At 41.7% G+C, this 46437-nt stretch carries 42 protein-coding genes; 19 read left to right on the forward strand and 23 right to left on the reverse strand.

What is annotated here, in order from left to right; all coding sequences use genetic code 11:
* The 6 genes from C7B70_RS16015 to C7B70_RS16040 all read right to left on the reverse strand — a co-directional run.
* A partial coding sequence (locus C7B70_RS16015) for an NAD(P)H-dependent oxidoreductase (RefSeq protein WP_199192302.1) occupies positions 1-318 on the reverse strand: 318 nt, incomplete at its 3' end.
* A gap of 57 nt (positions 319-375) precedes the next feature.
* Complete coding sequence (locus C7B70_RS16020) at positions 376-1101, reverse strand: MIP/aquaporin family protein (protein ID WP_158260510.1); 726 nt, start codon at positions 1099-1101, stop codon at positions 376-378.
* The gene (arsC, locus tag C7B70_RS16025) at positions 1098-1508 is read right to left on the reverse strand and encodes an arsenate reductase, glutathione/glutaredoxin type (protein WP_106370018.1); all 411 of its coding nucleotides are present in this window, start codon (positions 1506-1508) and stop codon (positions 1098-1100) included. Before arsC ends, C7B70_RS16020 begins: the two co-directional genes overlap by 4 nt.
* A gap of 55 nt (positions 1509-1563) precedes the next feature.
* A complete protein-coding gene (locus C7B70_RS16030) occupies positions 1564-2070 on the reverse strand; it encodes a dual specificity protein phosphatase family protein (protein WP_106370019.1) in 507 nt (168 codons plus the stop codon).
* A 107-nt stretch (positions 2071-2177) separates the two neighbouring features.
* Positions 2178-3209, reverse strand: coding sequence for a PstS family phosphate ABC transporter substrate-binding protein (locus C7B70_RS16035; RefSeq protein ID WP_106370020.1), 1032 nt, complete (start codon positions 3207-3209; stop codon positions 2178-2180).
* Positions 3210-3334: 125 nt separating this feature from the next.
* Positions 3335-3658: a helix-turn-helix transcriptional regulator gene (locus C7B70_RS16040; protein WP_106370021.1), complete on the reverse strand. Its 324-nt coding sequence runs from the start codon at positions 3656-3658 to the stop codon at positions 3335-3337.
* 130 nt (positions 3659-3788) lie between these two features.
* Here C7B70_RS16040 and C7B70_RS16045 point away from each other — a divergent pair, with 130 nt between their 5' ends.
* Together C7B70_RS16045 and C7B70_RS16055 are read left to right on the forward strand one after the other, a co-directional pair.
* A complete protein-coding gene (locus C7B70_RS16045; RefSeq protein ID WP_106370022.1) occupies positions 3789-4238 on the forward strand; it encodes a pentapeptide repeat-containing protein in 450 nt (149 codons plus the stop codon).
* 998 nt (positions 4239-5236) lie between these two features.
* Positions 5237-6025: an alpha/beta hydrolase gene (locus tag C7B70_RS16055; protein ID WP_199192303.1), complete on the forward strand. Its 789-nt coding sequence runs from the start codon at positions 5237-5239 to the stop codon at positions 6023-6025.
* A gap of 236 nt (positions 6026-6261) precedes the next feature.
* Here C7B70_RS16055 and C7B70_RS16060 read toward each other — a convergent pair whose 3' ends face one another.
* The gene (locus C7B70_RS16060) at positions 6262-6921 is read right to left on the reverse strand and encodes a TetR family transcriptional regulator (protein WP_106370023.1); all 660 of its coding nucleotides are present in this window, start codon (positions 6919-6921) and stop codon (positions 6262-6264) included.
* A 122-nt stretch (positions 6922-7043) separates the two neighbouring features.
* On the opposite strand from C7B70_RS16060, the gene C7B70_RS16065 reads away from it, so the two are divergent.
* Positions 7044-8039 (forward strand): Rieske 2Fe-2S domain-containing protein, encoded by a 996-nt coding sequence (locus C7B70_RS16065; protein ID WP_106370024.1) that lies wholly within the window; start codon positions 7044-7046, stop codon positions 8037-8039.
* 64 nt (positions 8040-8103) lie between these two features.
* A complete protein-coding gene (locus C7B70_RS16070) occupies positions 8104-9285 on the forward strand; it encodes a transposase (RefSeq protein WP_199192304.1) in 1182 nt (393 codons plus the stop codon).
* A gap of 72 nt (positions 9286-9357) precedes the next feature.
* Here the strand turns inward: C7B70_RS16070 and C7B70_RS16075 are convergent, their stop codons facing one another.
* The 3 genes from C7B70_RS16075 to C7B70_RS16085 form a co-directional block, all read right to left on the reverse strand.
* On the reverse strand, positions 9358-9852 hold the full coding sequence (locus C7B70_RS16075; protein WP_106370025.1) for a hypothetical protein: 495 nt from the start codon (positions 9850-9852) through the stop codon (positions 9358-9360).
* A gap of 88 nt (positions 9853-9940) precedes the next feature.
* The gene (locus tag C7B70_RS16080; RefSeq protein WP_106370026.1) at positions 9941-10987 is read right to left on the reverse strand and encodes a F510_1955 family glycosylhydrolase; all 1047 of its coding nucleotides are present in this window, start codon (positions 10985-10987) and stop codon (positions 9941-9943) included.
* Positions 10988-11055: 68 nt separating this feature from the next.
* Positions 11056-11391, reverse strand: coding sequence for a hypothetical protein (locus C7B70_RS16085; protein ID WP_106370027.1), 336 nt, complete (start codon positions 11389-11391; stop codon positions 11056-11058).
* Positions 11392-11579: 188 nt separating this feature from the next.
* Here C7B70_RS16085 and C7B70_RS16090 point away from each other — a divergent pair, with 188 nt between their 5' ends.
* From C7B70_RS16090 to C7B70_RS16110, 5 genes are all read left to right on the forward strand, one after another.
* Positions 11580-12041 (forward strand): heavy metal-responsive transcriptional regulator, encoded by a 462-nt coding sequence (locus C7B70_RS16090; protein WP_106370028.1) that lies wholly within the window; start codon positions 11580-11582, stop codon positions 12039-12041.
* A gap of 340 nt (positions 12042-12381) precedes the next feature.
* Positions 12382-13089, forward strand: a complete 708-nt coding sequence (locus C7B70_RS16095) for a DUF305 domain-containing protein (RefSeq protein ID WP_106370029.1) — start codon at positions 12382-12384, stop codon at positions 13087-13089.
* Positions 13090-13389: 300 nt separating this feature from the next.
* Complete coding sequence (locus C7B70_RS16100) at positions 13390-15108, forward strand: efflux RND transporter periplasmic adaptor subunit (protein ID WP_106370030.1); 1719 nt, start codon at positions 13390-13392, stop codon at positions 15106-15108.
* 32 nt (positions 15109-15140) lie between these two features.
* Positions 15141-18299, forward strand: coding sequence for an efflux RND transporter permease subunit (locus C7B70_RS16105; RefSeq protein ID WP_106370031.1), 3159 nt, complete (start codon positions 15141-15143; stop codon positions 18297-18299).
* A gap of 4 nt (positions 18300-18303) precedes the next feature.
* The gene (locus C7B70_RS16110) at positions 18304-18801 is read left to right on the forward strand and encodes a hypothetical protein (protein ID WP_106370054.1); all 498 of its coding nucleotides are present in this window, start codon (positions 18304-18306) and stop codon (positions 18799-18801) included.
* 145 nt (positions 18802-18946) lie between these two features.
* Here the strand turns inward: C7B70_RS16110 and rppB are convergent, their stop codons facing one another.
* The 4 genes from rppB to C7B70_RS16130 all read right to left on the reverse strand — a co-directional run bounded on the left by rppB (position 18947) and on the right by C7B70_RS16130 (position 22130).
* A complete protein-coding gene (gene rppB, locus C7B70_RS16115) occupies positions 18947-20278 on the reverse strand; it encodes a two-component system sensor histidine kinase RppB (protein WP_106370032.1) in 1332 nt (443 codons plus the stop codon).
* Positions 20265-20969, reverse strand: a complete 705-nt coding sequence (gene rppA / locus C7B70_RS16120) for a two-component system response regulator RppA (protein WP_106370033.1) — start codon at positions 20967-20969, stop codon at positions 20265-20267. The genes rppB and rppA overlap by 14 nt, the downstream gene beginning before the upstream one ends.
* A 79-nt stretch (positions 20970-21048) precedes the next feature.
* On the reverse strand, positions 21049-21546 hold the full coding sequence (locus C7B70_RS16125; RefSeq protein WP_106370034.1) for a hypothetical protein: 498 nt from the start codon (positions 21544-21546) through the stop codon (positions 21049-21051).
* 107 nt (positions 21547-21653) lie between these two features.
* On the reverse strand, positions 21654-22130 hold the full coding sequence (locus C7B70_RS16130; RefSeq protein ID WP_199192305.1) for a DUF2808 domain-containing protein: 477 nt from the start codon (positions 22128-22130) through the stop codon (positions 21654-21656).
* Positions 22131-22732: 602 nt separating this feature from the next.
* Between C7B70_RS16130 and C7B70_RS16135 the strand changes: the two genes are divergently transcribed.
* The 7 genes from C7B70_RS16135 (at position 22733) to C7B70_RS28405 (ending at position 28429) form a co-directional block, all read left to right on the forward strand.
* Positions 22733-23089 carry a four-helix bundle copper-binding protein gene (locus C7B70_RS16135; RefSeq protein ID WP_106370036.1) on the forward strand — a complete coding sequence of 119 codons (357 nt, stop codon included), beginning with the start codon at positions 22733-22735 and terminating at the stop codon, positions 23087-23089.
* Positions 23090-23360: 271 nt separating this feature from the next.
* Positions 23361-24029 carry a DUF305 domain-containing protein gene (locus C7B70_RS16140; RefSeq protein ID WP_106370037.1) on the forward strand — a complete coding sequence of 223 codons (669 nt, stop codon included), beginning with the start codon at positions 23361-23363 and terminating at the stop codon, positions 24027-24029.
* Positions 24030-24292: 263 nt separating this feature from the next.
* Positions 24293-24490, forward strand: a complete 198-nt coding sequence (locus C7B70_RS16145; RefSeq protein ID WP_106370038.1) for a heavy-metal-associated domain-containing protein — start codon at positions 24293-24295, stop codon at positions 24488-24490.
* A gap of 35 nt (positions 24491-24525) precedes the next feature.
* The gene (locus C7B70_RS16150) at positions 24526-26793 is read left to right on the forward strand and encodes a heavy metal translocating P-type ATPase (RefSeq protein ID WP_106370039.1); all 2268 of its coding nucleotides are present in this window, start codon (positions 24526-24528) and stop codon (positions 26791-26793) included.
* 31 nt (positions 26794-26824) lie between these two features.
* Positions 26825-27382, forward strand: coding sequence for a cupredoxin domain-containing protein (locus C7B70_RS16155; RefSeq protein ID WP_106370040.1), 558 nt, complete (start codon positions 26825-26827; stop codon positions 27380-27382).
* 253 nt (positions 27383-27635) lie between these two features.
* On the forward strand, positions 27636-28064 hold the full coding sequence (locus C7B70_RS16160) for a heavy metal-responsive transcriptional regulator (protein WP_106370041.1): 429 nt from the start codon (positions 27636-27638) through the stop codon (positions 28062-28064).
* 236 nt (positions 28065-28300) lie between these two features.
* Positions 28301-28429, forward strand: a complete 129-nt coding sequence (locus C7B70_RS28405; RefSeq protein ID WP_255409345.1) for a hypothetical protein — start codon at positions 28301-28303, stop codon at positions 28427-28429.
* Between the two features lie 7 nt (positions 28430-28436).
* On the opposite strand, the gene C7B70_RS26415 is transcribed toward C7B70_RS28405, so the two are convergent.
* Both C7B70_RS26415 and C7B70_RS16170 read right to left on the reverse strand, forming a co-directional pair.
* The gene (locus C7B70_RS26415) at positions 28437-28604 is read right to left on the reverse strand and encodes a hypothetical protein (RefSeq protein WP_158260511.1); all 168 of its coding nucleotides are present in this window, start codon (positions 28602-28604) and stop codon (positions 28437-28439) included.
* A gap of 157 nt (positions 28605-28761) precedes the next feature.
* Positions 28762-30195 carry a phospholipase D-like domain-containing protein gene (locus tag C7B70_RS16170; protein ID WP_106370042.1) on the reverse strand — a complete coding sequence of 478 codons (1434 nt, stop codon included), beginning with the start codon at positions 30193-30195 and terminating at the stop codon, positions 28762-28764.
* Between the two features lie 703 nt (positions 30196-30898).
* Here C7B70_RS16170 and C7B70_RS16175 point away from each other — a divergent pair.
* The gene (locus C7B70_RS16175) at positions 30899-31840 is read left to right on the forward strand and encodes a ribonuclease HI family protein (protein WP_106370043.1); all 942 of its coding nucleotides are present in this window, start codon (positions 30899-30901) and stop codon (positions 31838-31840) included.
* A 301-nt stretch (positions 31841-32141) separates the two neighbouring features.
* Here the strand turns inward: C7B70_RS16175 and C7B70_RS28410 are convergent, their stop codons facing one another.
* Positions 32142-32276 (reverse strand): hypothetical protein, encoded by a 135-nt coding sequence (locus C7B70_RS28410; protein ID WP_255409346.1) that lies wholly within the window; start codon positions 32274-32276, stop codon positions 32142-32144.
* 643 nt (positions 32277-32919) lie between these two features.
* Between C7B70_RS28410 and C7B70_RS16185 the strand changes: the two genes are divergently transcribed.
* On the forward strand, positions 32920-33168 hold the full coding sequence (locus tag C7B70_RS16185) for a hypothetical protein (RefSeq protein ID WP_106370044.1): 249 nt from the start codon (positions 32920-32922) through the stop codon (positions 33166-33168).
* Positions 33169-33326: 158 nt separating this feature from the next.
* Positions 33327-34100, forward strand: a complete 774-nt coding sequence (locus tag C7B70_RS16190) for a DUF1883 domain-containing protein (RefSeq protein ID WP_106370045.1) — start codon at positions 33327-33329, stop codon at positions 34098-34100.
* A gap of 238 nt (positions 34101-34338) precedes the next feature.
* Here the strand turns inward: C7B70_RS16190 and C7B70_RS16195 are convergent, their stop codons facing one another.
* From C7B70_RS16195 to C7B70_RS16225, 6 genes are all read right to left on the reverse strand, one after another.
* Complete coding sequence (locus tag C7B70_RS16195) at positions 34339-37098, reverse strand: helicase-related protein (RefSeq protein WP_106370046.1); 2760 nt, start codon at positions 37096-37098, stop codon at positions 34339-34341.
* Positions 37099-37650: 552 nt separating this feature from the next.
* Entirely contained in the window at positions 37651-39492 is a 1842-nt protein-coding gene (locus C7B70_RS16205) for a DUF4209 domain-containing protein (RefSeq protein WP_106370047.1), read from the reverse strand.
* Between the two features lie 111 nt (positions 39493-39603).
* Positions 39604-42618, reverse strand: coding sequence for an ATP-binding protein (locus tag C7B70_RS16210; protein WP_106370048.1), 3015 nt, complete (start codon positions 42616-42618; stop codon positions 39604-39606).
* 60 nt (positions 42619-42678) lie between these two features.
* Positions 42679-45768, reverse strand: a complete 3090-nt coding sequence (locus C7B70_RS16215; RefSeq protein ID WP_106370049.1) for a DUF1156 domain-containing protein — start codon at positions 45766-45768, stop codon at positions 42679-42681.
* Positions 45765-46175 carry a PIN domain-containing protein gene (locus C7B70_RS16220; protein WP_106370050.1) on the reverse strand — a complete coding sequence of 137 codons (411 nt, stop codon included), beginning with the start codon at positions 46173-46175 and terminating at the stop codon, positions 45765-45767. The genes C7B70_RS16215 and C7B70_RS16220 overlap by 4 nt, the downstream gene beginning before the upstream one ends.
* Positions 46176-46179: 4 nt before the next feature.
* On the reverse strand, positions 46180-46437 hold a 258-nt coding region (locus C7B70_RS16225), incomplete at its 5' end, for a hypothetical protein (protein WP_106370051.1).

The raw sequence follows: 46437 nt of genomic DNA on the forward strand, positions 1-46437 counted from the left end.
AGATGTGTATAAGAGACAGGTTAGGGGAATCCAATCAATCTGGTTTTTCATCATGCCTGTGATATTGCCGTGCATCTCTGGACTCGTCCACACCTGTCCTTCAGACCAAAGGCTCAACTCTCTTAACTCCTGCACTTTGGGGTGTGTATCCGGTACGCTACCGTATATAGGGAGTTCGCGCGGGTCAAAGAATCTTGTTTCTGCACCAAACCCAGAGATAATTCTAGCTGCCTCCTCTGCTGCTAAACGGCTGTAGGAGCGATCGCGTAACGAGCCGTACAAAAATAAAATTCTGGGTGGATGAGTGAAAGTAGTCATGACAGATCAATTCCTTTTAACTTAAGCGATAGATTTTTCATTATCTAAAAGGAGCCTTTAACCCTTAACTTCAATATCATGGAGTGCTTGATACAAATCGTTGGGCGCTCCTTGAGCGTGTTTCTCACTACCCCGAATTGCCTCATAAAGCCGCGCTGCAACTAATGCACCTAGAATGGGGCCAACAACGTATATCCAGTAGTTCGCTATAGCTGCACCACCTGCAAACAACGCAGGACCAAGTGATCGCGCAGGGTTCATTGAGCCGCCCGATACAGGTCCACCAATTAATACGTCAAAAACTACAGTTAAGCCAATTGCAAGTCCGGGTACTGCACCAGCTACGCGCTTATCGGTTGCAACAGATATAATCACCAGCATCAAAAAAAACGTAAGTACCGCTTCAGTGCCGACGGCAGCAGCTACTAATCCTGAAGCCGGGATATGCGCCCCATATCCCCCACCAAGCAAAAGTGCTACAACTGCTGCTGCTGTAATCCCGCCTAAAAACTCTGCTGCTAAATATGGTAAAACATAACGCCAAGGGAAGCGACAGGCGATCGCAAAGCCAAGGGTGACAGCAGGGTTGAAGTGAGCAGCAGAAATATGACCAAGGGCATAGATCATTGCTAGTACCGATAGCCCAGACACCCACGCCGATGCCATCAAACCGCTATCGCTACTTGGGAGTGTACCCGTTGCCGATAGAGCAACAGGGGCAAACACGATGCCAAATGTCCCGATAAATTCAGCAACATAGCGCTGCCTCATGGTATTTTTCACGGCTTGGGGGTATTTCCTAATTTAGTTAACAGTGATGCTACCCGCTCTTTTATTTCGTCACGAACTCGGTAAAATGTTTCTATCGGTTCTCCTTCCGGGTCGTCAAGTTGCCAATCAGCGAATATTTCTCTTAGCATCCATGCTTCTGGCAAATTCACCCCACAACCGCAAAGTGAAATTACTGCATCATAATTATCAGCTTTAAAATCACTTAAAGGTTTGGAAGTCTGGTTACCGATATCAATTCCAATCTCTGCCATAACCTCTACAGCTTTGGGATCTACCTTACTTGCTTCTAGCCCAGAGCTTGCAACGGAGATAACTCCCGACCCCAACGTTCGCGCAAAACCTTCCGCCATCTGGGAGCGACGAGAATTTTTCTTGCACACAAACATAACTCGTTTCATTTTTTCTCCTTAAGTTTCATTGCTTGGATAAATCTTTTCACATACTTTGAGCAACTCACCCTCCTGCTAACTCACGCAAAAAGGTAGTTTGGGCTACTCGCAGTTCAGCATCAGGCTTTGCATTTTGAATTGTCTGCATCGCTTGGTCGTAAGATGAACCAGCCGCAATCAAGTAGGCAGCCAGCATCGTCCCCGTTCTACGTCTGCCGCTAGTGCAATGAACGGCAACAGCATGACCAAGCTGATTTTGAGTTGAGACAAAATTCTGTAATTCCTGAATTTGTTCGGGGCTTGGTGCAGTCCCGCCTTTAGTTGGTAGCCAGAGGTAGGGAATGTCTAAGCGCTGATACAAGTCCAAGTTAGAAGGGTCATCCATAACTGATACAACTGCCCCAATACCTGCTTTTTGTAACTGAGCTATTTCCTTTGCTACTGGCTTACGAACCCCTGCTAATTTAGCCGGAATTACCCACCACAAGTTCTCTGTAATTGGCTCAAGCTGTTGCTGTTCCTCACTTAAGTCAGCGTTATTTAATGAACTTTTATCAATGTAATTGGTCATAAACCTCCAGTATTATCCAAGCGCCAATGTGCTAAGAAAACTTGCACGACATTTAAAAAGCTTTAATCAACCCAAACTGAAAACTTGGGGTAGTGTTTCTTGCATTGCTAAAACTTTGCTTCTTTGCGTAATAATTGACCAAGTGTTAGGTTTATCTGATTTTCTCCACCGTATACCGTTCCTACTTTGCCTCTGTTGAAATGAACATTGTCAAGGCGATAGGCATCAGCAGGCAAAGGTACATAACCCACAGAACTAACTGATGTTGGTGCTTTTTTGATATAGAAATCTACAAACTCTTTGACTGCTGGGTTGGTTTGTGCTGCTCTTGCATTGACATAGATAAATAAAGGTCTAGAAAGAGGCTGATATCTAGCTCCTTCTACAGTTTTACGCGAAGGTAACACTGATTCTTTGCCGTTATTAATGGCAACGGCTTTTAACTTGTTTTGGTTGGCTTCATAATAAGCAAATCCAAAGTAACCTAAAGCATTTGGATCTTTACTTACTCCTTGGACTAAAACATCATCATCTTCGCTAGCTACATAATCGCTACGGCTAGCTTTAGCTTTACCAATTATTGCCTCTGTGAAGTAGTCAAAGGTTCCGGATTCCTTACCTGGGCCATACAGTGTCAGTGGTTGATCTGGCCAGTCAGGGCGTACTTGCTTCCAGCGAGTAATTTTCCCTTGGGCAAGGGGTTCCCATATTTTTTTTAATTCAGTTGTGGTAATGCTTTTAGCCCAGGTATTTTCGGGATGAACTACGAGTGTGAGGGCATCGTAAGCAATGGGAAGTTCTATATACCTCACCTTAGAGGAGTTGCAAGCTTTTATTTCTACGGTCAAGATGGGTCTTGAAGCATTGCTGATATCTGTTTCTCCAGCGCAGAATTTTTTGAAACCGCCCCCAGTCCCAGAAACAGCAACTGTAACTTTGACATTATTTGCCTGCATCTTTTGAAAATCTTTAGCGATCGCATCTGTGATTGGAAACACTGTACTAGAGCCATCAATTTTAACTACCTGCGCCTCAAGCTTCTGCTGAGATTGACTAGCAGTATTAGACACCGCCGTACAGTTAGTAATCAAAAGTAGAAGACTAAACGCGATCGCTGACCTATTTGCTGTGATGTTCATTGACCCCATCCTTCACCTTAACTAAGGGGTACTCCTTCATCATTTCAAATTAAATTGATTTGTCAAGTTATTAATAAGGTTTGTAAAGCAATAACAGGTTAAGAAATAATGTGTTGAGACATATTTTAGCAAGGACGAGCAGGTAACATTGGTGATGTGCGGCGGAAATCTGCTAAGTACTGCTCCATAACAACAAATTGCGGCAAGTTTAGACTGTAGTAAATCCAGCGTCCTTCCTGCCGAGAGCGAACTAAGCCTGCTTCTCTTAATATTTTTAAGTGAAATGATAGTTTGGAAGATTGCGCGATCCCCAAACGTTCGCAAAGATCGCATACGCATAACTCCTGTGTCCGCAATAGCTCTAAAACTTGAACTCGTAAAGGTTCGGACAGGGCATGAAAGCTAGAAGCTATTTCAATTGGTGTTTGAGTAGATAGTACAGTTTGCATCAAATTTTATTGATTTATTACTTTCATATTAAATCCGATTCAAAGTTAATTTTATGTTTAAAGTAAAATTTCTAACTAAAGTCAGGTAAGCAAGGCAGTTTAAGATAAAAGTTAGCCAGAGACAGTAGATATGGATACTAATGAGATTTTAGAGAAGTACGCAGCAGGGGAACGGAATTTTACGAGGATAACTTTGGCTGAAATGAACTTGAGTAGTGCCAATTTAAGTGGTATTGACTTGAGCGGAGCTATCCTAACCGGGGCTAAACTTAGCGAAACCAACTTAAGTGGAGCAGACCTTTTATGTACAGACCTATGTTGGGGATTTATGCCTGGGGTAAATCTAACTAGAGCCAATTTAAAGTACGCCGATCTAATTCGAGCCGATTTAAGAATGGCAAATTTACGTAGAGCCGACTTGTATAGGGCTAACCTGTATGAAGCCGACCTATCAGGGGCAAACTTGAGTGGAGCTAACCTAAAGTATGCCAACCTAAGCGGCGCAATTTTAAATGAAGTAGACTTGGCTGGAGCAAACTTGAGTGGAGTGACAATGCCCGATGGCACAACTCACAACTGAATTTAGCTCTAAACTCTTTTTCTATATAAAGAGTATTGAGCCTACTCAATTAAATCTTTGGAGTGGTTACATAATCTGAGCTTCCTAAACAGCAGTTTTCTGTCCTCGCAAAGTTTTTGCAACACAACCAGTGGGAGCGATCGCACGAACGCACATTGATTGATTTTCGTGGGGAGTAGGGACTTTTCACGAACAACCGCAAGAAGTTTTTGCGGACGACATGGAAAGCTGCTAGGATATGTTACCCATAAATACCGAACCTGCGTAAGTCGATTCGGCTGCACTTAATAAGAATACAGAAGGGTTAGCTTAACTCAGCTATAACTCACATCCACCAGCAAAACTTTTAGGCGTAATTATGAAAAGAGCGTTACTTCTAATCTCGACTGTAGGATTGCTTAGTATTTTTACTACAGGCATCCTTCCTGCTACTGCTGCCTCTCTAGACTTCAGTTTTGCTGAGGTACCTGACTCTACGCATTCCAGTAAACTGGATAAGAGCGATCTGTTGTTATCACAAGAGGGAAGAATAGGACATAAGGGCAGATGTCATAGGAGGCGGACTTGTTAAATAACTTAGTAGCCCTGTCTTTTCAAGGCATGGTGGAAAAGCGCCTCGTGCGGCTTCAGCCGCCGTCAAGATCAATGGCTTTTGTGATGAGGAGCGTTAATATAAGCAATCACTTTGCTAGTACTGACCTTTCCTGATATATCATGAAAATAGCTCCGAGTCCAAAAAGAGGAGAGTTTCTTTAGCTAAGGGAATTTATCTCTTAGAAGTTTAGAACTGCGTCCCTTAAATGTCAAGTATCGCCTAGAGTTTCTCACTTTGTTTGCTATCCTGGTTACGCTCTCCAGATACCATCTGCCCTGAACTAATCTTCCCAACGATCCACAATACCTCGGCAGTACGCTAGACTATCTGGCACATCTCAGACTTGCGCGTAGGGGCAGAGTATTGAAGTGGGAGCGATCACCTCTCAATTTGGTAAGACAACGTGATATCTGAGCAAAATAGCGAACCTTATTTTCTGACACCTCATACCTCAAATCCAGAATATCCGTTGCTGATTTTTCTGCCCGGAATGAATGAAACGGGTAAAGCTTTACTTAAGCTTGAAACTAGAGGCTTAGAGGCGGGCTTTGATGTCCGTTGTCTTGTGATACCGCTTAACAATTTTATGGACTGGGAACAATTAACACAAAGCGTGATCGCGCTCATTCAGGCAGAGCTAGAAAGGATACCACAAGAAGCAGTTTGGCTCTGCGGTGAATCTTGGGGAGGATGTCTGGCTTTGAAATTGATCGAACACTCTCCGCATTTATTCAAGCGGCTGATTTTGGTTAACTCTGCTTCTTCATTCCACCGAATAGCTTGGCTTAATCAAAGTCCACGACTGCTGACTTGGACACCGCCACTACTTTATAGGTTCTCTCCAATCGTCACCCTGTGTATAACCTCTGCACTGACCCGGATCTCGCTTACAAGGCTTCACGTTCTTTGGAAAGCCGCCCAAGCCGCACCGAAAAAAACGGCTGAGTATCGGTTATCGCAATTAAGTAAGTTTCGGATCGATGAAACTCAACTTCATCAGTTTCCCCATCCTGTTTTGCTGATCGCAAGTCAGGCTGACCGGGTGTTGCCATCAGTTGCAGAAGCTCAATACCTCAGCAAGATTTTTCCTGCCGCTCAGGTTGTTATCTTGCCTCAGAGTGGTCATACCTGCTTGCTTGAAAAAGACGTTAATTTGTACCAAATTTTACAAGCTGAAGACTTTATCATTTAATCTCAGTGTCGAGATAGAACTAGGTGAGAAACTAGCTGAGGCAATCCGGGGCAGTGAGAAACACGCCCAAGGAGCGCCCAACGATCTGTATCAAGCGCTCCAGGTGGTGGTAGGAGTAACAATAATTGTTAATAAAAAGGGCTGTATTAAGTGCGACTTGGGACTCTACGTAGCAATAGTAAAAATTTTATAAGTTGACTCAGATCTTGCACCATTCTCAATAAGGCATAGTTGAGTTAAACTATCGGCTGAAGCATAACTCCAGTCAGAATCAAGTCGATTGCTGAATGGGTTTGTTGCTCAATCATCTCCGGGCTGAGTAACTGGCGATTGGGGTCAACATACTTCAAGTTCTCATAAGCATTGAAGTAGAACGTACAGACACCCAGGATGTTAACAGTCGTCAAAAACGGATCAATCGGTCGAAAAATTCCCTCAGCGATTCCTTGCTCCAAGATTGTAGTCATATTCCAGAAACTCTTTTGCCAACCGCTGAGTTGTCCATATTTCCCCTGATTTTGAATCGCTTCATAAAACCAGAGCATTCCTCGTTGAGGATAAGCAGCTCCGTAGGCAATTCCAGAGCGGATAGCTTCTTTAAGTGCTTTATCGACAGGTAAAGGCTCCTTTTCAAGTTGTTCAAAGGCAACCTCTAGTTGAGTTCCAATCCGTTGCATCACTGCCTGATATAGTCCCTCCTTATTCTCAAAATAGTAGTAAATCATTGCCTTAGTGACACCAGTGCGAGCAGTAATAGCATCGATTCGTGCCCCCGCCAGACCATAGCGCGCAAATTCATCCTCTGCTGCATCCAGAATTTGCACCTGGGTTGCCTCCGCATCACGCGTCTGATGAGGCTTATCTGATTTGCGATTTGCCCTGCTTGAAAGAACCACAGCGTCTGCGTATGTTGAAAGAACCAGTATAATCTTAACTAAAAATAAGGTTAGTAGTTGACAGAAGCAAATGGTTAGTCGGATACTAACTAAACATAAGGTTAGTTAACACTCTTTGCACTATGACTTCTATTCTGCCAGGTGCTCCTTGGTTGATTGCTCATCGGTCTATGTTGGGGATTAATCAGCCCAATAAAATCACTCTCAATGGACAAGACTATGTTCTGTGGCAAAACCAGAATAGAGAAGTCTTTGCGCTCTCAAATATTTGCCCTCATATGCAAGCACCCTTATCAGACGGCTGGATTTGCAAAGAGCGCAATACTATAATTTGTCCATTCCATTCTTTGGAGTTCAGTACTGAAGGCAAACTTTATCGAGAAGGGAAACAAGATACACAGCAAATCACCCTTCCGCTTAAGCTCACAGTCATTGGAGATATGATTTGGACGTATGGTGAGTGTGAACCCCACTTACCCATTCCTGATCTGATTGAAAAGATTGCCGCTGAATATGACTTTGTTGGGATTGCTGGAGAACAGAGCATTCAGTCAGACTTCTTAAACACTTGGCTGATCAATTCTGATTTCAATCATCAAAATGGCACTCATCGGGAGTTATTTCAAATCGTTCAGAACCGAGTCACAGCGTTTGAAAAGAAGGATTATTGGTACAAGGTAAAGCAAGAGAGTACCAGAGCCAGTAACACACTGGGAGAAATTCTAACTAATCCAGTCTTGTTGACCATTCCAAAGATTCTCAAAAGTACCGTCGAGTATTGGTTTCCTTCCGTACTGGTTTTGTATGGGGAAGCCGGATTTGGGGAATTTGTCCAAGTCATCTTGCAATATCCACAGCAGCAGAATCAAACCAAAATTTATGAGTTGATCTTCGGTAGATTTAAGGCTAGCTGGATGAAGCCTTTGTTGGGAAAATCGATCTTGAAGTCGATTGACGTGGTTGTAGAGCAAGATATCGCGGCTTTAGAAACCCGTTATCCTCACCATCAGCCCAAAGTTAAGCTGCCAAATGAAGATGTGATGGTTTACGCCCAACAGCTTTATCGGGATTGGCATAGTAGTGACCTTACAGCAGTTGTAACATCGCAGTTGCAATGAGCAGTTTGCCCAAGAGAAGCAGACCTGAAAGAAAGAGGGTAGAAATATTCTGCGTTGACAATCAATGAAAACCAAAACCATCGTTGCATACGCCCAAGAATTAGTCGATACCTTGCTAAAGCTAATGCCTAGCATTTATCAACGTGATAGCTTGCAAGCTTTACTTGGACTGTTTTTAGAAGCACAAGGTCATCCGTTGCCAGAACATTGTCAAGTAAAATCTGCTGCTGCTTTGAGTCGATTTCTCAATCACTACGATTGGTCAACCCGTTCAATGATCCGTGCAGTACGGCAGGCAATGGTGCAGCAAGTCTTGAATCATCTGCCCTCTGGACAGTCAACGCTGAAGGTAATCATCGATTTGACCACACTGGAAAAACGCGGTAAGTTTCGATCGCTTCATACCCCAACGCTCGACCCTGATCTGAGTCAACCCTGGGTGTGCGTCTTGAATGGCAAACGCGGTATTCATCTAGTAAGCTGCTATTTAGTCGTTGGACAGTGGCGGATGCCGTGGAGTTTTCGCCTGTGGCGCGGCAAAGGTCAGCCCAGTCCTACTCAATTAGCGCTCAAGTTGCTGGGAACTTTGCCAGCAGTTTTGACTAAACGTTTTAAAGTCATTGTTTTAGCCGATGCCGGATTTGCCAGCAAGGAGTTTCTGAACACCCTGCAAAAGCGACGTTGGCGTGCTGTGGTCGGCATCCGACTTGACCGTCGTATCAAAGGTGGGGGGAAGCTCAAACAGCTTTACCGCAATGGACGACGCGGACAACAAGTGAGCCTAATCGGAATTACTCAACCCTTAACGGTTTCTTGGTTTTGGTTCAAGCGCGATGATGGGAAGCGCGAACTACGCTTTGTGGTTTCTACCTATCCCTACTCTGGCATCTACTTGGTTCGCTTGGGACGGAAACGATGGGCGATTGAAGGTTTTTTTAAAACGATCAAACACCGCTTTGGATTGCACCAGGTTGGGCAAAAAACCAAGTTAGGCATCTATCGTTGGTTAGTGCTATCGCTAATTGCTTTTGTATTGGCGCATTGGATATCTCGCTGCCAGCCCGCTTGCTGTTCACTCAATTGGGGTAAGGTTAGTGCGATAGCGTTAACGACTCTTTTGCCCCAAGTTGTTTGGATAAAGCTTTTACGTCACATCAGAAGTTGTTGGAACGTGATCAATCAGCAAGGGTTTGAGGTTATTGTCAAACCTTTACCTTGGGTTTATCGAGAATGCTGCAAGATCTGAGTTGATGAACCTCTTACTTCTCTAGAGCAATAAAAGAAGGTAAGTAAATATTCAAATTGTCACTCGTACAAGCTATATTGATTTTGAGCTTGTACGAGTGACATTGGAAAGCTGACGTTTGACGAACCAAATTGTTAAAGGCGGCACCAGTAACCACATAGCTAACGGTACTAATCCCGTACCTAAGAAAGGGATCGTTGGCATGAATTCAGCATATGCCCACAAACCAAGCTGTCCGGTTGCTAGAGCCTCAAAAACAATTGTGATTGCAACTCCTATAAGAGTAAAGATACTAATTTGCTTGCAACTCGGTTGATGCACCCATTGACGTGACTTTGATAGGGCTGCAACCGTCCAAAATGAGGCAAGTGAGATTGCGACATCCCCTACTGTAGCAAGAGTGCAGTTTTTATTGATGTCGAAGCAGGAAATTTCAGACGGAACTTGATAAAACTGCATTTGCTGAATTTCCCAAAAGAAAGATAGCAGGAATGAGAATACTATTACATTCCATTCGGGTGAATTGAGCCAACGGAAGGAGCGAATGATACTTGAATAATTTGACATAGAACCAATTTTTCTCCAAATCACTGCTTACTAACCTTAGATAGGCACTACAGAGTTAGATTCAAGTAATGTCTGTAACTGTATATACTTAGCTCGTCTGCTGCCAAGTTTTGCCGCTATCCTGCGATTGAAAGACAGCATTATTTTCGTTAACTGCATAAAAAATCTGAGAATTACTTGGGGCGATCGCAAGTTGTAAAATTACTCCATTAGTGCCATTACCTAACTTATCCCAAGTCATGCCATTGTCCTTACTGCGGTAAAGACCAGGTGCAGATTTGAGGAATCGATAGCCGTACATCACTGTGCTGTTTCCTTCTTTCAGCAGAGCTAGAGCTACAACTGGCGCATCTTGAGTATTAGGAACTAGCGTCCAGTTGTTGCCACTATCCGTACTTTTATACAAACCAGTACGGGTTGTAGCAAAGACAATCACTGGGTTGTTTGGGTCAACTACCAGGCTAAAGGGAGCATCCTTCAATCCAACTATACGTGGCTGCGTCCAGGTTTTGCCCCCATCTGTTGAAGTTCGCAGTCCTTGCGCTCCAGAAGCAGGGTAGCCATAAAACACTTGTGGATTACTAGGAGCGATCGCCAAGGAGTGAAAGTCTACTCCTGGCATTGAAATCTGTTGCCATTTTTCTCCTTGGGTATTACTGATTTGAAATCCAAGATTGCCCCCTGTAGGTGGGTGACCACTAGAATAAAAGCGGTTTGGACTGGTGGGATCGGCGGTAAAGCCCATGTAGTCAGCCCGTTCTTTTCCCATCCAGAACCACTGCCCATTTTCAGAACGCTGAAGTAGTCCATGATGGGTAGCCATGTAGGCGATCGCTGGATTATTGGAATTGACCGCTAACCCATGTACGTGGGTAGTTTCCTGCCAGTTTTTAGCAGCAGGGGTCAAGGTAAGAGCCAAACTAGCATCAGCGACTGGCTTTTTCTGATTAACGGCAGTTAGTGGTTGCACAAGACTTGCTACTTGATTGTTAGCAGGAACTTGATTAAAACGGGCAAACCATATTCCTGTACCTGCAACTAAGGTAGTAAAGAAGGCTATGGGTAAAGCGTAGTTAAGTATCCTGCTAGTACCACTTTTTTTAGAAGTTCGATTGTTTGAATTTAGTTTGTTCATTTTAAAGTTTTCCTAAAAAAGTTACCCCTGCTATACCGCACGGCGTTAGGGCAGGGGTAATCAAAACCCTATTTAGGTTGGTTATTTTGGCTATCTGTCATTCCTGGCATATTATTCATCATCCCTGGCATTTTGTTCGTCATTCCAGGCATACTATTCATCATAGATTTGCAACAGGCGCATTCCATCGGCTTCATCTGTGGTGTAGTCGGATTTACTGGCGCTGTTCTTTGGCTAAGTAGCTTTTGAACCAGTTCTGCCTTAGCTGAAGTGCTGGAAGCTTGATTCAGCGTTGTCTTCTGATTATGGGTACTAGCTAAAGTTGGGCTAGCAGCTAAAACTACCAATGTTAACCCAGCTATAGATCCGCTCAATAATGTTTTTACCCGTGTAGTTATGTTCATTTTCTCTTTGTACTCTTGTATAAATTCGCTAGTTCTTGAGGAACTAATAGTATGCTAAACCCTCAAGTCAGCTAGAGAGTCAAGTGGGTAGTTGTAATATTTATTTCAGTAGCTCCGTAAAACCCATAATTCTATAGTTAACTTTAGAGTTTAAGCTATAGTCATAAAAAATATGTTGCAAATAATTTATGCTAAAAAAGATTGCTTCAGTATCATCTCAGAACAAGCTACTCAAGATTGGAGAATTGGCAGAGCAAGCGGATGTAGCGGTAGGAACTGTCCGCTATTACGAAACCTTAAGGTTACTTGAACCCGCTCATAGAAGTGAAAATGGCTATCGCTATTATGCTCCTGATGCCGTCAAACGTTTAAAGTTTATTAAAAAAGCCCAATCCCTTCAGTTTTCTTTATCAGAAATTCAACAAGTATTAGGTATTCGCGAACAGGGCGAGGCTGCCTGTCCAATCGTTCGAGATTTACTAAATCAGAAAATTACTTTGCTTGAAAAGCAAATTTATCAGATGAAAACACTTAAGGCTGAATTAGAAGCGTATCAAGAACATTGGGCAGAACAACCTCTTGACGACCCTTGTAGTCAGGAACTTTGCAGTTTAATTGAACAAGTTGCTGACAATCACCTGGATACTTAATTTTATGCTTAAGGTCATATCTGATTAAAAAGACTTAGGAAGCTTGTGGTTGTTGGAGTAGGAGCTTGTACCTAAAATAAATTATTGGCTTTAGAAATGTGGTTGATTAACAGAACTACTGCTTGTGTACTAAGTAATTTACGATTGCTGAAAAGTTTAAATTGTGCTGTTCTGGTTAGAGGCAAACAATGAACGTAGTTCGTCTCTATTCAAACTTAAAAGTCGTTTTTGACGAGCAAATTTCATACTAATTTCATTTTTGCGTGACAGAGTAGGTAGTAAGCGTTGTCTTAACGTTAGAAAAAACTCATTATTTTTAGTTTTAGGTAGATTCAAGTATATGCGGCCTATTTCTTTGAAAACTAGCTTTTTATCGTTTACCCTTGTAGCCTTTGCCTCCTTAATGAGTGGTGTGATTACGGCTTGTTCTAGTACCGGACAGAGCCAAAATCAAGTCCCAAGTACCAATGTTACTGACACTAGCGCCACGCAGGACGGGATGCAAGGCATGAAGCATGGTAGTGGCATGACTGGTGACATGAAAATGGATTTAGGTGCAGCAGACACAAATTACGACTTACGCTTCATTGATGCTATGAAGTTGCACCATCAAGGGGCTGTCAAGATGGCAAAAGAAGCCGCACAGAAATCAGAGCGTTCAGAAATCAAACAACTAGCAAGTACCATTATTAAAGATCAAAATCAAGAAATCAATCAGATGAAGCAATGGCGGAAAGCTTGGTATCCTCAAGCGGGAGATAAGCCAATGGCTTACCACGCTCAAATGGATCACATGATGGAGATGTCCTCCGACCAAATGAAAGCCATGACAATGGATATGGATTTAGGGGCAGCTGATGCCCAGTTCGATCTGCGCTTCATTAATGCCATGTCCGCTCATCATGAGGGTGCTATAACAATGGCTCAAGATGCTTTAGGTAAATCTAAGCGTCCCGAAATTAAGCAATTAGCTCAAAATATCATCAAGGCACAATCAGCAGAACTTAAGCAATTGAAGCAGTGGCGGCAAGCTTGGTATCAAAAGTAAGCTACTGAGAAACTTTTGCTAGTTACTACCGATGTTTAACTACCTTTTTGTTTTCTGATTGTTAGTTAAAAGTAATACTAAAGGGTAAGTAAAGGAAGCAATCTTCATACCTAAGCTAAACTCCTTACACATTTCATTCTAATTTCATTTTTGGATGACAAACTAGGTTATAAGTCCTGATTTAGCAATGTTTTAACATTGCTTCCTATAACTAGCTGCTGAGTGCGAGATATTAACGCCTGAGCAGAATATTTCCCTCAAGTCGTTATTCTACTACCTCAGTAGTTAAGGAAATTTTCAATGAGTCAAAAGTCTAGTTCTGATCAAATTCCAGTAGCGCTCACCAAGGTTTCTGGGACACTTTTAAGCCTTATTTTATTAGCTGCTCCCTTTTCAGTTTTAGCTCACGGTGGGCATGGAGATGAATTTCAAGCAGGAGGCGAAACAAATGCTCCTAGTTCTGTTCAAGTCGATGCCCAAACAGCTAAAGGTCTGGGAATCAAAGTAGAACCTGTTAATCGACAGCGTTTGGCGGTGGGAATTAAGACAACCGGACAGATTGAAACCTTACCTAATAAACAAGCAGAAGTGACTGCCCCAATTCCAGGTATAGTAACCGAACTGCTAGTAAAACCGGGTGATTACGTCAAAGCAAACCAACCTGTCGCTATTTTAGCCGCTCCTGAATTAGTGGAACTTGGTGTTGCATCCCAAGAAAAAAAAGCTGAGGGACTAGCAGATTTACAGCAAGCTCAAGCCGATTTAAGGCTAGCCCAACAAAATTATCAGCGATATTTACAGATAACCGCAGCTGAAATAGCCGAAGCCAAAAGTCAACAGGCTTTTGCACAAGAAAGGTATGACAAAGACAGGGTATTAGCTACTCAAGGTGCGCTGCCACGCCGCCAAGCTTTAGAGTCGCAAACTCAGTTAGCTCAAGCTAAAGCAGAACTGACTAAAGCTAGTAGTCGCCGAGAAGTTATAGAAGCCCAAGCTCAAGTTAAGCGCGCTCAATCAGCCGTTGAAGTAGCTAACTCCCGTATCCGTCTTAGTGGTACTGCTTATCAAACCCGGCTTTCTCAACTGGGAAATCGTGCCAATGCTAAGGGATTGGTGATAGTGTCATCCCCTATCTCTGGTAGAATTGCCGATCGTGAAGTTAGTCTCGGTCAATCATTTGAGGATGCAGGAGGTAAATTGATGACGGTTGTCAATGACAGCCAAGTTTTTGCTACAGCGAATATTTATGAAAAAGATTTAAACCTAGTTAAAGCTGGTCAAGAGGTGAGTGTAAAAATTGCCAGCTTGCCCAATCGAACCTTTAACGGAAAAATTACGGTAATTGGTTCGGTAGTGGAAGGACAAACACGGGTAGTTCCAGTAAAAGCTGAACTAAATAACTCTGGTGGGCTACTGTTGCCAGGGATGTTTGCTCAATTAGAAGTTTTAACAAACCAAACATCAAAAGATATTTTAGTAATTCCTAGTTCATCTATAGTTGAGGCAAATGGAAAACAACTTGTCTACATCCAGAATGGCAATGGCTATCAGACGACTGAAGTAAGTCTAGGGCAAACTTCTGGAGACTTGGTTGAAGTTAAGAGCGGGCTATTTGAAGGGGATTTGCTAGTTACTCAGCGCGCACCTCAACTTTATGCTCAGTCTTTGCGAGGTGGTAATGAGTCTCAAAAAGATAAGGTAGCAGCAAAGGAAGCATCCCCACAAGTAACAGCGAACAATTCTTCTCGTGAGGTGTGGTTGCTCGGAGCCATAGGAGGAGCAACCCTCGGTACTGCTGCTTTCATGGCAGGTACTTTTTGGGCTGGTCGCCGCAAATCTAAGGCGATACCAACATCTGTAGAATCTGCGTATTTAGCAGAAGATCCCCATAGTTTTACTAAAACAATCGAGCCTATTTCTATACCAGATTCGCATCTAGGGGTAGTTCCTGGGGATGAATTGTCTTCAATGAATAATCATGTCAAAAGCCCAGAGGCACAAGTCAGCAACCGAAAGTAGAAACATTAATTACCTATACTTAAAACTTATAAATGCTTAGTGCCATCATAAAATGGTCGATTGCCAAACGCTGGTTGGTTATTCTCGGCGCAATTGTCCTCACCTTTTGGATATTTCGGACAATTATCCAGATGCCCCTGGATGTGTTCCCTAGCTTTGCACCACCCCAAGTTGAAATCCAAACAGAAGCACCTGGTCTTGCTCCAGAAGAATTGGAGTCTCTAGTCACGTTACCCATTGAGAGTGCGATTAACGGCACTCCAGGCGTGACCGCAGTACGATCTTCGAGTGCTGCGGGAATTTCTGTTGTCAAAGTAATCTTTAACTGGGGAACCGATATCTATCAATCTCGGCAGTTGATAACCGAGCGATTGCAGCAAGCTCAGAGTAAGCTGCCTCAAGGGGTAGAAACACCGCAAATTTCTCCGATCAGTTCTCCCATTGGCACGGTTCTCCAATATGCCTTCACGTCAAACACAACTTCCCTCATGGAAGTGAGGCGAATTGTTGATTGGCAAGTAACTAACCGCCTTCTAGCTGTACCCGGCGTAAGTCAGGTAGTGGCGTATGGGGGAGACGTTCGTCAATACCAAGTATTAGTAGATCCAGCAAAATTACAAGCTTTTGATGTTTCCCTAAAAGACGTTGTGGAAGCTACTGCTGCTGCCAATGTTAATGCACCTGGTGGTTACTTAATTACCCCTGACCGAGAAAAATTGATCCGGGGGATAGGGCGGATTGAGTCTATCGAAGACCTAAAACAATCAGTAATTGTCGCCCGCAACGGTACACCTGTAAAAATTACTGATGTTGCTGATGTGCAAATTGGCGCAGGTGTTAAACGCGGTGATGGTAGCTTCAACGGTCAAAAGGCAATTATTCTGATGATTAATAAACAGCCTCTTGCCGATACTCCAACTGTTACTCGTGCGATTGAAGCAGCAATGGCAGAGGTTAGATCCGGCTTACCCAAGGATATTAAAGTCACTCCTACGTTTCGTCAAGAAAACTATATTGACTCCTCTATTGAAAATGTGAGAGGAGCTTTAGTTGAAGGTGGTATTATTGTTGCGCTCATTTTGATCCCGTTCTTGATGAATTGGCGTAACCTTGCGGTTTGTCTAACTGCCCTTCCTTTGTCCTTGCTACTAGGAGTGCTGGCGCTAAATTGGCTGGGACAGGGTTTAAATACGATGACGTTAGGCGGGTTAGCCGTAGCAATTGGTTCGGCGGTGGATGATGCGATTGTAGATGCCGAAAATGTCTATCGTTGTCTACGAGAGAATAAATATTCTCCCCATCCCCGTCCAGTGTTAGAGGTTGTATTTGAAGGCTGCCAAGAAGTACGGGATTCGGTATTTGGAGCCACAATCATTACAGTAGTTGTCTTCTCGCCAGTTTTTGCCTTAGCTGGCGTGGAAGGCAGCATTTTTATTCCAATGGGCATTGGCTACCTAGTTGCAGTACTGGCTTCTAGTGTCACAGCGTTGACCGTAACTCCAGCTTTGTGTGCGATTTTACTGCCTCATGGTCGTCTACCAGAAACAGAACCTTGGGTAGCAAGATTTTTTAAGAAGCTTTATCATCCTTTAATCAACTTCTCTTTGCGTCATTCGGGAATTATTATAGGCATTGCCGTTGCTAGTTTAGTAGCGGCGGGTGCAATTGTTCCTTCTTTGGGTCGCGTGTTTTTACCAGAGTTCCAGGAGCAAACTTTAGTAAATACCCTGTTGCTATATCCAGGGGTATCCTTGGAAGCTACTAATAGCGCTGGAGAAACTATCCAAGCAGCCCTCAAAGATGACCCTAGATTTCCCTATGTACAGCTACGTTCAGGACGTGCGCCCGGTGATGGTGATGCCGCCGGAGTTAACTTGGGACATTTGGATATCGAGTTGAGCGCCGCCGGAATGGAAAACCGCGAGGAGACTCTTGAGAAGCTACGCCAGGAATTTGCCAGACTACCGGGAGTAGCACCTAATATCGGTGGTTTTATCTCTCACCGGATGGATGAGGTGTTATCTGGAGTAAGAAGTGCGATCGCTGTCAAAATTTTCGGTTCCGATTTAGAGGAACTCCGCACCCTTGGTAGCCAGGTAAATGAGGTGATGAAAACTGTTGAGGGAATTGTCGATTTGCAACTGGAACCTCAAGTTCCGATTGAACAAATTCAAATCAAGTTCGACCGTAGCGCGGCTAGTCGGTATGGTTTGACCGTTGGACAACTTTCCGAAATCATCGAAAGTGCGCTTAATGGGAGAGTAGTTTCTCAAGTTTTAGAAAAACAACAAACTTTCGATCTTGTTGTCTGGTTAAAGCCAGAAGCGCGTCAAAACTTAGATATCCTGCGGAATTTACTTGTTGATACTCCTGACGGCAATAAAATTCCTCTAGCTCAAGTTGCCACAATTAGTAATGGTACAGGACCTAATACTATCAACCGTGAGAATGTCTCTCGTTTAATTGTTGTAGCAGCTAATGCCAAAGGGAGAGATTTACGCTCTGTTGTCAATGAAATTAGGGACAAAGTTGGGCAACAGGTTCATCCACCATCTGGTTACTATATCCAGTACGCAGGTCAGTTTGAGGCAGAAGAAAGAGCTACCCAGAATATTCTCATCGCTAGTGCCATAGCCTTTGTAGTTATTACTGTCATCATGTATCTTTCCGTCAAATCCATTTCCTCTACTGCCATGATTATGATTAATTTGCCTTTAGCTTTAGTAGGAGGCGTATTTTCTGTTGCTTTGACTGGAGGCATTATTTCTATTGCTTCTTTAGTTGGCTTTGTCACTCTGTTTGGGATTGCTACTCGCAATGGATTACTACTGGTGGACAATTACAATGCCAAATTCGCTGAAGGTATGCCGTTTAAAGAAGTCATAATTTCCGGCTCAATGGAACGGCTCAATGCCATCCTCATGACGGCTTTTACCTCTGCTTTAGGTTTAGCACCCTTGGTAGTGGAGGGTGGACCAGGAAAGGAAATTCTGCAACCACTTTCTATCGTGGTACTAGGTGGGTTATTCACTTCTACAGCTTTAACGCTGCTAGTGTTACCTGCTTTGTATGCCAAGTTTGGCAAGATTTTGGTGCCAAAAAAGAAAGTTTTGGAGCCTCGTCTAGTTGTAGCAGATTTGGATTTGAATCATAAAGGCGCAGAGTATACAGATGAAAAAGCAAGGAGTTAGAAAGATGAAATTATCAATGATTAGCTTAATTGTTCTAGGAAGTTTGGGATTCATAGGATTAGGAGCTTGTAGTAACACAAACCAAGCTACCAATCCTAGTAGCAGCCCAAGTGCTGCCCAATCAACGCAGCCATCGTTGCAGCAGAGTAGGGAAACTGGTGCTGAGAAATCCGAGTCTGCAAAAGCACCTCAAGCAGGAGGTCAAGTTGTAGAATCAGGTGCATACCACTTGGAATTAGTAACTGAGACAGAAGCTGAGGGGACGCATTTGGATTTGTATTTGCAAAAAGGTGACAATCACGAGGCAATTCCCAATGCCAAAGTCATGGCTCAAGTTCAACTACCAGACGGAACTCAAAAAACACTTCCTTTTTCTTATGACGCTAGCGGAAAGCACTACACAGCTTTGCTTCCTGGAAAGGTAGCTGGTCAGCATCAAGTAAAAATTAGTTCCGAGATTGGTGGGCAAAAGGCAGACGGTCGTTTTAGTTTTGATCAGTAGATGTAGATAGCCTACAAGTAGATATAGTTGATAGTTTTCTCTTTTAGAGGGAGGCTATCAATACCTTTCCAGCTTACTAAAATCAGATTGACAGAACCTTATGAAATCAAGATGAAATCCTACTCTGACAAAAGACATCGAGAAGTTAATAACTGCGAATTTTGCTTTTGGAAGAAGTAACTCCTAAAGGCAAGCGGATGATAAAAGTGCTACCTTTACCCAATTCGCTTTGTACCTGTAAACTGCCCTGGTGTCCTTGAACTATAGCTTGGGCTATTGCCAGTCCTAACCCAGAGCCTCCCGATGCTCTAGAGCGATCGCTATTTACACGATAGAACCGAGCAAAAATCCGCTTTTGTTCCTTAGCTGAAATCCCGATACCTGTATCTTGAATCTTTATAAGAGCATGATGGTCACTGCGCTCCAAGATCGCAGTTACCTTACCACCCGCTAATGTGTACTGGATAGCATTAACAATTAAGTTTGAAACCAGGCGATACAATTGTTCTTCATCGCCTACAACATATAATGGTTTGTATACTCGGATATTAGAGAGCAGTGTTACCTCTGTGGCGATCGCCATAGCTGCTAGTTCTTCTACCAAATCATTAACAATGTCATTAAGGCAACAAAGCTGACTTCGCAAAGGTGTTCGTCGTTCCATATGAGCTAGTAGCAATAAATCAGCAACAAGCCCAGTAAGCCTTTGATTCTGACGCTCTACAGTTTGGAGAATATTCTGGACTTCTGGGTTGAATGTATGCGGTGTCCGCAACGCCGATTCAACTGTTGCCCGTGTAGCCGCTAGAGGTGTTCTTAACTCGTGAGCAGCATCGGCTGTAAATTGCTGTATCTGCTTATAGGATTGGTAAATTGGTTGCATTGCTAAACCAGCTAGCCACAAACTTGAACCACCAACTAAAATCATAGCGATAGGTAAACCTAAGAGCAAAATTAGTTTTACGTTAGCAAGATATTCATTGATATCCCTCAGCGACCGCCCCATCTGCATATATCCCCAGGGAATATTATCCTGAGTATGTAGCGTTAGAGAGATTTGGTGATAGCAATTTCCTCTTTTGTCACAGGGAGTGTACCAAGTAGCTTTCGCCGATGTAAGAGGCAGTCCTTCAGGCTGTAAACCAGCGAAAGCAATTGTCCGCTCAGAACGGTCTAAAAACCTAATGTAGTAATCACCTTGATGAACTGCTCCCAGAACATGGCGTTGCTCCATCTGCTCTGGCAAGAGTTTTTGAGTAGCAGCTTCTAAGCGTCCTGGTTGCTTCAGTGTACTTTCAACACTATCGTGCAGCGTTCCAGCGACAAATTCTAACTCTCTATCCAGAGTTTGCCAATGAGCATGGACAATAGCCTGATAAACTCCCAACCCACATAAGCTTAGAATCAAGCCCATCACAACTGCATAAGATGCAGCTATCCGCCAACGGGTCTGAAAAAAGAGCCTATTTTCGTTCATAGCTGAGGTTAAGACGATATCCTATACCATGTATAGTTTCAATCAAGTCATCGCAACCTATCTGAGCAAGCTTGCGGCGTAACAGACGTATTTGAGCCGCTACTACATTGCTGGTAGCTTCTGCATTCACTTCCCAGAGTTGATTTTGAATTTGATCGCGGGTAACAATTTGATTTGAATGCTTCATGAAATACTCTAATAACTGAAATTCTTTAGTAGTCACAGAAATAACTTGCTTATCACCTGATATATTCTGAAAATAAACTGTATGAGTACCGTAATCTAAATTAAGACCTCCAATTTGTAAGTGTTGGGGTTGAACTTGCGGCGATCGCCTCTGAAGAGCGCGTAAGCGTGCCAATAGTTCTTCCATACCAAAAGGTTTCACCAAATAATCATCAGCCCCTGCGTCTAAACCAGTAACTTTATCCTCCATTCGGTCTTTAGCCGTCAGCATCAAAACAGGTAGAGAACTACGGTGCAGGCGTAGCCGCTTACATAAGTCTATCCCTGATACTCCTGGTAATAACCAATCGAAAATAGCAAGTGTATAATGTGTCCACTTGCTATCTAAATAATCCCAAGCTGTATTACCGTCTAGAACCCAATCAACTACATATTTTTCTTGGTTCAAGGTTCGTTTAATAGCAGTACCTAAATCTGGCTCATCCTCAACTAAGAGAATCCTCATATCACTCTAATTATCCTTTACATTTGCTGCTCCCAGTCCTCTTATTTTAGTTAAGGACTGGGAGCTATTCATCAATCGGCTAATAAGTCTGAATCTGAGCGATGCCTATGCGTATCTCTTGAGTCATACCAACACTCTTACCATAAACTGGATATAGAAAAGTACGCCCTTGTGAAAGAAAGGAGACTTTAGCACCTTTCATTGAAATTGATAGTGTTGTTTCTAGAGGTACAGGTTGAGAAAATGCAATTGTAGCTCTTTTATCTTTAATAGAGACAGTAGAGTCGATTTTTTTACCAGATTGGTCGCTAACCATAATGCGATCGCTGACCTCAACACCGTCTGGTACTTCAAAAGAGAGTTGTGATAGCTCTTTACCCTGGACGTGTACTTCAAAATGATGTGTAGTATTTGGCACGCGAGTACCGTTTGGGTGTGCGCTGCTGTGTACAATGTGAGGCGCATTAGCCTCGCGCAATACTCCTCCTGCAAAGGCAGGCACTGAAAAGGCGTAAAGTGAGGCTATTCCGATAGGAATCGCTAAGGTAAAAGTAGTAGCGCAAATTAACTTTTTCATTGCATTAGTCCTTGAATATTTAACTGAATGTTCTTCTTATTATTAGTTTGGCAGTCTTAAATGAAATCAAAATGAAATTTTAACTATCACACTTAAATTTCTAGTTATTAAAAATAAACTCTAAATCGGGCTATTCCTAAAGGAATATTTGCATTCATGCCAATAATTCTAGCCGAGACTGGATAAAGCCAAGCATTAGAACGCCCTAAAATTTTTACATTTTTCATAATCACTTTCAACCTGTTTCCAGGAGCCACTGGTTCAGAAAAAGAGATTGTGATTTTCTTACCGTCTTTAGAGATGCTATTAGCAATTATCTTTCCATACTTGTCAAATACATTAATATTATTACTTGGAGTCAAACCTTGAGGAACACTGATTAACAACTGGGAGACGGCATTACTACCTTGAGGAATATTAACTTGAAAAGAATGTCTCACAATCCTCCACTTACTCTGAGGAAATTGCACAGAGCTAACGATACGAGGAACTCTATCAATGGCTGCTAGAGATTTTCCATAAGCAGCAGGATTAAAAGAAGTAACTATCAAAGTTAAGACAGCCGTAAAAAGTCTTCTTGCCATTATTTTGTATTCCTAATAGATTGGTTAAAAACCGCTCTTTAGTGGTGCAGTTACTATTAACTAGATTCGCATGGAGAAATGAAATTAGAATGAAATCATTGAATATTAGTTAGAGGAATCATAAAATCGTTCAATATAGTATTCATTGAAACCAGGAATGGATGAAGTTATAGAATTTTAAAATGGGTGACGAAGATTTTATTTTAGATGTAAAGCTAACTCATCCATTTTGACTATGAGTTGAGTTTGGTTGAATGAGATTTATCAATATTGTGCAACTACTTTTTCCTAAAAGGAGCATTATGATTACTTAACTCAAGGTTCCTTGTGTTGTTTGTTCGGTTACAGAACTTGTTATTTCTTCACCTATACTTTAATTTCTTATAGGAAATAAAATTACTATAAAATTTTTGGAACTTTAGTAGTAGCTAAAATCCTTAAACATACAGAAATGAAATCCAGATGAAATCTCTATACTTCCATAGAAAGAAATAGTTAACTCGCCATTTGGTAGACGTAAGCGAAAACATAACTTTATTAAGCTGAAAACGAAGAAATAAAACTATTGTCTTCAGTTAAATTTATTGCTTTGGAGTTGAATAATGAGTACATCTCAATCTCACGAATCTTTACTTGAAACTTGCATTCAAGCTTGTTTTGAATGCCTGCGCGAATGTGAAAACTGTGCCACTGCCTGTTTAAATAGCGACATGATGCAAATGATGGCTCAATGTATCAAACTGTGTAGAGATTGTGCTGACACTTGCGACATCTGCGCTCGTTTCATGTCCCGTAACTCAGACCTCCATGCTCAATTGTGCAGCGTCTGTGCCGAAGCTTGCGATCGCTGTGCTGCTGAATGCGAAAAGCACGACCACGACCATTGCAAGCGCTGTGCAAAGTCTTGCCGTCGTTGTGCTGAAACTTGCCGTCAAATGGTTACAGCTATGGCTGCGTAAGTAACTGTATTTGCTGGTTGTCCTTTGATGGGCAGTTAGTAATTGATAAATAAACATTTCCAATTAATTAGTATTGCTGCGATCGCCAACTATCTATCTTTAGAAATAGTTGATTAACTTAATTCTCTAGTTGACTAGAGACTTTAAGCTTGAACAGGAAATTGATTTTCAGATAAGTTTTGCTAAGAGAGCAGCAAAGGCAAAATTTTATCTTCTATTAAAGAGCCTGCACTAAAGAACGATTTGTACCTAAATAGAAGTAAGCCAAACAATGAACAAAAAATTTGCTATTTCCACTCTTGTTGCTTTATTAACAAGCAGTATTGTTACTGCTTCCATTAGCGACAAAACTAATGCCCACGAGCAGAAGCTGGTGCAGACTTCTCCAGCAAATACAAGTCCTATGGAGCGTGGGATGGAAATGAGGGTTGAAGTTGATAAGCCGTTTATTGAAATGATGATTCCACATCATCAAAGTGCTAAGGAAATGGCACAAATGGCTTTAAACCGAGCCAAAAGCCCTGAAGTCAAAAAGCTGGCTCAATCCATCATCGAAGAACAAACCCGTGAGATCGAGCAAATGCAAACTTGGTACAAACAGTGGTATGGCACTGAAGTTCCTAGTACTGGCATGAACATGGGAATGCAAAGCGGGATGGAGCAGTCCATGATGCAGATGGAGATAATGGACAGGGAGATGATGGAAGCGTTAGAAAATGCCCAGAATTTTGATCGGGAATTTCTCCGTCAAATGACTCGCCATCACCGAATGGCAACGATGATGGCTGGCATGGTTGTTAACAGCGCCCAACATCGTGAAATTCGGACTCTGGCTCAAAACATTATTAAGAGTCAGAGTGAGGAAATTACCCAAATGCAACAGTTGCTTCAGGCGATGACTACTTCTAATCGAAATACGTCTAATCGATCTAACAGGTAGGGATTCAACTCCTGTAAACAAAGATGATGTAGCGTTGCAATTCTGGGTTAACCAGCTTAAAGCAATAATCGTGGGTAGGTTATACACTGTCCACGATTATTGCTTTATTAGCAGGTAAATACAACACAACTGCAACGAGCGCAATTTTTTACACCTACTCCCAAAGATAGAGATTTAAACTGCACCCTTGACTCTCCATCTCACTGGAGACTGCAAGATAAAGCTAGGTCTTAAACTAATTATTTTTCTTTACTTCTAAACCTATGACACTTCAACTCAAAGTCTCAAATATGGCTTGTTCTGCCTGTATAACAACCATCACCAACGCCATTACAGTTATCGATCCAACAGCTAAAGTCGAAGCTGACTCAAAAACAAAACTTGTCAATATTGAAACACAGCAATCTAAAGCTGCTGTGAAACAGGCGATCGCATTAGCTGGATATACCGTTGCCCAGTAAGTTAGTTAAATGTCGTCAAAATAAGCAGGTGTGCGATGAATAAGAATAACGCGACGCTTAAATTGCGAGGCATGAGTTGTGCCTCCTGTGCAAATAGTATTGAAGACGCAATCCGCTCTGTTCCAGGTGTAAGTGAATGCAGCGTCAATTTTGGGGCAGAACAAGCTACTGTCACCTATGATTCTAAAAAAACTGACCTGGAAGCAATTCAAGATGCCATTGATGCTGCCGGATACTCTGGTCAACCAGTGCAAGAACAAGACATACTTACTGGAGATGATGATGCTGAACGTAAAGCACGACTAACAGAATCGCGGCAACTGACACGTAAGGTTTGGATTGGCGGCATCATTAGTACAATTCTGGTGATTGGTTCGCTCCCTGTGATGACGGGGTTGCACATTCCCTTTATACCTATGTGGCTGCATAATTTTTGGCTGCAAGCGGTATTGACTGCACCAGTGCAATTCTGGTGTGGCAAGTCCTTCTACATTAACAGTTGGAAAGCCTTGAAGCGTCACGCTGCCACAATGGATACGTTGATAGCTCTGGGAACCAGTGCAGCATATTTCTATTCCCTATTTGTTACAATTTCTCCCGGATTTCTTACTGCCCAAGGGCTATCTCCCAGCGTTTACTACGAAGTGGCAGCAGTTGTAGTCACACTTATTTTATTAGGGAAGTTGTTTGAAAACCGTGCTAGAGGACAAACCTCCGAGGCTATGCGTAAACTGATGGGGTTGCAAGCGAGAACGGCCCGAATTGTCCGCAATGGTAAAGAGATGGAAGTGCCAATCGCCGAAGTTCAGTTAGGCGATGTTATTTTAGTACGTCCTGGTGAAAAGATTCCCACTGATGGTGAAGTCATTGAAGGCTCCTCGACAGTGGATGAGGCAATGGTAACAGGAGAAAGTGTAGCTGTCAAAAAGCAACCTGGTGATGAAGTAATTGGAGCTACGATCAACAAAACTGGCAGCTTTAAATTTCGGACGACGCGGGTAGGTAAAGACACGTTTCTGGCTCAAATTGTGAAACTGGTGCAACAAGCGCAGGGTTCTAAAGCACCGATTCAAAGATTAGCCGACCAGGTTACAGGCTGGTTTGTGCCTGCTGTAATTGCCATAGCGATCGCTACTTTTATCATCTGGTACAACTTTATGGGTAATGTCACCCTAGCATTGATTACCACCGTAGGCGTGCTAATTATCGCTTGTCCCTGTGCATTGGGTTTAGCAACTCCAACATCAATTATGGTTGGTACAGGAAAAGGTGCAGAAAATGGCATTTTAATTAAAGGTGCAGATAGTTTGGAACTAGCGCACAAATTGCAAACAATTGTTTTAGATAAAACTGGGACATTAACGCAAGGAAAACCTACAGTAACTGACTTTGTAACTGTCAAAGGGACTGTTAACAATAACGAACTCAAATTATTGCAGTTAGCAGCATCAATAGAACAAAATTCAGAGCATCCAATAGCCGAAGCCGTAGTACAGTATGCCCAGTCTCAAGCAGTAGAATTGACGGTAGCACAAAATTTTCAGGCGATTCCAGGGAGTGGAGTGCAAGGAAATGTGTTGAATGGGCTTGTGCAGGTTGGCACTATGCGCTGGATGAGCGAACTGGGAATTGATACCCAAGCTTTAAAGTCTCACTGGGATAGGTTGGAGTATCTAGGCAAGAGTGTTATTTGGATTGCTGTTGACGGAAAAGTGCAAGGAATAATGGCAATTTCTGATGCCCTCAAACCATCTTCTGCTCATGTTGTTCATACTCTGCAAAAGCTTGGTTTGGAGGTAGTTATGCTAACCGGAGACAATCAGCGAACTGCGGAAATAATTGCCCGTGAAGTGGGAATCAAACGAGTATTGGCAGAAGTCCGTCCAGACCAAAAAGCGGCTACTATAGAGCAACTTCAAGCAGAGGGAAAGGTTGTGGCGATGGTAGGAGATGGGATCAACGATGCTCCTGCCTTAGCTCAGGCAGATGTAGGGATTGCTATTGGTACAGGAACAGATGTGGCGATCGCTGCTAGTGACATCACCCTCATCTCTGGTGACTTGCAAGGAATTGTCACGGCTATTCAACTTTCTCGCGCAACGATGCGAAACATTCGTCAAAATCTCTTCTTTGCGTTCATCTATAACGTTGCGGGGATTCCGATTGCTGCCGGGATCTTGTTTCCTTTCTTTGGTTGGCTCCTTAGCCCCATCATTGCTGGAGCAGCAATGGCATTTAGTTCAGTTTCAGTAGTAACCAATGCTCTACGACTGCGTTCTTTCCAACCCAAAGTTACTGTTTAATTTTTAATTTCAGCAATAAGGAACAACAAAAATGTTTAAAAAAGCTACATTTTTTGGTACGCTGGCAGGATTAGGATTTTTGCTTGGTGCAATATCAGGAGCGCTAGCAGCCGAAATGCCTACTGAACTAGCCGCGCAAAATACGCAGTTTCGCCGGATTGAACAACCATTGGGGAATAAATTAGGTGTCACTTTAGGTGGGCTAGGGTTAATTGGTCTAGAACTCTGGTGGTTTCTCCTGAGCAAGCCCAAGTCTCAGCAGGTGAAAGCTCGTCAGGGAGTTGCGGAAGTCACTATCATTGTTGATGGTGGCTACGAGCCGAGTCGCATTGTTGTAGAAGCAGGACAACCAGTACGGCTTAACTTCCTGCGGCGCGATCCTAGTAGTTGTTTAGAGGAGGTGCGATTGCCTGATTTCCATATTGCACAGAACTTGCCGCTCAATCAAGTCACAGCAATTGAATTTACTCCCACACAACAAGGAAAATATGAATTTGCCTGCGGGATGAATATGTTTCGCGGGGTAATAGAAGTGCAAAACTCTAATACTTCTAGCAAAGAAAAGCTCTTGTCTCAAGCATCAGCTTGAACTGAGCAATTTAGCTAATGTTTGTCATATTTGCACCTTTGTTTCAGATAGTCGTTGCCGAGAAATTTATACTAAATAGCGTTTAACTAGGTCATTTTGAGCAAGGTTGTAAGGGAGAAAAAGTTACTTATGTGAATGCAACTTGGTATTAGGTTACAAATGTTGTTGAGCCTTTTCACTCTAAAGTTGACTAGAGATTTTAGGATAGATGCAGATGAAGCTATTCAGGGGTTTAGTTCTATAGGAGTTGAATATGTTAGTTAAAGAAGCACAAAAACAAATTGGTTTAGTAGCGAAGGAAAGCGGTGTACCGATCAAAACAATTCGTTACTATGAGGAATTGGGTTTACTCAAGGCATCGAATAGAACAGAAGGGGGATTTAGATTGTTCGACCTAGATATTTTTGCTCGCTTAAATTTTATCAAACGCACTCAGCGTTTGGGATTAAGCTTGCTAGAAATTAAGGAGTTTCTAGATATTCATGACCAAGGCGACTTACCTTGTGATGATATTAAAACAAAGCTGGAAGATAAGGTCTTAGAAATCGATCGACAAATTCAGCAACTACAGATTCTCAAGCTAGAATTAGGAGGATTACTTTCAGGCTGGGAAACAATATCTAAAATTCCTGAAGATATTATTTGTCCTATTATTGAAAGTGCTGAACACAGCAGTATATAGTTAACATCAACATTTTTTAATTCTATATTGCCTTCAAAAGCTTAGTTTCTAGGATCAGTAATTAGGAAGTGTTAGTGAATAACAAGACGAGGCTAAAAGTTTGCCTCATAAAGGTTAATGTATGTTAATGAAATAGACATTTTGCCTGTTCTAACAACCCTTGGTGCAACTGCAAAAGATACTTAGATAATTACAAAAGTCTACATTACCAACATGGGCTTTCATGTGCAGTTAATATGGCGTTCTGGTGGGATGTACCTACGGTGGCAAGAGCAAGGCAGCAGATGGAGTTAGGACTAATTGAAGGGTGGCGATCACCGTTCAACAAGGAAAATTGGACTTCATGGGGTGCGCCATTTGTTTAGACAGTTTTTACTTTTCATTTGCTATAGAGGCAAGATTAATCATTCGGATTTTTAAGATTTGTGCGAAATCAACCTTAGCGCTGAGGGCAGTTTGAGTGTTTGTAGGTGGGCGCATTCCTAATAATAGGTTAAGAGTGAATGTCATAGTCACGGCTAACATTAGTTTATAAAGCATCGCTTATCCCTCCTTAATCTGCACTACATTTGTGGCAACCAATATTAAAATTAGAAGCTACAACAATTTCTTTTCCCCATTGTGCTAATTCATTTAAGAAATGGAGGTACTGGCGTTACAGCCTTTTAATTGGCACAATACTAACTGTTACCAGCTTTCATGAAGCTACTGCTAGATGAACGTGTTGATGCTCTAAGTCCTTAGCTTTTTCAAAGCGCTTGGTTAATTCATTAACAATATATGGGTCATTAGTCCACAAGCCTACTTCTCGCTCTTGAGATTTATCGCCAGAGGAGAGGAAGTTATGACTACCCAACATAGCCCATGCGCGATCGCAAACTAAAAACTTTTCATGAGTTCCTAAGAGCTTAAGCTTGAACTGTTGTGGGTAATCTTTTTCCAATTTTTCTAGCTGTGGCAAAGCCGTATACATTTTGCCATGAGTTTTAAGGCTCTGACGCAACGAGGTAGATGAAGAGCGAACTTGTTTATTTTCCATATCTAAATAATGTCCCCAACCAATTTCAATAGAGGAGTTAGGCTTGCCTAGGAGCTTATAAAAGAGATTGAGCAGTTCTCCATCATTCCAACGAATGCCCCAGTGGAGCCAGGGACAAACTAAAATTAACCGCTCTTTGGCTTCCTTTGCTGCTTTCAATAAAAAAGATCGGCTTTGGTCACGATCGCATACAAGTTTGTATTCGTACTTAGGTTGAATTTCTTTGAGAAAGTAGTTAATTTCAGCTACTCGTTGTTCAACTGTTGCTTCAATTTGCTCTGTTAGTTCTTGAGACAGTTTTGCCCTCAAACGCTCAAAATCATCAGCCTTGATATAACCAATTGTTAGCTGCTGTAGACTATCTAAATGCTGTTTTATCGATAACTCAAAAGTATCAATGCGGTTCTCAAGAAGGGTAGTTCTTTGATTAAGACTACAAGTTGTTTCTTGCACTGTATCAAGATTTTGTTGCATTTGAGCTAGATTTCGAGTGCGATCGTGCAACTCTGCCGCACTCGCATCTAAACTCCTAACTAACTCCTGTACTTCTACAACCTCTTGTTGTAGGGTAGCTAAAGGCAAATTCTCAAGCCGCTCTGTTAAGTTTTCCATCTGTGCTGTGAGATGAGATGGTTCAAATGGCGCAGTGAAGGATGGTAAATTTATTATGCGATCATGCAGTAAAGAAATAGACTCTTTTAAATCGTCAACCTCTTTTAATTCGGGTCGATTATTAAAAGCTTTTATTAAGGAATTGATTTGTTGCTTAGTATCAATGTCTACAATTGCTTGCTCTAAGTGATTAATTGAAACTTCTAAAACATTGACTTGGTTTGCTGAAGGTAAACTTAGAACTTTATTATTTAAAAGTTGCGTTTCTTGACACACTTTAGAAATTGTTGCTTTTTGTTGCCTTACTTGTTGTTGAAATCGTTGCCTGTTAGCAAAATTTAGAGACATAGCTAATGTTAAAGGAGCCGCAGCATAAACTAGCTGTTGGCTGGTCAGTGCCACAATTAAGCCAGCAAAAGAACTGGATAATGATACATACTCGGCTATGTTTAACCAATTGTGATCGCTAGTCCATTTCATGATGTGCAAGCTCAACTTAACTACATTTCTTACCTATAGTGGCTTTTAAAACAAACAAACAGGTGTAAATCGTATAAAGAATTGCATAAAGACTCTGTAAATACTTACGTGCTAAAAAAGTTTTAATAATAGGTATTTGAGTTGTAAATGTGACAAAAAATACACTAAAACTAGGAAGTAATAATTCGGCTGAAGCGGATTACTGAAAATTTATTTTAATTTTGCCAAAATTACTTGTAGTGAGCTATACGCATCCTTAGCTTGTTAGTTTGTAGGCAATGTCTTAGAATTTTCTGTTAAGTATCGAATTGGGTCAGTAACGTTGGCGGCTATTACCTAAGTAAACAACGTTTAATTGTATTATTTCTAATATGAGTTTAGTACGATACTTACCCGTAAAGGCGTAGATCCACTTGCGAACAGGTTGATGAGAAATAACAGCCACAGACTCTACTAATTTTGTATCTAAAAAGCGCTGAAACACAAATTGCTAAGATTTACTTGTAATTAATCGTTAGAGGTTCACTTTATTGGAAAAGTAAAATGTAAGGTAATTATTTAAACGTTAATTAACAATTCAATCGTAATAATTATCTAACACTTTAAAGTTTTATGTATTTAGACTTGTTAACAGCTTGTATTGTTATAGATTAATTTTGTTTTTCATTAATAGTTCTGGAAAGCAAGTAGAATTCAAAAGCCTATGAATAATGATTTTTCCTGTACGATTTATTTTGACGGAGCTACTAGACCCACTAATCCAGGGCAGTGTGCTTGCGGGGTAGTAGTAGATATGTGCAGTGGTGACAGTATAACGTTTAGTCAAACTTTAGGCTGGCAAACTAACAATTTTGCGGAATACTCTGGGTTAATACTTGGTTGGAAAAAAGCATTGGAGTTAGGTTGTGAGCGAGTTCTATTTAAAGGTGACTCGCAATTAGTGGTAGAGCAGATAAATAATTTGCTTCCAGTGAAATCGGATAATTTAAAACCTTTATATGAACAAGCAATAAGCTTATTAGAACAGTTTAATTTTTTCAAAATTGAGTGGATTCCTCGTAATCAAAATAAACGGGCTGATGCTGTTGCTGGTTTAGCTCTGCCAAAACTACAGCATCCAACGTTGATCCTTGAGAACTTACCTTCAAATCTGCCCACAGTTACTCCTATTTCTAGCTTGAAAGATAAAATTTTGAAATTGATTGCTAAAGGCGAAGAAGCTCAATTATATGATTATCTTTCTTTAAAGTCAGGAAAAGATGAATTTACTGCAAAACGGTTGCCTACATTACTTAAACTTATTCCTAACCAAGTTAAAGAAGCAATTGCATCTCAAATAAAGGAAGGAGAAGATGAAAAGTTTTTATGTACTTGTTATAGGTGGTATCTACGTGGGCTACCTGTTCAGTTGGCTCTTAGAAAAGCGCGCGTATATAAAGAACAACAAGATTCATTCCGTGAACAATCAAAGGTAGTAAGTACACCAATCGATAATTCTCAAACAGAGTTGATTGATTGCTACTGTATTAACTGCGGTCGAGAATGGAGAGAATTATTCAAGGAAAGTGAATGTAGAGTCGCTTGTCAAGATTGTGATAGCAATCATATTTTACAAGAAAAAGCTTTGGAGAAGAACGACGTTTAGAAATAAGCAATCCGTCTCGTGGTAAATTAACTCACATTGAGTCATCCATCCAACCACAAGCGCAATCCCAGTGGACTCGTGCCTGATAATCTCGGTCAAAAAAAGTGCCGCACTGAGGACAAATACCTGTAAAAAGTGGGTGATTGCCTAGCAGCCACAACTGCTCCTCTCTCGTTCGTTGCTGTTTGGGTTGCAGGATTAAGTCGCCGTTGTAGTAACTAGCTCCTTCTGGCTGCCACTGTTCCTCATCAGGATTTAGAGCGAAAGGATTGCTAAATGGCTCGTCACTATTTTCTGGCTGCTAGCGTTGCAATCCCAGAAAATCCTGGAAGCGCTTGTTCTCGCGCGTCAAGTCGGGTCGAAAATCTGGGCAGAAATCGCTGTTTTGTCCGTAAGGGTGAACCGCACACACCAACGATGGATCGTGGGCGCACATGAGGCAGATTTCGCAAGCGGGAATTTTGGGCATAAGGAAAAACGTTTAAATTACTGCACTTGCATTATCAATCTGACTTGGTTGTTCGCAGTCCGGATTATAAAGCTTCATGGCAACACCATTACAGACAGCGACACAGGACATAGTTGTCATTGGTAATAACTTTAGTTGCCATATTGGGAAGGTGGTAAGGGGAATTAGCATGGCTTGAGCGTTCGCTCTGCGGAATCGTAAATCACTTAAAATTAAACTTCCATTTCTTCATAATCTTAGATTACCCAGATCAAAAGGTAAACGTGCCTCCCCTAGCATAATTTTTTGTACTTCTACTTCATTCAAGATTCTTGTTTTAAGGTGAGGTCTGTCGGTATACATGATAAAACCCAGATTTTTAAACGATCAATAGTTATAACAAAGCTCCTGTTTCCAATAGCTGAAATTCAATAACGATAAATATTTCAGTTTTGACTCGTTTTTTTGTTCTGCTACTTGTCATGACCCGTTCATTAAATGTTTTTTTGTATGAAATCGCAATATTTAAAGGCTCTATTAGTTTGTGATTTAATTCATTTTCTATTTAATTTCAATAATTTAAAGTTAGCATATAATAAAGTTAGGATAATCAATATTATTAAAGGAAAAAATGTCTAAAAACAAGAAAACATCATCTCAAGAAAAAATAACCCAAGCAGCACAAACGCTAAATGATAAAAATTCTTCCCAGATTGCTAAGAAGTTAGCCGGATCAGTTCTTTCTCAGGCTGATTCAAGTAAGCAGACAGGTTCAGAAATGGAAGCTGTAGCTTCTAAAGTGCTTCAAAGCCCTAAGTACAGTGAGGATACAAAAAGTCTTGCAGGCTCAGTGTTATCACAGTCCAACAAAGATTGCTAATTATTTAGTTCCTCTAATTACTTGGGCAAGGAATTCTCTGACGAGATTTGCTTTGAATCAGACAAAATTACTTGCTCAATTTCTTCTGCATGATCGCAGACTACGAAAAGTAATTTTTTAATTGCCTGAGTCTTATAGTTGAGATTATATTAAAGAGTATGCACTTTACCCATTATGATTTAGGTTACAGGAAAAATGGCGAAATTGCTGAGGTTACTCTTTCAGGGAATGCAGCAAATATCCGATTAGTTAATAGCTCGAATTTGAGCAATTACAAGAATGGAAAACCGCATCGTTATTATGGCGGACTTGCAAAACAATCTCCTGTTAAACTTGCAATTCCAAATTCTGATAATTGGCATATTGTAGTAGATATGCAAGGTTTGCAAGGTCAAGTTCGCTCTTCAGCCCGTATTTTGCCGAGTCTATTACCAGAACTGCGCGAAGTTCCGCTATCTTCTATCCCTAGTCTGGTTCAGGACGACCTATCTGTTGATAGTCCTGACAGCCGAAAAGAGTACGATGTTTTCATTTCTCATGCTTCTGAAGACAAGGAAGTTATCGTAAGACCTCTAGCTCAGGCTTTAGTCTCTGAAAATCTTCGGGTCTGGTACGATGAATTTGAGTTAAGAATTGGCGATAGCTTGAGGAGGAAGATTGATCGTGGCTTGGCTAAGAGTCGTGTTGGGCTGGTTGTTCTTTCTCAGTCGTTTATTGGTAAGGGTTGGACAAATTACGAACTTGATGGCATCGTCACTCGCACTATAAGTGGAGAGCAGATTTTACTCCCAATTTGGCATAATATCTCAAAACAGGAAGTTCAAGATTACAGTCCTTCCCTTGCTGATAAGGTTGCAAGAAGCACAGCAACGCACACTGTAAAAGAGATAGCTGCTGAAATTGCTGATTTGCTCCGTGTGCGTACAATCTAGTCAGCGTTTGCCCGTAGGAAATAAGTTGACGTTATAATTAGCCTTAGCTCCATGATACATATTCACTTATGAGGTTATTTAACAGAGAATTCCTGAAGGTAACTATTGCTTTAACGGGCGATCAACAAGGTACTCCAGTTAAACATCAGCGAAATCAAAACCTGGCTGAATTTGCTAGACACTAATGCGGCCCAGATTAACTCAGATTAAAGAGTAAGCGCCATTTAGACAAAACTAGCTAATGTTGGGTATTTAACCACTCACCAAAGCGATCGCCTTCATCCACTGGTTTGAGATACAAAGCGCATTCCCTAACTACATCTTCGGATTTAATACCCTGTTTGTTGCACCAGGCAAGTATGCAATCGTTACTTAACTCCTCAATATAGTCGTAGTCAACAGAGGCAGTTTCGGTATCTTCTTCGCAAGCAATTAGATCGAGGAGCTTAACTACAGTTGGCTCGTGCAAGTGTTGAGTTTCAGGTTTGTAAATAAGTCCGTGATACTTCCCTCCGTAATTGAGCAAAACATAAATAGAATGAATGCGCTCTTGAGTTATTTTGGCGCTGATAATGTCGTTAGGAATGCTTTTAGCATAATCCCGATGAATCTGTAATTTTGCTGTGTGTTGATAGTAGGGTGAGATATCTAGATCGGCTAAATCATCTATATCTAGTTGAGCCGATTGGATTTTCACCTGAGAAGCCATGTCTGGCATATTGATTTCTTGTGTATTACTTATAGTTAAAACGGGTAAATCAATTAACTTTTTAGATTCTCCATGACGATTTATAAGATTCTCCCAGCGTTGATTGATGTTTAGCAACTCATACTTAATATTTGTCTGCTTTACTAAAGTAGGAACAAATGTATATACTTCAACAAGTCGCGGGTAATTGCAGAATCGTAGGACGCGACCAGCACGTTGAATTGGACCAATAGGAGTCCAATCAATGTCATAGTTAATAACTACAGATGCATCTTGCATATTGACCCCTACTCCATGAGCATCTGTTGAAAGAAAAATGTCATAATTTTCTTTGTCTTCAACTACGGTATCATTAGCTAATGGTGCAAATCGTTTAATTAGTTTCTCTATTTCTTCCGTTTCCTTTAATTGATAATCACTTTCTCTCTCATTAATAGTGGCAGCTACTCGCAGGGAAGGGATCAATTCATTTAGTGCTTGTTTGAGATAAACAACAGTTGCCCGTCTTTCGCAAAACACAATAGCTTTCTCCTTTTTAAGCTCAAGAGTTCGCAGAATATGGCAAAGAGCTTGTAATTTAATATCACTTGCAAAGCTTTCTAATAACAGCTTTTCTAATATGGGAACTAAAACTTGCTGTCGCTGCTCTTGGGGGAATTTAAAATGAGATTTCCCAAGATTGTATCCATTAACTCCATTGGGCGTGTTCATAACCCGCTCAATTGCTCCGCGAAGTGCCAATGGTGAGCTTGCCCAAGCTACTTTGACTACTCTTTCTATACTTTTTCGCAACATTGGATTAGCTGCTAGCTCGAAGTAGCCCTCACTTATAGCAGAAGTTAATTCTTTCTCCAAAAACAAAGGAAAACTAATACTGTGTAGTCTAAGCTTAGGAATATAGCGCTTTTCTTCACCAAACTTGATAAAAATTTCTTTTCCCTCAACTTGCCCATAATGTTTAGCTACGTGAGGAGTAGTTAGTTGGGAAGCGACATCCAGATCAATAAATTCATCAATTTTGTTAATGTGCCACGAGCAAGCATCATCAATAAATTCTGGCAATAAAGCGCGGTTTTCAGATGTATGAGGTAGTAAAAATAATTGACTATTAATATTATCAATGTCTTTTGCATAAGGAGAGCCAGTTAATAGCAAAACCTTAAGATTAAGATGACTTTGAAAAAGTGTTTTCAATCTAGCAAATGCTTTAGCTTCGGCTGGCTGTTTTTTAAGATTAAACAAATCTTGCTGGTAACGATTTCTAAACTGATGACTTTCATCAATAATAAGTAACCAAGACTGCTCATGACTATTTGCCACAATTTTTTCAAATCTCGTAAGTTGATTATCGTGGGCAGAACTACTCTTATCCAAAGTTTGACGGACAAAATAGACACAGGGCAGACCAGCGTTAAGCATTTCGTCCTCCCAGTTCTCGCGTACTGCCTTTGGTCCAACAACCATAACGTTCTGGATCTCGTCTTCTTGACGAAGATGTAATGCCACATGAACCGCCACGACGGTTTTGCCAAGCCCAGTAGATGCGACAAGCATTGAACCTCTAAACTCGCGGATTTGGCGCAGTGTTTGAGCAATCATATCAACCTGGTAACTGACAGGTTGTTTCTTATAATTAACTTTAATAGGTTGGAGGTCTTCCAGAGCCAACATAGTTTTTAGATAAATATCCCAAGGACGAACAAGCAGTAGCCATCGCTGTAATGCTTCTAGTAGTTCTCTGGTAATGTCTACAGCTTGAGCGAAGTAATCATCAAACTCCTTGGCAAGTTTTACAACCTCGCTCTTATCATCCATAATGTTGCCATCCTCTATTCGCTTCTTCAAACCGCTTTCCGTTAAATTAGACGAAGTTATGATAGCGACCGTGCAATCAACTATATAGAGTTTGGCATGATGATCTGTAGCCCTGGCATCTACAAGATGAAAGCGACCAGCTTTCATTTTCTCTACTAGATCGAATACGGTTTGTCGCCGCTCTCGATCCAAACCAGTACGTAAATCGCGCATAATTTCATCAATTAAAGCTTTACGCGCCCGGTCTTCACCTGGATCGTCAAGACCAACTAAAAGATAAACTTGTTTGTTCTTAGTGAATTTTCTTAGCAAGCCCCAACCTCTCATAGTAAAAAAGCCAGAGGCGATCCGAATTTCTTTTTTTGCTTCCTCGAAATAAGAACTTATATATCCAAAAGATTTACCTTTTTCAAACCAACTTTTTCGCTTGCTACTGTCTAATTTGCCGGGGTCATTCACCTTTGATTCATTCATATAATGAACTTTTGCAATCCTTAATAGGTGGGGGCTTAAAAAGGCGTAAGCCTAGATTACGCTTTGTGAAATCATAATTGAATTATTTGAGATAAAAAAAGTTATTTTTCTACAATCTTAAGTTACCTAGATTAAAAAGTAAAAAAGTTTTTAGTTGCATAATTTTTACACAAAGTCGAGATTCAGCTTTAGGTTGGGTTTAATTACTACTATTAATTGTCTTTTATGCGATCACGCTATTGTAGGAAAAAGTCGGTCAGGCAATAACGAGTTCTATGGCAACTTATTTAGTTACAGGGGCAAATCGCGGCATCGGCTACGAATATTACCATCAGATTCAGTCGTGGGGAGATTGTGCGATCACAGTTTGCTGAGAAGCGTCTAAGGAGTTGAAAGTGATAGGAATCCGAGTAGCTGTAACTTACCTAGAACAAATACGAGAATCCGAGGTATTAGCTGTGTTATCTTTTGGGCGCAAATCATCAACTGTAGAGTCATGCAGTATATTAGCTTAAGGTTAGACATATCCTCTCCTCAATTAGAATCAACCCACTATTTGCGAGTCGGATCAAGACACAAATACAGTGCTAACCACCAAAGGTATGCTAACTCGGTTGTAAAGAAACGATTGTAATTAAATAAACCATGACAAATCTCATTCCTGAGATTAGATCCCATCCGTTCAACCAACAAACACTTCAAAGTAAAAATTATGTCCTCATTCAGAATATGCACTAAATCAGGCGCATTCAAAACTTCATGAAGAAGGAGATCATCTTGAATGGGTTCCCTTTTGGAGGTGATAAAATCATTCTGCTTCAAAATATAACGCAGAGAATTTTCTAACTGCGGGATCAGCAAGTGCGATGCAATTACAGGATCTTCCTGCAAACCAGCTATTAAACCTCTGGCGTAAAGAAGTTCACGACCCTTTGGAATAAATGAATTTTCATAGACAACAAAAGATAAATTTTCTAAAGTTACACTGTGTTCAGAGCAAATTTGATGGCAAGCTGGAACAATAAAATTTAATCCATACCAAGCTTGATAAAATTTGGCATTCCTGAACATTCTGTTTTTTAAAATATCGTCTCCATGCCCGTCTAAAGCTTTCGTTTTGCCCTCTTGATCAACAAAAACTGTCGGAAATAAATGATAGAACTTGTAGGATTCCATTTCTTGTTTTGCTTGTGTTTGGATCTCTTCAACGCTGCGAATTAATTTATATCCAAACGCTAAAGAATATAAAGCATCACGAAGAGTCTTTTCTTTAACTAACTCTTTTGCTACTTGTTGCATCTCTGGATCATAGAAATCATCTGGTTTAGCAATAGCAATATTAGCCATTTGGGACATTGATTGTTTTTGATAAGCAAGCATCTGTTTATGTAAATTTTGTATACGTTCAGAAGTATCTTGGCTCTTGCCAAAGGTATCTTCGATTTTCTCAAAAAGTGCGATCGCATTTTCAATTCGTCCAGCAGCTACAGCGTAAGTATTATGCTCATTACCAATGAATGCCTGTTGAGCGTACCAAACCTCTACTTCTCCTAGCTGCAACCTTGCATTACGTTCAGCCTCTTTATCCTTAGCTATCTTGTACCACTCACTTTCTATCTGTCTATACGCCGTCTTTTGACAAAAAGCTTGGTGATAGTCAAGACTTTTTTCCGCAAAAAGTGCCTTTTGAGCAGCAAGGACTGCATATTTCGCTGCATAGCTAGGAAGATCATTCTTAATAGAACTGAGACTTTTGCTTAACTCCTTTTGAAGTATCTGCATCGTACTACCAGTTACAAACTCATCTTCTACCACTACATAACGCTCTATAAGTTGCTCAATGTGAGCAATGACTGTACAGCGCATCTCTGTACTTTTTCTTCCATCAACTAAACAAGCTAATTGTGCTGCTCGCTGTAGCCTTTCATAACAAGTCATCCAATTTTCTGTGGATTCAAGATTTTTAGCTGATTGGAGATAAGATTCTACAGCTATTTTAGCCATTTTAATTGGTCTGTCTTTCTCTGGATCTCTTTTACAAATCCAGAGAATATCAGCGATCCTTGCCCGCATTTCAGGATCGATTACCGTTACAATTAACTCTCTTAACAAAGCTAGTTGATTATCGCATAACACTTCTAATAGAGTTCCTTCTACAATGGACGTACTTTTCAAACTAAAAGGCTCTATAAAAATTGAGGTAATTTCACTCAAAAAATTAAAAACTTCTTGCCCCAACGTGTCACTAGATAATTGACAATCTTTGGCTATTGCTCGAAATTCTTCGTGATAATTTTGGCATTGCTTGAGGTTTACTTGGTTCAGTATCTCCATCCATTGATACTTATCAAAGTCTTCTACCTCAAGTGACAGATTGGACTTAAGTGATGGCATAAAATGAGTTATGAGTCATTAATTAATTAAAACCAAAGAAATTCATCTAGCTTATGCTTTGTATAGAATTGCCCCACAATTAGTTGCAATTTAACGAAAGCTGGCTTAAGGCTAATAACGTGATCGCACATCATTATCTAAGCCAAGTTCTTGCAGAGCAATCTTTGTTTCTTCAAGTCTTTGCTCAGAAACTTCACCATCTACAACTACCTCTACTTTGAGCCTCAATTTTAAGTCCTTGTTAGCAGCAAACTTGGACAGCACTTTCGTATAAAACTGTGTCCACTTCTGCGGCGCAACTTGTCCAGACCAGGTAAGCTGATTGGTTTGAGGAGGCGAAGGAGGTTGAGATGGTGGAGGTATTATTATTTTTTTGTCATCGGGATCTGCAACATCAGGGTCAATAACAAGCACTTTTTTCACGTTAAAGCTAATGGAAGATAAAATTGCACCAACGGTCGCTGTAACTGTAAAATTGCCCTCTACTTCTCCAGCAACCAATGTCCCTTGGGAATCGATACTACCCCCGGTCGCCGTCCACAAAACTTCAGCAATCTTAATATCTCGGTCGTGCTGGTCAAATCCTTGCACAGTGAACGTCTGCCCCTGGTAAGGATCTAAGATAGCAGTGTTTGGAGAAATAGTTAAGGTAGTTAAGCGCGGTGGGTCAGCTTGCTCTTTTTTGTACTGCTCGGCATCTTCCGCTTTGATTAGATAAATATCGTCAGAGATTTCAACGGTATCTGCCCCAAGGCTGTTTTCCTGAAAGTAAAATGGTTGGTACTTACCATCAGATGCTTTACCTACATAAGCAAAAGCTCCCTCTTTAACACCTTTAGCAATAGTTTCCTTAATCGCATTGGCATTGAGCAACCGGGGGAAGCTGGGGGAGGAGAAAAAGGCATCGCGGATAGCTTTGGTACTCCATTCCTTGAAGGCAGGCGACCAATTACGCGACAAAAAGCGGGGGGCGATACTATCTTGAATATCGTCCTCCATCTTCAAACGATTAATAATAATCGCCGTCATCGACTTCGAGGCATCCGCACTACTAGACGTAACCAAGCCCAGGTCAACGGTACGAAGCGTATTACCTTTACCTAATAAGACAATATACTTGTAAGTACGCCATACAGATTCAATCGCATCGCGTTGAGCTCTCTTTAGGTTTTCCTCAAGCTGTCGTTTTTGTACCTCGTTTAAATTGTCCCATTCTTGTTCCCGAATATCCTCCCAAGCCAGGACTTTACGAGCTTCATCTCTCAATACATTTTCCGAATTAGCGATCGCAAAAATGACGGCACTCTTGTAAGTACGGTCAGTCGTCCCAGATTCTCGGATAATCTTCTCAACTATTGGGTCTTCTTTGGAACGATCGCTTGCTAATACAGCTAAAGTCAGCGATGGGGTATTAGGGATATCGCCTGATTGTTCGGGAAAGTAGCGGACATCTACGCCAGGAACGCGAGTAAATACTTTTTTGATTTCTGCCTGAACGCGAACGCTGATACTTTCATGTTGAACGCTGGCGCGACGGTCTGCCAAAATCTTATTCAAGTTTGGCGACAAACTAAAATGATATTTGGTACTTTCAACAGTGAGGTAATAGCAATCAGTTTGCAGCGTATCTAGGACAATTTCAACGCTACCAATATTTAAGTTGGGGTCAGCGATTGCTAACCTTACTTCTGGTAAAGTTGCTTCTGCCCGGACTACGCCGCCATTGGACTCAAAGAAAATAGTGGAAGCTGCCTTGCGGTGCAGTCTAGCTTTTTTAATCTCGTCTTGGGCTTCGGCATCTAACCGAATAGCGTGAGAACCTTTTTTACCGCAAATATCGGTAGTAACTGCCGTTTCCAAACGATTTTCACCCATCTGCTCGAATACTGCCGAGCGAAACATTGGGTCGTCGAGTGGAGCGCTGCCCAATGTAATTAGCGCATCCTTGTTGTTATTTTGGAAGCCTTCTTGATAGGCACGGGATACCCAAAGAGCTAATAAGCGCAGGATACCGCGCGTTCGTTGAAATCTAGGTAGCGTCGCCCACTTGCGCTCAAAAACTGATAGTACAGTAGGGTGGAAGGGATAGGTTGCGGCAAAAGCTTCGTAGGCATTGTCGATGGGGAACCAGCTAGGAAGTTGGCTGCGATTTTCTAATACCCAATCGGCGTATTGATGGCAAGTTGCGATCGCATCCTTGGGCAGCATAATTCTACCGTCTGGTGTTACTGCCCCATCGTCCCATTCAAATAGCCTTCTACGAATAATTTCAGAGGATTCTGCTTCGGCGGACATGACAACGGCTTTACCCAAGCGGTCGAGCATTTTTTTAAAGCGTTGCTCGTCTTGCTCGTCGGCGGCAGTATATTCCATCACTGAAGCTGGAATAGAGGCAATTAAAACGATATTATCTTCACCTCTAGCCGTTTCCGACAATGCTTGCATAAAGTTGTAAAGGCGATCATGGTAGCCTTTACTGCGGTAACTAGAGACGTAATTAAGAATCTCGTCCATCAATATTAAGCAGGGCTTATCTTTAGGCAAAAAGGCGCGAATAACATCACCTTTGGGTTCGATAAATTGAGCATCGTGTTCGGCAACAATTGCAAAAGCAGCTTCACCACCTAACTGGAAAGCAATTTCACCCCAAGGCGTTTTGCGTAAGGGAGTGCCATCATTGCCACCTCGACCTGTAATGGAATCAAATTCTGTCCCAACAAATACAGCGACCGCCGCCGTCGGTAAGGTTTTAATATCTGCTTGAGCAAGGATTTTATTAACGCCAGTCCAAGACTTAGCAGCTTGTCCGTTTTGTGCCAGATGGTAGAGCAAGGTTAGAGCGTGGGTTTTACCGCCCCCAAACTGAGTTGCTAGATTATAGACGGCGTTGGCTTCGGTTTTAACTCCTGATAAACGGCGGATGACTTGCCCAGAAAATTCCGCTAACCAACAGGTAAGGTAAGTGCGGCTAAAGAATTTTTCTGGGTCTTGGTAATCGCTAGGGGCGCGATGTTCGCGGACGTGATCTAGGTTAACTGCAAATTCTGAAGCATCAAGGGGGCGATTCTCGCGTAAGTCTTCGCGGGGGGTAAGTCCCTCAATTTTGTACCAAGGTTTGAGTGCCATTATTTATACTCTTAAATTTAAGTGATTTGTTTATAAAGTTTGAAATCAATTGTTCGCTGCCTACAGTCCTAATCCTTTTTTCCGAGCCAGCAACCCATCTACCCAGCGCTTTTCGTCAGAACCTACAGGATAGAGGGCTGAAAAGGACTGAGCTAGTTGCCAAAACTTACTATCGCTGCCGATACCCTCATCAACTAAAAAGCGTTTGAGTGCTTCGCTACGTCCTGAGTTAAATAGCAACATTGCCTGGTGTACTTTGTCGCAGACGGTTTCGCCAATACGAGTAAGTTTGATTTCGCCATGCTCGTCTTCAGGAAGGTCTGGGAGTATACCTGTAAGTGTTAGTTGTTTATTACCTTTGTTTTTTTTCTTGATAGTGGCATCTGGGAAGATATTTTCCTTACCAAACAGGTAAGCACCGCGTTCTTTGACAGGTAGCAGACGAGCTTTATCACCTTTAATTTGAACTAAGTGGGTAAGGTTTTCGAGGTTCGCGCCGAGTCCTTGAGCGATTTTACGGGCAGCATCGTATTCAAGAACAAAGCCTGTTACCTTTGCTTTCTTAGTAGTGCTATCTTCTTCATCTTCCTCGGTTTCATCTTCTGGTGCGGGTAGTTTAGATGTGTCTCCATCGCCAGCCGATAGAGTCCATAACCACATAGCGGTGAGACGGGCATCTGCTTCAAAGCTGGAGGTGTCTGCATCCTTGAAGATGGTGCTGAGTGCTTCTTTAGAAATGGCTGCCCAGACATATTCAAGGTATTCGCGTAATGGGACAATCTCACCACTTGCTTTCTCAACGCTGGAATAACGGGAGAAAATTTCTAGGGCGGGACCCAAGCAAGCAAAAATGGCATCGGCTCCGACTACGCCTTGCTCGGTTAAGCGTGGCATCCATTCTTTAATGCGTTGCGGCAGTTCTTGCAAAACGTCGCGCCAATCACCAATTTCTTCGCGTAATGTGCCATCAGGGTTTTCTCTAGGGCGACAAACGAGGTGAACGGAGGAAGCAAGGGCGGCGGAGTTTATGGCTCTGAGACGATTCCCCATTTCAGTATCAATTGTCCAAGAAGCTGTAAAAATCCAACCTGCTTCAATCATTGCCTGTAACTGTGCTTCCCAACCTGCTGTTGATTTGTGAGCAAAAACAATTAGACCAATGCCATTAGGTGCGACTACCCGCCTTCCTTCTGCCATTGCTTTTCCCATTGTGCGCTCAAAAAAAGCTTTATTTTTTCCTGCTGCCAAATTTACAACACATTCTTCATCTTTTGGAGTTAGCTTGCTGGAGAAGTTTGTGGCAAGATTAGAAGATAGAGTACGTTTTAACCACACATAAAAAAAATCAGAGAGATCGGCGTAGGGAATAGCATCGTAGTAAGGTGGATCTGAGCATAGGAAATGAGCGGCATCGTCGGGAAAATAGTAAAGGTTAGTAGCTGAAGTTTGCTCAATTTGTCCTACATTTTTTATGACAGAATTTGTTTCACAAACAGTAATAATCCATGTCAATGCACCATCTAAGTCACCTGCTGAACCTGAAAAAGAATTACACTCAGCAAAATCCCATAGCATGGGGATAGCTTGCCTTGCAAAAAGACCATCTGCAACTTCTCTGCCATTATTCCACTTTGATAAAGAAGTTAAAGTATTGGCTTGCCTGTCTACCGCAAAGGTTAAGCAAGTTTGGATTGCATTTTCTAAATCTTCTTCACTTTTGGATTCCCTAAATTTTTGAATATAAGAATGCTTTACCAACTTTGCTAAAGTAGCCAATGCTAATAGTTGACGTGGGGTAAAAAGGTTTCCAAAACTTTCTGCTCCGTATTGAGTGACCCAAAAATTTCTTGCGTCTTCTTTAAATATTGGCTCATCAGGAATCAGGGGTATTTGCCTGGAATTTATAGAATCTAAGTTTTCTAATTCTCTTAGTGCTATGACTGCTTTGTTAGCCGCTTCTAAATCTTTCAAACTTGGCAAGCGATAAAATCTGCCTTGTGTACTCGGCTTTGTAAGTACAACACAAAAAAGCCTTGCATCATTTGCTCCACCTTTACGCTCTTTTAACTGCCTTCTTGTGGATGTCGTAGGCGTTGTGTACCCGGTTACAGGGCAAGTTCCCGAACCCCTTGCCACTGTTCCTTTTTCAACTTCTTTCTCACTTTTCGGCTCAAAAATCTCTAATATTGGACGGCGCACTTTGCGTGTTACTCCATCGGCATAAGTTACTTCCACTGTCTCAGTTTCGACAATGCCCTGCTTATTCCGTACCCAGCGCAAAGCCTTATATCTACCAGCCTTCTTCGCTAACCAAAGACTTCGCATCAACGGTACTTCCACAGGAATGCCCGTACCATCATCGGGAGCTTCAGAGATAATTGTCCTTGCCCATAGGTAAACAATCGGCGTGCTGCCATCAGTATCTTTAGGGTAAAATTCTGCTAACTCTTTCTCAGCTTCTTCTTTAACCCACTGACCCCATTTCCGTACCTCGTCTGCCAAGCGCTGCCCATACTTGGGTATATATTCCAATACCACCTTATTTAATAGCACTGCCACCGGATTGAGGTCGCTGGCAAAAGCATCTGCACCTACCCGAAGTGCTTCTAAAGGAATCGAACCACCTCCCGCAAATGGGTCAACTACTAATGGTCGCGTTCCAACTTCACCACCTAAAGCTTCGTGTGCTGCCTGGGTCAATGCCCGTGCTGTCTCTAAATAGTCACTTTGGGTAGAATTATCCCAGTTGGCAAAGTCTGCAATGAAATCTAATAGTAAAGAGCGCAACGCGATCAAGTGCTGCAAGTTATCAGTATCAAGCTGATTTTCTGGCTTTACTAATGCCTTCCACTTACTCCAATTTTCTGACGAACAGTGATTTGCTAACCCTTCATCCGTTGCGGCTTTTTCAGCAAACTTTGTAATAATTTCTGCCGCTTTATCTTTAAATTCCTGTGGACACAACGGGTCAGCCGGATCGATCCACAGGGATGCACAAATTACCGCCCGACAAGCCGCCAAAGGTCGCCGCGCCCACCAGATATGCAGCGTCGAAATATGCCCGTGACGAATTGATTTTTCTCGCCGTGCGTGGGCAGAAATGCGCTTGATGGGCAGGTCAACTTCGATTAGGCGTTTGGGGTAGGTCATGAATCGGAATGAATAGAGATAACTTGAATACTTTGAGTGCGGTGAATAGACTTATTAGGCTTTTCGTTAGTGATAAATTCTGTTGCGCCGATAGAAACGGCGGCGGCTACGTGCAAAGCATCCATTGCTCCCAAGCCAAACTCACTCGCTTCTTGATCGGCATTATGAATGATTAAATCTACATCTGTCGCCCAGTAAGGAACAGCACTAAAAAATGCTTCATAAAAGCGAATTTCTTTTTCGCGCTTATTAAAAATTGCTTTGGGTAGAACTTCCAGTTTCAAAAATATACTGGAAGCAAGTTCTCTAGTGGAATCTTCAATAATTTGCAGTGCTGCTTCTGCGATTGCATCTTCTCCCCGTGCTGCATAGATTAACACCCCTGAGTCAATAAAAGTACGAATCATTAGTTTAATTTCCTTGATATCCACCGCGTCGTTCAGCTTTCTCGCAGTCAGCTTCTTCAGGCGTTAGCAATGGTTCTCCAGAGGCAATAATTTCTGCGCGAATTTCTCGTAAGCGGTTTCCAAGAGGCGAAACTGCCGTATCCTTGGGTAATAATTGCCGCTCTTTAACGTGACGAGAAAATTCCAAAAAATCAACAAACTCAATAACTTTTTCTTGCTCCTCTGGTAGCAAGGTTTCTAACTTTTTAATCAATAGCTCCTT

The sequence above is a fragment of the Chlorogloea sp. CCALA 695 genome (genome assembly GCF_003003885.1).
GTDB lineage: Bacteria > Cyanobacteriota > Cyanobacteriia > Cyanobacteriales > Chroococcidiopsidaceae > Aliterella.

Coding starts and splice junctions, on each gene's coding strand:
- C7B70_RS16090 (WP_106370028.1), top strand. CDS start 11,580: ATGCTAAAAAAGATTGCTTCAGTATCATCTCAGAACAAGCTACTCAAG.
- C7B70_RS28410 (WP_255409346.1), bottom strand. CDS start 32,276: ATGTGCGCCCACGATCCATCGTTGGTGTGTGCGGTTCACCCTTACGGA.
- C7B70_RS16105 (WP_106370031.1), top strand. CDS start 15,141: ATGCTTAGTGCCATCATAAAATGGTCGATTGCCAAACGCTGGTTGGTT.
- rppA (WP_106370033.1), bottom strand. CDS start 20,969: ATGAGGATTCTCTTAGTTGAGGATGAGCCAGATTTAGGTACTGCTATT.
- C7B70_RS16045 (WP_106370022.1), top strand. CDS start 3,789: ATGGATACTAATGAGATTTTAGAGAAGTACGCAGCAGGGGAACGGAAT.
- C7B70_RS16130 (WP_199192305.1), bottom strand. CDS start 22,130: ATGGCAAGAAGACTTTTTACGGCTGTCTTAACTTTGATAGTTACTTCT.
- C7B70_RS16195 (WP_106370046.1), bottom strand. CDS start 37,098: ATGAATGAATCAAAGGTGAATGACCCCGGCAAATTAGACAGTAGCAAG.
- C7B70_RS16030 (WP_106370019.1), bottom strand. CDS start 2,070: ATGACCAATTACATTGATAAAAGTTCATTAAATAACGCTGACTTAAGT.
- C7B70_RS16185 (WP_106370044.1), top strand. CDS start 32,920: ATGTCTAAAAACAAGAAAACATCATCTCAAGAAAAAATAACCCAAGCA.
- C7B70_RS16210 (WP_106370048.1), bottom strand. CDS start 42,618: ATGGCACTCAAACCTTGGTACAAAATTGAGGGACTTACCCCCCGCGAA.
- C7B70_RS16085 (WP_106370027.1), bottom strand. CDS start 11,391: ATGAACATAACTACACGGGTAAAAACATTATTGAGCGGATCTATAGCT.
- C7B70_RS16215 (WP_106370049.1), bottom strand. CDS start 45,768: ATGACCTACCCCAAACGCCTAATCGAAGTTGACCTGCCCATCAAGCGC.
- arsC (WP_106370018.1), bottom strand. CDS start 1,508: ATGAAACGAGTTATGTTTGTGTGCAAGAAAAATTCTCGTCGCTCCCAG.
- C7B70_RS16150 (WP_106370039.1), top strand. CDS start 24,526: ATGAATAAGAATAACGCGACGCTTAAATTGCGAGGCATGAGTTGTGCC.
- C7B70_RS16145 (WP_106370038.1), top strand. CDS start 24,293: ATGACACTTCAACTCAAAGTCTCAAATATGGCTTGTTCTGCCTGTATA.
- C7B70_RS16065 (WP_106370024.1), top strand. CDS start 7,044: ATGACTTCTATTCTGCCAGGTGCTCCTTGGTTGATTGCTCATCGGTCT.
- C7B70_RS16135 (WP_106370036.1), top strand. CDS start 22,733: ATGAGTACATCTCAATCTCACGAATCTTTACTTGAAACTTGCATTCAA.
- C7B70_RS16080 (WP_106370026.1), bottom strand. CDS start 10,987: ATGAACAAACTAAATTCAAACAATCGAACTTCTAAAAAAAGTGGTACT.
- C7B70_RS16095 (WP_106370029.1), top strand. CDS start 12,382: ATGCGGCCTATTTCTTTGAAAACTAGCTTTTTATCGTTTACCCTTGTA.
- C7B70_RS16100 (WP_106370030.1), top strand. CDS start 13,390: ATGAGTCAAAAGTCTAGTTCTGATCAAATTCCAGTAGCGCTCACCAAG.
- rppB (WP_106370032.1), bottom strand. CDS start 20,278: ATGAACGAAAATAGGCTCTTTTTTCAGACCCGTTGGCGGATAGCTGCA.
- C7B70_RS16040 (WP_106370021.1), bottom strand. CDS start 3,658: ATGCAAACTGTACTATCTACTCAAACACCAATTGAAATAGCTTCTAGC.
- C7B70_RS28405 (WP_255409345.1), top strand. CDS start 28,301: ATGGCGTTCTGGTGGGATGTACCTACGGTGGCAAGAGCAAGGCAGCAG.
- C7B70_RS16035 (WP_106370020.1), bottom strand. CDS start 3,209: ATGAACATCACAGCAAATAGGTCAGCGATCGCGTTTAGTCTTCTACTT.
- C7B70_RS16175 (WP_106370043.1), top strand. CDS start 30,899: ATGAATAATGATTTTTCCTGTACGATTTATTTTGACGGAGCTACTAGA.
- C7B70_RS16070 (WP_199192304.1), top strand. CDS start 8,104: ATGAAAACCAAAACCATCGTTGCATACGCCCAAGAATTAGTCGATACC.
- C7B70_RS16140 (WP_106370037.1), top strand. CDS start 23,361: ATGAACAAAAAATTTGCTATTTCCACTCTTGTTGCTTTATTAACAAGC.
- C7B70_RS16160 (WP_106370041.1), top strand. CDS start 27,636: ATGTTAGTTAAAGAAGCACAAAAACAAATTGGTTTAGTAGCGAAGGAA.
- C7B70_RS16075 (WP_106370025.1), bottom strand. CDS start 9,852: ATGTCAAATTATTCAAGTATCATTCGCTCCTTCCGTTGGCTCAATTCA.
- C7B70_RS16205 (WP_106370047.1), bottom strand. CDS start 39,492: ATGCCATCACTTAAGTCCAATCTGTCACTTGAGGTAGAAGACTTTGAT.
- C7B70_RS16190 (WP_106370045.1), top strand. CDS start 33,327: ATGCACTTTACCCATTATGATTTAGGTTACAGGAAAAATGGCGAAATT.
- C7B70_RS16125 (WP_106370034.1), bottom strand. CDS start 21,546: ATGAAAAAGTTAATTTGCGCTACTACTTTTACCTTAGCGATTCCTATC.
- C7B70_RS16155 (WP_106370040.1), top strand. CDS start 26,825: ATGTTTAAAAAAGCTACATTTTTTGGTACGCTGGCAGGATTAGGATTT.
- C7B70_RS16170 (WP_106370042.1), bottom strand. CDS start 30,195: ATGAAATGGACTAGCGATCACAATTGGTTAAACATAGCCGAGTATGTA.
- C7B70_RS16220 (WP_106370050.1), bottom strand. CDS start 46,175: ATGATTCGTACTTTTATTGACTCAGGGGTGTTAATCTATGCAGCACGG.
- C7B70_RS26415 (WP_158260511.1), bottom strand. CDS start 28,604: ATGCTTTATAAACTAATGTTAGCCGTGACTATGACATTCACTCTTAAC.
- C7B70_RS16110 (WP_106370054.1), top strand. CDS start 18,304: ATGAAATTATCAATGATTAGCTTAATTGTTCTAGGAAGTTTGGGATTC.